At 67.6% G+C, this 57671-nt stretch carries 49 protein-coding genes and 1 pseudogene (1 of these 50 running past the window's edge); 31 read left to right on the forward strand and 19 right to left on the reverse strand.

Features of this window, described 5'->3' with window-relative positions; genetic code table 11:
- Positions 1 to 335 precede the first annotated feature (335 nt).
- The 4 genes from J8I35_RS22700 to J8I35_RS22715 all read right to left on the reverse strand — a co-directional run bounded on the left by J8I35_RS22700 (position 336) and on the right by J8I35_RS22715 (position 5648).
- Positions 336 to 2228, reverse strand: coding sequence for a sigma-70 family RNA polymerase sigma factor (locus J8I35_RS22700; protein WP_209926956.1), 1893 nt, complete (start codon positions 2226 to 2228; stop codon positions 336 to 338).
- Positions 2212 to 2526, reverse strand: a complete 315-nt coding sequence (locus tag J8I35_RS22705; protein WP_124594732.1) for a high-potential iron-sulfur protein — start codon at positions 2524 to 2526, stop codon at positions 2212 to 2214. Before J8I35_RS22705 ends, J8I35_RS22700 begins: the two co-directional genes overlap by 17 nt.
- A 103-nt stretch (positions 2527 to 2629) precedes the next feature.
- Positions 2630 to 3835 carry a c-type cytochrome gene (locus tag J8I35_RS22710; RefSeq protein ID WP_209926957.1) on the reverse strand — a complete coding sequence of 402 codons (1206 nt, stop codon included), beginning with the start codon at positions 3833 to 3835 and terminating at the stop codon, positions 2630 to 2632.
- 91 nt (positions 3836 to 3926) lie between these two features.
- A complete protein-coding gene (locus tag J8I35_RS22715; protein ID WP_069617477.1) occupies positions 3927 to 5648 on the reverse strand; it encodes a methanol/ethanol family PQQ-dependent dehydrogenase in 1722 nt (573 codons plus the stop codon).
- Positions 5649 to 6080: 432 nt separating this feature from the next.
- On the opposite strand from J8I35_RS22715, the gene J8I35_RS22720 reads away from it, so the two are divergent.
- Positions 6081 to 8411 carry a TonB-dependent receptor gene (locus tag J8I35_RS22720; protein ID WP_209926958.1) on the forward strand — a complete coding sequence of 777 codons (2331 nt, stop codon included), beginning with the start codon at positions 6081 to 6083 and terminating at the stop codon, positions 8409 to 8411.
- Between the two features lie 53 nt (positions 8412 to 8464).
- Here the strand turns inward: J8I35_RS22720 and J8I35_RS22725 are convergent, their stop codons facing one another.
- A complete protein-coding gene (locus J8I35_RS22725) occupies positions 8465 to 9442 on the reverse strand; it encodes an alpha/beta fold hydrolase (RefSeq protein WP_245170372.1) in 978 nt (325 codons plus the stop codon).
- A gap of 351 nt (positions 9443 to 9793) precedes the next feature.
- Here J8I35_RS22725 and J8I35_RS22730 point away from each other — a divergent pair, with 351 nt between their 5' ends.
- The 7 genes from J8I35_RS22730 to J8I35_RS22760 all read left to right on the forward strand — a co-directional run bounded on the left by J8I35_RS22730 (position 9794) and on the right by J8I35_RS22760 (position 15600).
- Positions 9794 to 11842, forward strand: a complete 2049-nt coding sequence (locus J8I35_RS22730; protein WP_050012260.1) for a sigma-54-dependent Fis family transcriptional regulator — start codon at positions 9794 to 9796, stop codon at positions 11840 to 11842.
- Positions 11843 to 12164: 322 nt separating this feature from the next.
- Entirely contained in the window at positions 12165 to 12239 is a 75-nt protein-coding gene (gene pqqA / locus J8I35_RS22735) for a pyrroloquinoline quinone precursor peptide PqqA (protein WP_006485436.1), read from the forward strand.
- 60 nt (positions 12240 to 12299) lie between these two features.
- Entirely contained in the window at positions 12300 to 13223 is a 924-nt protein-coding gene (gene pqqB, locus J8I35_RS22740) for a pyrroloquinoline quinone biosynthesis protein PqqB (protein WP_209926961.1), read from the forward strand.
- 2 nt (positions 13224 to 13225) lie between these two features.
- Positions 13226 to 13945, forward strand: coding sequence for a pyrroloquinoline-quinone synthase PqqC (gene pqqC / locus J8I35_RS22745; RefSeq protein WP_050012262.1), 720 nt, complete (start codon positions 13226 to 13228; stop codon positions 13943 to 13945).
- Complete coding sequence (gene pqqD, locus J8I35_RS22750; RefSeq protein WP_006480620.1) at positions 13942 to 14223, forward strand: pyrroloquinoline quinone biosynthesis peptide chaperone PqqD; 282 nt, start codon at positions 13942 to 13944, stop codon at positions 14221 to 14223. The genes pqqC and pqqD overlap by 4 nt, the downstream gene beginning before the upstream one ends.
- A 1-nt stretch (position 14224) precedes the next feature.
- Complete coding sequence (gene pqqE / locus J8I35_RS22755) at positions 14225 to 15364, forward strand: pyrroloquinoline quinone biosynthesis protein PqqE (protein WP_124638880.1); 1140 nt, start codon at positions 14225 to 14227, stop codon at positions 15362 to 15364.
- On the forward strand, positions 15352 to 15600 hold the full coding sequence (locus J8I35_RS22760) for a TonB family protein (RefSeq protein WP_209926963.1): 249 nt from the start codon (positions 15352 to 15354) through the stop codon (positions 15598 to 15600). Before pqqE ends, J8I35_RS22760 begins: the two co-directional genes overlap by 13 nt.
- 18 nt (positions 15601 to 15618) lie before the next feature.
- Here J8I35_RS22760 and J8I35_RS22765 read toward each other — a convergent pair whose 3' ends face one another.
- Positions 15619 to 15957 carry a helix-turn-helix transcriptional regulator gene (locus tag J8I35_RS22765; RefSeq protein ID WP_050012264.1) on the reverse strand — a complete coding sequence of 113 codons (339 nt, stop codon included), beginning with the start codon at positions 15955 to 15957 and terminating at the stop codon, positions 15619 to 15621.
- Between the two features lie 79 nt (positions 15958 to 16036).
- Here J8I35_RS22765 and J8I35_RS22770 point away from each other — a divergent pair, with 79 nt between their 5' ends.
- Together J8I35_RS22770 and J8I35_RS22775 are read left to right on the forward strand one after the other, a co-directional pair.
- Positions 16037 to 16936: a hypothetical protein gene (locus tag J8I35_RS22770; protein WP_050012265.1), complete on the forward strand. Its 900-nt coding sequence runs from the start codon at positions 16037 to 16039 to the stop codon at positions 16934 to 16936.
- 207 nt (positions 16937 to 17143) lie between these two features.
- Positions 17144 to 17374: a hypothetical protein gene (locus tag J8I35_RS22775; RefSeq protein ID WP_050012266.1), complete on the forward strand. Its 231-nt coding sequence runs from the start codon at positions 17144 to 17146 to the stop codon at positions 17372 to 17374.
- 28 nt (positions 17375 to 17402) lie between these two features.
- Here J8I35_RS22775 and J8I35_RS22780 read toward each other — a convergent pair whose 3' ends face one another.
- The 4 genes and pseudogenes from J8I35_RS22780 to J8I35_RS22790 form a co-directional block, all read right to left on the reverse strand.
- Positions 17403 to 18278 carry an alpha/beta hydrolase family protein gene (locus J8I35_RS22780; RefSeq protein WP_176016393.1) on the reverse strand — a complete coding sequence of 292 codons (876 nt, stop codon included), beginning with the start codon at positions 18276 to 18278 and terminating at the stop codon, positions 17403 to 17405.
- 132 nt (positions 18279 to 18410) lie between these two features.
- Positions 18411 to 18521: pseudogene (locus J8I35_RS34645) on the reverse strand (alpha/beta hydrolase); the annotation flags it as partial.
- On the reverse strand, positions 18518 to 19324 hold the full coding sequence (locus J8I35_RS22785; RefSeq protein ID WP_089489646.1) for a DinB family protein: 807 nt from the start codon (positions 19322 to 19324) through the stop codon (positions 18518 to 18520). The pseudogene J8I35_RS34645 and the gene J8I35_RS22785, both read right to left, overlap by 4 nt.
- A gap of 111 nt (positions 19325 to 19435) precedes the next feature.
- Positions 19436 to 19867, reverse strand: a complete 432-nt coding sequence (locus tag J8I35_RS22790; protein WP_209926965.1) for a YciI family protein — start codon at positions 19865 to 19867, stop codon at positions 19436 to 19438.
- A 215-nt stretch (positions 19868 to 20082) separates the two neighbouring features.
- Here J8I35_RS22790 and J8I35_RS22795 point away from each other — a divergent pair, with 215 nt between their 5' ends.
- On the forward strand, positions 20083 to 20313 hold the full coding sequence (locus J8I35_RS22795) for a hypothetical protein (protein ID WP_050012270.1): 231 nt from the start codon (positions 20083 to 20085) through the stop codon (positions 20311 to 20313).
- Between the two features lie 191 nt (positions 20314 to 20504).
- Here J8I35_RS22795 and J8I35_RS22800 read toward each other — a convergent pair whose 3' ends face one another.
- The 3 genes from J8I35_RS22800 to J8I35_RS22810 all read right to left on the reverse strand — a co-directional run bounded on the left by J8I35_RS22800 (position 20505) and on the right by J8I35_RS22810 (position 23800).
- Positions 20505 to 21929, reverse strand: a complete 1425-nt coding sequence (locus J8I35_RS22800; protein WP_176016353.1) for an MFS transporter — start codon at positions 21927 to 21929, stop codon at positions 20505 to 20507.
- A 161-nt stretch (positions 21930 to 22090) separates the two neighbouring features.
- The gene (locus J8I35_RS22805) at positions 22091 to 22852 is read right to left on the reverse strand and encodes an ABC transporter permease (RefSeq protein ID WP_050012272.1); all 762 of its coding nucleotides are present in this window, start codon (positions 22850 to 22852) and stop codon (positions 22091 to 22093) included.
- Positions 22853 to 22855: 3 nt separating this feature from the next.
- Entirely contained in the window at positions 22856 to 23800 is a 945-nt protein-coding gene (locus tag J8I35_RS22810; RefSeq protein WP_050012273.1) for an ABC transporter ATP-binding protein, read from the reverse strand.
- Between the two features lie 424 nt (positions 23801 to 24224).
- Here J8I35_RS22810 and J8I35_RS22815 point away from each other — a divergent pair, with 424 nt between their 5' ends.
- From J8I35_RS22815 to J8I35_RS22840, 6 genes are all read left to right on the forward strand, one after another.
- Positions 24225 to 24521: a cupin domain-containing protein gene (locus J8I35_RS22815; protein WP_050012274.1), complete on the forward strand. Its 297-nt coding sequence runs from the start codon at positions 24225 to 24227 to the stop codon at positions 24519 to 24521.
- 652 nt (positions 24522 to 25173) lie between these two features.
- Positions 25174 to 26778 carry a DUF2957 domain-containing protein gene (locus J8I35_RS22820; RefSeq protein WP_209926967.1) on the forward strand — a complete coding sequence of 535 codons (1605 nt, stop codon included), beginning with the start codon at positions 25174 to 25176 and terminating at the stop codon, positions 26776 to 26778.
- 71 nt (positions 26779 to 26849) lie between these two features.
- A complete protein-coding gene (locus J8I35_RS22825) occupies positions 26850 to 28103 on the forward strand; it encodes a DUF2957 domain-containing protein (RefSeq protein WP_124555524.1) in 1254 nt (417 codons plus the stop codon).
- Between the two features lie 73 nt (positions 28104 to 28176).
- Positions 28177 to 29001, forward strand: coding sequence for an OmpW family outer membrane protein (locus J8I35_RS22830; protein WP_050012277.1), 825 nt, complete (start codon positions 28177 to 28179; stop codon positions 28999 to 29001).
- A 121-nt stretch (positions 29002 to 29122) separates the two neighbouring features.
- A complete protein-coding gene (locus J8I35_RS22835; protein ID WP_050012278.1) occupies positions 29123 to 29626 on the forward strand; it encodes a hypothetical protein in 504 nt (167 codons plus the stop codon).
- A gap of 240 nt (positions 29627 to 29866) precedes the next feature.
- Positions 29867 to 30970, forward strand: coding sequence for a hypothetical protein (locus J8I35_RS22840; protein WP_209926972.1), 1104 nt, complete (start codon positions 29867 to 29869; stop codon positions 30968 to 30970).
- A 74-nt stretch (positions 30971 to 31044) separates the two neighbouring features.
- Here the strand turns inward: J8I35_RS22840 and betA are convergent, their stop codons facing one another.
- The 3 genes from betA to betI are packed head-to-tail and all read right to left on the reverse strand — an operon-like array spanning position 31045 to position 34848.
- Positions 31045 to 32745 carry a choline dehydrogenase gene (gene betA, locus J8I35_RS22845; protein WP_050012280.1) on the reverse strand — a complete coding sequence of 567 codons (1701 nt, stop codon included), beginning with the start codon at positions 32743 to 32745 and terminating at the stop codon, positions 31045 to 31047.
- A 16-nt stretch (positions 32746 to 32761) separates the two neighbouring features.
- A complete protein-coding gene (gene betB, locus J8I35_RS22850) occupies positions 32762 to 34231 on the reverse strand; it encodes a betaine-aldehyde dehydrogenase (RefSeq protein WP_209926973.1) in 1470 nt (489 codons plus the stop codon).
- A gap of 32 nt (positions 34232 to 34263) precedes the next feature.
- Positions 34264 to 34848, reverse strand: coding sequence for a transcriptional regulator BetI (gene betI, locus J8I35_RS22855; RefSeq protein WP_050012282.1), 585 nt, complete (start codon positions 34846 to 34848; stop codon positions 34264 to 34266).
- 719 nt (positions 34849 to 35567) lie between these two features.
- Between betI and J8I35_RS22860 the strand changes: the two genes are divergently transcribed.
- The 8 genes from J8I35_RS22860 (at position 35568) to fdhA (ending at position 45431) form a co-directional block, all read left to right on the forward strand.
- A complete protein-coding gene (locus tag J8I35_RS22860; RefSeq protein WP_050012283.1) occupies positions 35568 to 36470 on the forward strand; it encodes an alpha/beta hydrolase in 903 nt (300 codons plus the stop codon).
- 67 nt (positions 36471 to 36537) lie between these two features.
- The gene (locus J8I35_RS22865) at positions 36538 to 37107 is read left to right on the forward strand and encodes an isoprenylcysteine carboxylmethyltransferase family protein (protein ID WP_209926974.1); all 570 of its coding nucleotides are present in this window, start codon (positions 36538 to 36540) and stop codon (positions 37105 to 37107) included.
- A 17-nt stretch (positions 37108 to 37124) separates the two neighbouring features.
- Entirely contained in the window at positions 37125 to 38408 is a 1284-nt protein-coding gene (locus J8I35_RS22870) for a glycosyltransferase (protein ID WP_209926975.1), read from the forward strand.
- The gene (locus J8I35_RS22875; protein WP_050012286.1) at positions 38405 to 40000 is read left to right on the forward strand and encodes a DHA2 family efflux MFS transporter permease subunit; all 1596 of its coding nucleotides are present in this window, start codon (positions 38405 to 38407) and stop codon (positions 39998 to 40000) included. The genes J8I35_RS22870 and J8I35_RS22875 overlap by 4 nt, the downstream gene beginning before the upstream one ends.
- A 10-nt stretch (positions 40001 to 40010) precedes the next feature.
- The gene (locus tag J8I35_RS22880; protein ID WP_209926976.1) at positions 40011 to 40949 is read left to right on the forward strand and encodes a glycosyltransferase family 2 protein; all 939 of its coding nucleotides are present in this window, start codon (positions 40011 to 40013) and stop codon (positions 40947 to 40949) included.
- A 2-nt stretch (positions 40950 to 40951) separates the two neighbouring features.
- Positions 40952 to 42802, forward strand: coding sequence for an efflux transporter outer membrane subunit (locus tag J8I35_RS22885; RefSeq protein WP_209926978.1), 1851 nt, complete (start codon positions 40952 to 40954; stop codon positions 42800 to 42802).
- Positions 42802 to 43992: an efflux RND transporter periplasmic adaptor subunit gene (locus J8I35_RS22890; protein ID WP_124638872.1), complete on the forward strand. Its 1191-nt coding sequence runs from the start codon at positions 42802 to 42804 to the stop codon at positions 43990 to 43992. Before J8I35_RS22885 ends, J8I35_RS22890 begins: the two co-directional genes overlap by 1 nt.
- 242 nt (positions 43993 to 44234) lie before the next feature.
- Positions 44235 to 45431, forward strand: coding sequence for a formaldehyde dehydrogenase, glutathione-independent (gene fdhA / locus J8I35_RS22895; RefSeq protein ID WP_011547090.1), 1197 nt, complete (start codon positions 44235 to 44237; stop codon positions 45429 to 45431).
- A gap of 130 nt (positions 45432 to 45561) precedes the next feature.
- On the opposite strand, the gene J8I35_RS22900 is transcribed toward fdhA, so the two are convergent.
- Positions 45562 to 46320 carry a hypothetical protein gene (locus tag J8I35_RS22900; protein ID WP_124631566.1) on the reverse strand — a complete coding sequence of 253 codons (759 nt, stop codon included), beginning with the start codon at positions 46318 to 46320 and terminating at the stop codon, positions 45562 to 45564.
- A 188-nt stretch (positions 46321 to 46508) separates the two neighbouring features.
- The gene (locus J8I35_RS22905; protein ID WP_209926980.1) at positions 46509 to 47945 is read right to left on the reverse strand and encodes a PLP-dependent aminotransferase family protein; all 1437 of its coding nucleotides are present in this window, start codon (positions 47943 to 47945) and stop codon (positions 46509 to 46511) included.
- A 266-nt stretch (positions 47946 to 48211) separates the two neighbouring features.
- On the opposite strand from J8I35_RS22905, the gene J8I35_RS22910 reads away from it, so the two are divergent.
- A complete protein-coding gene (locus tag J8I35_RS22910) occupies positions 48212 to 49621 on the forward strand; it encodes a discoidin domain-containing protein (RefSeq protein ID WP_209926982.1) in 1410 nt (469 codons plus the stop codon).
- 57 nt (positions 49622 to 49678) lie between these two features.
- On the opposite strand, the gene J8I35_RS22915 is transcribed toward J8I35_RS22910, so the two are convergent.
- Entirely contained in the window at positions 49679 to 50794 is a 1116-nt protein-coding gene (locus J8I35_RS22915) for a GlxA family transcriptional regulator (protein ID WP_124594757.1), read from the reverse strand.
- 355 nt (positions 50795 to 51149) lie between these two features.
- Here J8I35_RS22915 and J8I35_RS22920 point away from each other — a divergent pair, with 355 nt between their 5' ends.
- From J8I35_RS22920 to J8I35_RS22940, 5 genes are all read left to right on the forward strand, one after another.
- A complete protein-coding gene (locus J8I35_RS22920; protein ID WP_050012294.1) occupies positions 51150 to 52424 on the forward strand; it encodes a serine hydroxymethyltransferase in 1275 nt (424 codons plus the stop codon).
- Positions 52425 to 52466: 42 nt separating this feature from the next.
- Positions 52467 to 53438, forward strand: a complete 972-nt coding sequence (locus J8I35_RS22925; protein ID WP_050012295.1) for a dipeptidase — start codon at positions 52467 to 52469, stop codon at positions 53436 to 53438.
- A 138-nt stretch (positions 53439 to 53576) separates the two neighbouring features.
- Positions 53577 to 54110 (forward strand): DUF5943 domain-containing protein, encoded by a 534-nt coding sequence (locus J8I35_RS22930; RefSeq protein WP_050012296.1) that lies wholly within the window; start codon positions 53577 to 53579, stop codon positions 54108 to 54110.
- 76 nt (positions 54111 to 54186) lie between these two features.
- Entirely contained in the window at positions 54187 to 56250 is a 2064-nt protein-coding gene (locus J8I35_RS22935; RefSeq protein WP_209926984.1) for an NADH:flavin oxidoreductase, read from the forward strand.
- 3 nt (positions 56251 to 56253) lie between these two features.
- Positions 56254 to 57671: the 5' portion of a (Fe-S)-binding protein gene (locus J8I35_RS22940; protein WP_050012297.1), read on the forward strand. It continues 508 nt past the right edge of the window; only the first 1418 of its 1926 coding nucleotides appear in the window; it begins with the start codon at positions 56254 to 56256; the stop codon falls past the right edge of the window.

Consider the following 57671-nt stretch of genomic DNA (forward strand, 5'->3'; position numbering starts at 1 on the left):
TGCCGGAAATGGTCGCCGTCTGCTCGAGCGCCGCGGGCGGCGCGAACTGACGGGTTTCGTGAAGAACCGATTCAATCTTGGACAAGCGAGTCTCCCTGCGTTCGTGTAATTCCTGACGGTGCCCGGGAAAACGCAACATGCGTGCCAGTTGCGCGACCGGTGCGCGGCTGCGGCGAAAGCCGCGACAGCCGGGCGCGTGACACCCGATCCAGCCAAACCGTCGGGTTTGCGGACGGCAGCGCGATGCGGTGCGGCGTTCACAAATGCAGCAGGCGTGTTGCAGTCCTGAGCAGTTCGGTGTGCGAGCCGTCGCGTGCTCGCCCGGCACGGGCGCGTCAGGCGAGCAGCGAGCGCAGCGCTGGTGCGTGCCGGAATTGCCGGATGCGTTCGAGCGCCGCCACCTCGAGCTGACGAACGCGTTCGGCCGACAGGTTCAGTTGCCGGCCGATCTCGCGCAGCGAATACTCGTTGTCGACGTCGATCCCGTAGCGCAGGCGAAGAATCCATGCTTCGCGCGCGGGGAGGCAATCGATCAGCGCCGCGACTGCCGTGCGCAACTGGCCGGCGCTCGCGGCTTCTTCCGGCGTCGGCGCGTCGGGGTCGATCGTGACGTCGCACAGCGTGAGGTCGTGATCGGGCGAAACCGGCAGGTCGGCCGAGATCGGTTCGCGCACGATGCCCATCAGCTCGCGCACCTTGTCGACCGGCAGCCGCATCTGCGCGGAAAGCGCGCGCGCGTCGGCGACGTCGCCGGTTCGTTGCCGATGGATGCGTGCGAGCCGCGACAGCTTGTTGAGCGTATCGACCGTATGCGCGGGCACGCGTATCGTGCGGCCCAGATCGGCGAGCGCATGGGTGATCGCCTGCCGGATCCACCAGGTCGCATAGGTCGAGAATTTGAAGCCGCGCCGGTGATCGTAGCGATCGACGGCCTTCATCAGCCCGATATTGCCTTCCTGGATCAGGTCGGAGAACGGCAGGCCGCGATCGGCATAGCGTTTGGCGACCGACACGACGAGCCGCAGGTTGCTCTGGAACAGCTTCGTTCTCGCGGGTTGCATCGCCCGCTCGATACGCGAGCACCGCGCGTCGAGCGCAATCGCGATGTCGAGCGGCAACGGCGACTGAGCGGCGACGCGCGCGAGCGCGCCGCGCGCGTCGATTAGCGCCGGCGTATGGCGGGCGAGGGCGCCGGCGCAGTCGGGATGCGCGGTGCCGCATGCGTGCAGCCATGCGTATACGTCGTCGCACGGCGCGAAGAGGTCGTGGCGCGCGGATTCGGCATGTATGCCCGCAGCGGCCAGCGTGTCGACGAGCCGCTTTTCGAACGTGCGCGCTCGGGTCGCGCGCTCGCGGTTCGCTTGCCCGATGCGTTCGATCGCGCGTGACGTGAAGCGGATGGCGCCGGTCAACGCGGCCGCTTCGCGCAGCAGCGCCCGGCTGGCGGCCGACGCGAAACCGTCCGTGTGCAATGCATGCTGCATGGCCGGCGCCAGCGCACCGGCGCGCTCGAGCGCTTCGACGACCGTATCGCGCCACGCGTCGCTGTCGACGGAAGGGCCGGCCGCATCGTCCGGCGCCGGCGACGCCATGGCCGGATCGTCGGGCAACATCGACGGCGTACTTGCAGGCGATTCGATCTCACCGGTAAGCCCCGTCACGTAAACCGACGCCGCCGCCTTGCCGGCACGGATGTCGTCCGCGATCGCCGCGACGGCCGCGAGCGCCGCCGGATCGCGGCTCAATGCGTCGATGCAGGCGGCGCGTCCGCTTTCCAGACGAAGCGCGAGCGCGATCTCCTCGTCGCGTTCGAGCAGCGGCGTCGCGCTCATTTCCCGCAGATAGAGCCGGACCGGATCGTTGGTCCGGCCCGCGAGCAGGTCGTCGGCCGCGAGCGGCGTCGATGCGTCGGCGAGCGGCGACGCGACTTCCGACACCTGCGCAAAATGACGGTCGAGCGTCCACTCAGTGTGCTCGCCGGCATGCTCGCGTACGTCGATGCCGAACTCGCGCAGCATCGACGCGGCTGCGTCGACATCCGCGCGTTCGGCCGCGTTATCCGGCAACGCATCGGGCAACGCATCGGCGATTTCGCCGTGCGTCACGTATCCGCGGTCGATGCCCAGCGCGATCAGCGCATGCAGATGCACCGCGCGTTCGGCGTCCGCGCCGCGACGCGACGCGTCGTCGCGCTCGCGGGCGGGCCCGGCATCAAGCGAGCTTCGCATAGACGTTGCACCAGCCTTCGGCGGCAACCGTCTTGCCCGCGAACATCGGGCACGTGCCGACGGATTCGCCCGCGGCAGCCTTGTAGAAGCGGCAGTTCGAACACGTCTGACCCGCCTGATACTTCGGGAACTTGCCTGAGTCGACGGTCGTCGCCTTTGCGCGGTAGCCGAGCGTCTTCGCTGTCGCGTCGTTTTCGTCGACGGGCGGGGCGGCCGCGAAGGCGCGCGTGCCGGCCGCGAGCGCGGCGCACAGGCCGGCGGCCTGCACGATGAAGGTTCTGCGATGGCGGGAGATCATGATGTCGTCCTGAACGAAATGAAATGAAAAGAAAAAGCCGGGCCCGCGCGCCGGGCAGGCTGCCCGGCGCGGCGCTCGACCGAAACGAAAGCGGGCGGGAAAGTTACTTGCGCGGCCCGGCGATGAGCGGCGCCTTCGACGCGTTGGCGATATCGGCGGTCAGCTTGCTCTGCGACGCGTCGTAGCCGTTCGAGTAGAGCAGGAACGCCATCAGGTCCTCGTATTCCTGTGCGCTCATCTTGCCGGGGCGATCGGCCGGCATGTTGCTCGACATGTACAGGAAGATGCCGCCGACCGTGATGTGCGACTTGCCCTCGGGCGCGAACGATTCCCCGCTCAGCGCGGGCGCGGTATTGCCCTCGAGCTGGTCGCCGTGGCATTTCGCGCACGCGTCGCCGTAGAGCTTCTTGCCGTGCTGCACCTGTGCCTGGTCGAACGACGGGACGCCGCTGCCTTCGCTCGTCGACACCTTGATGAAGCCGCTCCTTGCCGGCCGCTGCGCGGACGCGATCGCGCCGTCGAGAAACCGGCCGGGCACGTGCGTGGCGGCGGCTTGCGCGATGTCGGCGGGGAGCGTCCAGCCGCGCGTGAGCGACGCGAGACGGCCGTTGCCGCTCATCTGCGCCAGCGTGGCGTCGATGCGCTTTTGCAGCGCGTCCTTGCCCGGCCCGAATGCGAACGACAGTTGCCAGTCCGAGTACGGCGACGACGTCGCCGCCACCTTGAACCGCTGTTTCGGATGGGCACGCTCGTACGCGACGACGCTCGGGTACCAGACGATCGCGCGCTGCGCGCGGCCCGCGGCGAGCGCGCCGATCGTTTTCTCGCTCGTGTTCTCGAGGTCGAAGCGTGCGTTCGCCTGCTGCGCGGCGATCAGTTGCGACGGGCTGCCGTACGTGGCCGCGATCGTTTCCTTGGCGCCGGACGGCGCTGGCGCATCGGGCAGCGACACGCTGACGTAGCCTGAGCGCAGATAGCCCTGCGAGAACGTCATTTTCGATCCCGACGCATCGGCGATCGCCGAACGCGGGAAACCGGCGATCACGTCGCAGTCGCGTTCGAGCGATTTCGTCAGCTCGCTGGCGGAGATGCCGTCGTCGTCGCCGTTGTCGTCGACGCCGCGTGCGTTGAAGGTCGCGGCGATGCCCGCGGCGCGGAACACTTCGCGCGCAACGGAGCGGTCGAGCGCAGTGGTCGGGCTACCGGGCAGCGTGCAGACGCGCACGCCGGCCGACGCGGCTGCCGGTGTCAGCGCCACGCCCACGGCGAGCAGACTGGCGACGGTAACGGAAGTGAGGCGAGTATTCATGGTGGTGTGTCCGGTTGAAGCGGGTGGGGCGTCGCGCCCGCATCGGGCGCATGCGGGCGCGACTCGGGCGCGATTCGGCCGTAGCGCCGGGTCAGTTCAGCGCGAACACGTAGAGCGTGCCGCCGCGCGGAACGTCCTTCGCGATGTCCGCCATCGGGCCACCCCAGATCGGGTTCGCGCCGCCATAGCCGGCGAGCACGGCGACATATTCCTTGCCGTCGACCTCGTACACCGACGGCTGCGAAATGATGCCGCTCGCCAGTTGCGGGCTTTCCCACAGCACCTTGCCGGTCGCCGTATCGAACGCGTACAGGTGACCGTCGAGCGAGCCGCTGAACGCGAGGCCGCTCGCCGTGGTCGCGACGCCGCCGTTCCACGGCTTCTTCGACCAGTGGCTCCACAGCTTCTTGCCGGTGTTCACGTCGATGGCCGTCAGTTCGCCGTAGCCTTCGCTGCCCGGTTCGGGCTTGATCTCGAAGCCTTCGCCGAGATACGGCAGCCCTTCCATGTAGCTGACCGACTTGCCGGTCAGGCTCATGCACGCATGCAGCGCGGGCACGACCGCGATGTTGCGTTCCTGGTCGTACGAGATCGACCACCAGTTCTTGCCGCCGAGGAAGCTCGGGCACGTCTCGATCGTCGTGCCGGCCTTCGGGAACTTCGATGCGTCCTGGATCGGCTTGCCGTCTTCCGTGTAGCCGGTGACCGACAACGCTTTCACGAACGGCGTCGCGTAGATCAGCTTGCCGGTCGTGCGGTCGATCGCATGGAAGAAGCCGTTGCGATCCGCGTGAATGATCGCGTCGTAGTCCTTGCCCTTGTACTTGATGTCCGCGAGGACGGCCGCGTTCACGCCGTCGTAGTCCCACGTGTCGTTGTTCGTGTACTGGTAGTGCCACTTCAGGTTGCCGCTCTTCGCATCGAGCGCGAGCAGCGAGTCGGAATACAGGTTGTCGCCGGGGCGCAGCGCCGCGAGCCACGGGCCGGGGTTGCCGACGCCCCAGTACAGCGTGCGCGACGCGGCGTCGTACGTGCCGGTCAGCCACGCGGCGCCGCCGCCGTGGCTCTGCATGCCGTCGGGCCAGGTTTCCGCGCCCTTTTCGCCGGCGGCGGGGATCGTGTAGCGTTTCCAGACCTGCGAGCCGTCTTCCGGATTCAGCGCGGCGATGTAGCCGCGAATCCCGTATTCGCCGCCGGACGTGCCGACGACGATCGCGCCGTCGATCGCGAGCGGCGCGAGCGAGAACGCGTAGCCGAGGCCCGGCTCGAACATCTGCTTCTTCCACACGAGATTGCCGGTCTGCGCGTCGAGCGCCGCGATTTCGCCGTTCAGCATCGCGATGTAGACGTTCTTGCCGTACAGCGCGACGCCGCGGTTGACGACGTCGCAGCACGCGGTCTTGAACGAGGCCGCGCCGAGTTTCGGCTCGTATTTCCACAGTTGCTTGCCGGTCTTCGCATCGAATGCGTAGACGTTGTCCTTCGGCGTCGTCACGAACAGGTAGTTGCCGTTGACGATCGGCGTGGCCTCGAAGCCCTGCTTCAGGTCGGCGGGGAACTTGTACGCCCACACCTGCTTGAGGTCCTTCGCGTTCGACGTGTCGATCTGCTTGAGCGGCGAATGCGAGCGGCCGTCGTAGGTGCGGTAGTAGGTCAGCCAGCCCGGATCGCCGTGTGCATCGGTCAGGCGCTGGTAGGTCACGGCCGGGTAGTCCGCGGCCGCTTCGACGAGGCCGGGGTTCAGCGCGACGGCGGCTGCCACCGCGATGCCGATCGTCGCCAGCCGGCTCGCTGAAGCCGAGAGTTTCTTCATGGTTGTCTCCTGGGTCATTGTGGTCGCACCGCCGCGAACGATTCGTCGCGCCGGCACGGTTGGGGTTTCCGGGCCGAGTGCACTGCCCGTCACGCAAATCGCATGCCATCGCGGCAGGAAGCCGGTGTGGCGCGGCACACCGGCATATCGCTTGCGATGGGCCGATCGACGACCCGCGCCGTGGCGTCGGCGCAGGTGTTGCATTCAGGTACACCGTCGCGCGGGAAGTGTTGCCAAACATGACAGGTGGCGCAGTCCGTAGAACAGCGGGACATCGGCCGAACGCATGCGTTTCGCAAAGCGAGGGGCGACGCGGCGCGCACCGCTTGCGCTCGCGGCGCTGGCACGGTTCTCGCACGCGGGTTTCGCGACAACCCGGCGCCGCGCGGTGCATCGCGCGGCCCGGCGGAAAACAAGTGCGGAGACAACGGAATGATCAGGAGACCAAATGGCGCCGTGCGCGCCGGCACGACGCGGCGCGGCCGGCGTGCGCGATGCATCGGCACGACCGTCGGCGCGCTGGCGCTGTTCGGCCTGCCGCCCGGCAGCGTGCGCGCGCAGCAGCAGGCCGACGGCAGCGCGATCGCGCCGCCCGAGCCGGCCATCGTGCTGCCCGCGGTGGTCGTCGTCGGCACGACGCCGCTGCCCGGGATCGGCACGCCGTTGTCGGAGGTGCCGGCGAACGTGCAGACGGTGCGTGCGGCGGAACTCGACGCGCAGCACCGCGCGACGCTCGCCGATTTCTTCGCGGCGAACCTGCAGAGCGTGACGATCTCGGATGCGCAGGGCAACCCGTACCAGACGGACGTCAACTATCGCGGCTTCACCGCGTCGCCGCTGCTCGGCACGCCGCAGGGGCTGTCGGTGTTCGTCGACGGCGTGCGCGTGAACGAGCCGTTCGGCGACGTCGTGAACTGGGACATCCTGCCCACGCAGGCGATCGACCGCGTGCAGCTGATTCCGGGCTCCAACCCGGTGTACGGGCTCAACACGCTCGGCGGTGCGCTCGCGATCACGACGAAGAACGGCAGGTCGAGCCCGGGCGGCGAAGCGGAGGTGTCGGGCGGTGCGTGGGGCCGCAAGACCGCGAGCATCGAGCAGGGCGGCACGATCGGCCCGAACCTCGACTATTACGCGACCGCGAACGTCGCGAACGACGGCGGCTGGGCCGACCATAACGCGAGCCGCGTGCGGCAGGCGTTCGGCAAGCTGCGCTACACCGATGCGGACACGACGCTGTCGATCGCCGCAGGCGGCGCGGACAACACGCTGTCCGGCACCCAGACGATCCCGCGCTCGTTCCTCGACAACCGGAAGCAGGCATATACGTATCCGGACCGGAACCGCAACAGCGCGGGCTACCTGACGCTGTCGGGCGAGCGCTTTTTCGGCGAAGACGTCGAGCTGAGCGGCAATGCGTACTACCGGCACCTGCGCAACGTCAACACGAGCAGCAACAACAATACGGATTACGGATCGGTGGACGACGATGGCACGGTCGACACGATGCAGGGCAGCAACGCGCAATCGACGATCGTCACCGACAGCTATGGCGGCAGCGTGCAGCTCACGCTGCTCGGCAAGCTCGGCGGGATGGCGAACCGGCTGGTCGCGGGCGTCTCGGCCGATGTCGCGAACTCGAGCTACGTTGCCTCATCGCAGGACGCGTCTTTCACCGACGCGCGCGCGGCGATCGGCATCGGCGATTTCGTCCCGCAGACCAGCGCGAAGACGCGCAACGTGAATGTCGGCGTGTACTTGAGCGACGCGCTGTCGCTGACGCCGCACTGGACGCTGACGCTGTCGGGCCGCTACGACTGGTCGAAAGCGCAGATCGGCGACGAGAGCGGCGTGCAGCCGCTACTCGACGGCGCCCATGTGTTCTCGCGCTTCAACCCGGCGGTCGGGCTCAACTGGAACCCGGTCGCGGGCTTCACCGCGTATGCGGCCTACAACGAAGGCATGCGTTCGCCGACCGCGATCGAACTCGCGTGCGCGGACCCGGCCGCGCCGTGTTCGCTGCCGAACGACTTCATCGCCGACCCGGCGCTCAAGCCGGTGATCTCGAAGACGTTCGAAGCCGGCGTGCGCGGCCGCATCGGCGCGGCGACGACCTGGAGCGCCGCGGCCTACCGCACGACGCTGACCGACGACATCCAGTTCATCAGCAGCCCGGCCAGCGCGCAGGGCTACTTCCGCAACGTCGGCGATACGCGGCGGCAGGGGATCGAGCTCGCCGGCCGCACGCGGTTCGGCCCGCTCGGTGTCGGGCTGTCGTACAGCCATGTCGATGCGACCTACCGATCGTCGTGGACCGAACACAGCCCCGCGAATTCGGCGGCCGACGCGAACGGCAACGTGACGGTCAAGCCGGGCGACCGCATCCCCGGCATTCCCGCGCATACGGTGAAACTGCGGCTCGACTATGCGGCGACGTCCGCGTGGGACATCGGCGCGAACGTCGTGTGGCGTAGCGGCGTGTACGCGCGCGGCGACGAGAACAACGGCGACGTGAACGGCCGGATCGCCGGCTACGTGCTGGTCGATCTCGACATGCGTTACCGGGTCACGAAGCGGCTCGAGGTGTTCGCGAGCGTGACGAACCTGTTCGACAAGCGCTACGCGAGCTTCGGCGCACTCGGCCAGAATTTCTTCAACGGGGCGAACCATACGTTCGACGGCGCCAATCCGGTGAACGAGCAGTTCGTCGGGCCGGGCGCGCCGCGCGGCGCGTGGGTCGGCATGCGCTATGCGTGGGATTGAGCGTGATGCGGCTGCGTGTGCGGTCCCGTCGCGACACGACCGGGCGCGGGCCGTCACGGGAACGGCACCATCGCGAACATCGCATTCACGGCGCGGGCGACGCTGCGCGCCAATGCGGGATCGCTTGCCAGATGCCCGGCCTTCACGCGTTCGATTGTCGCGTCGGGCACGGCGCGCGCGAGGCGCTCGACGTTGCCGACCGGGCAAACGGGATCGTCCATCCCGTGCGCGGCGAACAGCGGCACGTGGGCCAGTGCGGCCCGTCGCGCGAGCGCGAGTACGCGGCGCTCGCCGAGCCAGCAATCGTGTTGCAGGTAGTGCGCCTGGATCCGGTATTTGTCGATCAGCCGGCCGACGGTCTTCTGGGACCGAATCGGGCGCACGGGCGAGCGGCGTGTGCGTACTGATGCGAGGATCGCGTTTTCGTATGCGTGCCACGCGAGCGCGACTATGCGCTGCCGGGTTGTGCTCGCGTCGCGGCGCAGCCCCGCAGCGCAGCGCGACAGCAGGCGCTCAGGCCGGCCGCCGCCGGCCGCGGCATGCAGGCGCCGCCATTCGCGCGGCGCGCGCGTGCGGGACGTCACGAAGAGTCCACGGACTTCGCGTGGCGACGTCAGGAACAGGCCGCGCAGCACGACGCCCGTTACCCGTCCCGGATGCGTGCCCGCATACGCAAGCGCGAGCGCGGCGCCCCACGATCCGCCGACGACGCCCCAGCGTGCGATGCCGAGCTGTTCGCGCACCGCTTCGAGATCCGCGATCAGCCGCGCGGTGGTGTTGTGACGCGTGCCGCCGCGCGGTGTCGACGCGCCCGCGCCGCGCTGGTCGACGAGCACGACGCGCACGCGGGCAAGGTCGAACAGCCGCAGGATGCCGGCCTGGCTGCCGCTGCCGGGTCCGCCGTGCAGTACGACGACCGGATGGCCTTGCGCGGCGCCGGCCACGGCGAACGCGATCGATTGCGCGTCCCGGTGCAGGTGTCGGCGAACGGGCGTGGGCGGTGACGTCGATGCGTCGGGCAAGGCCCGCATGGCAGGCGACGGCGTGGATCGAATCGGGCGACGCGTCATGTCGATAGGGTTCGGGCGGAATCGGAAGGCAACCGTCACGCGGCCGGGCAGCGGCCGGACGGGTTCTGCGATAAAGCCAGAAACGCGCCAGCCGCGAGGATCCGGATTCGCACGGGTAGTCACGCGTCGGGAATTCGCGGTATCACGAAGGCCTGCCCGTCGCGCGACGCGACACGACACGCCCGGCCGCGCCCGGATGATTCATTACATCGTCCTTTCAATTTATCGCGCGGCGCCCGCGTGGCCCGATGCTTGCTTGCAATGACGGCAAAGAGTCCGGCAGTTGACCGGAAGGATCCCCCGGAGGAGACAATGCGCGATGACGTAGAGCAGGCGGCCGGGTCACGGGCCGCGCATCCCGCTGGCTGGCCCGCGCCGTCGATCCAGAAGGCCCACGAGCGCTCGGAGACGTTCGGCCTCCAGGTATCGGCACGACCCGACTACGACGTGCTGTCGAACGCGGCGCTGGTGCTCAAGCGCGAGCAGAGCCGGGTGCTGTGCGTGCACGCGATGCCGGTGATGGAGACGCTGCACGAGCAGATCGTCAACACGCAGAGCATGATCGTGCTGACCGATGCGGAAGGGCTGATTCTCCATTCGATCGGCGACGACGATTTCCTGCGCCGCGCGGAGAAGGTCGCGCTGCGCCCGGGCGCGAACTGGGCGGAGAGCCGGCAGGGCACCAACGCGATCGGCACGGCGCTGGCAGAGCTGTGCCCGATGGTCGTCCACGGCGACCAGCACTTCCTGGCCGCGAACCGCTTCCTGACCTGTTCGAGCGTGCCGATCCTCGATCCGTACGGCGACGCGATCGGCGTGCTCGACGTGACGGGCGACCACCGCAGCTATCACCAGCACACGATGGCGCTCGCGAAGATGTCGGTGCAGATGATCGAGAATCACCTGTTTACGACGACCTTTCAGGAAACGCTGCAGGTGTCGTTTCATGGCCGCCCCGAGTTCCTCGGCACGCTGATGGAGGGGATCGTCGCGTTCACCGCCGACGGGCGCTTCCTGTCGGCCAATCGCAGCGCGCAGTTTCAGCTCGGCATGCCGCTCTCGGCGCTGCGCGCGCACACGCTGTCGTCGCTGTTCGACGTCACCAGTGCGCAACTGATCGACCGCATGCGCGCGAGCACCGACCGGCACCTGATGCTCAATCTCGGCAACGGCGCGGTGGTCTGCGCGCGCGTGCACTTCCGCCGCGCGACGCTCGCCGAAGGCAGCCGGCCGACGGACGTCCACGACGCGGGCGCGCCGGCCGCACGCGCGAACGCGGCGCCCGCGCCGGCGGCCGGCACGTCGGCCGGCCTGTCGCGGCTCAACTATCTCGACACTGGCGATGCGCAGGTCGCGTGCGTGATCGCGAAGGTGCGCAAGGTGATCGGCAAGGACATCCCGATCCTGATCACCGGCGAGACCGGCACCGGCAAGGAACTGCTCGCGCAGGCGATCCACAACGACTCGCCGCGGCGCGACGCGCCGTTCGTCGCGGTCAACTGCGCGTCGATTCCGGAGACGCTGATCGAGTCCGAGCTGTTCGGCTACGAGGAGGGCGCATTTACCGGCGCGCGCCGCAAGGGGGCGATCGGCAAGCTGCTGCAGGCGAACGGCGGCACGCTGTTCCTCGACGAGATCGGCGACATGCCGTATCCGCTGCAGGTGCGGCTGCTGCGCGTGCTGCAGGAGCGCCTCGTGAACCCGCTCGGGTCGACGAAGACGATTGCCGTGGACATCGCGATCATCTGCGCGACGCACCGCGACTTGCGCGAGATGATCGCGCAGAACCGTTTCCGCGAGGATCTCTACTACCGGCTGAACGGCCTCGTGGTGCGCCTGCCGCCGTTGCGCGACCGCACGGATCTCGCGGTCGTCGTGCAGAAGATGCTGCAACGCGAGGCGTTCGCGGGGCCGGGCGGGCCGCCGCTGTCCGTCGCGCCGGACGTCATGGAGTTGTTCGTGCGCTGCACGTGGCCGGGTAACTTCCGCCAGCTCGGCAACCTGCTGCGCACGGCGGCGGCCATGGTCGACGACGATGGCGAAATCCGGCGCGAGCACCTGCCGGACGACTTCTTCGATGACCTGCGGCGCGGCGATGCCGTGCAGACCGGGCAGGCCGTGCCGGCCACGCCCGATTCGCCCGCCGCGGCGAGCACCGCGGCCGGGCCGGGCGCCGCGGACGCGTTGCCTTCCGTCGATGCGCGCCTGCAGGACGTCGCCGCGTCCGCGATCGCCGCCGCGCTGGCCCGTCACGGCGGCAACGTGTCCGCCGCGGCGCGCGCGCTCGGCGTCTCGCGCAACACGATCTACCGGAAGATGCCGGCCGCCGACGCGGGGCGCCAGCCGTCCGACGAAAGCTGACGCGCTCGTCGCGCTGCGCGCGACCTGTCACAGCCGGTGTGTCAAGTTGCAACACCGGTGTTCAACGATTCAACACCTGCGACCACGCGCGGACAGCGTTCCGCCGGGGTGGCGGACCGCATTCGCGCGAATCGTGTCGGCTATTCGTAAGGATTCCGCCGCGATGCCCGGATGATGGCCGTCTACCGCCGCCGGGCCGCCGAAAAGCGGCTTCGGCACGCTCCTTGCTGAATAGAAACCGACCGCTCGATTGCCGCGGTCGTTCGATTCATCCAGCAACGCATCGACTCATCGACTCATCAATTCAGACAGGAGACACACCATGCAGTGGACGACACCGTCTTACACCGACCTGCGTTTCGGCTTCGAAATCACGATGTACATCGCCAACCGCTGATCGCCGTGCGTGCCGCCCGTTTCGCCGTGATCGGCGCGGGCGGCCTCGGGAGCTGACGCCATGAAGATCAAGATACTCGGCTCGGGAGCCGGCGGCGGGCTGCCGCAATGGAACTGCAATTGCGCGAACTGCCGCCGTGCGCGCAGCGGAAGCGGCCATGTGCTGCCGCGCACGCAGTCGTCGATCGCGGTCAGCGACGACGGCGTCGACTGGGTCCTCGTCAACGCGTCGCCCGACATCCTTTCCCAGTTGCGCGCGGATCCGGACCTGCAACCGGCGCGCGCGATTCGCGACAGCGGCATCGCCGCCGTCGTGCTGTGCGACGCGCAGATCGATCACGTGACGGGCCTGCTGATGCTGCGCGAGCGTTCGACGCCGCTGCCGCTCTACGCGAGCGCGCCGGTGCTCGACGACCTGTCGACCGGCTTGCCGCTCGTGCCGCTGCTCGGCCATTACTGCGGCGTGGCCGCGCACACGATCGTGCCCGGCGAGCCGTTCGCGGTGCCGGCCGCGAGCGGGATCCGTTTCACCGCGCTCGCCGTCGACAGCAAGCCGCCGCCTTATTCGCCGCGACGCGCGTCGGCCGTGCCCGGCGACAACATCGCGCTGTCGATCGAAGACGTCGCGAGCGGGCGGCGCGCGTTCTATGCGCCGGGGCTCGCGTCGGTCACCGACGAGGTACGTGCGGCCATGGACGGCGTCGATCTCGTGCTGGTGGACGGCACGTTCTGGACCGGCACCGAGATGATCGATCTCGGCCTGTCGGGCAAGCACGCGGCGGACATGGGACATCTCGCGCAGTGCGCGGAACCCGGGCGGCCCGGCATGATCGACTGGCTCGATACGCTGCCCGCGCGCACGCGCAAGGTGCTCACGCACATCAACAACACGAACCCGATTCTCGATCCGCATTCCGTCGAGCACGCGCACCTGCGCGCGCACGGCATCGACGTCGCGCACGACGGCATGCAATTCCAGGTCTGACGATGAACGCACCGATCCCCGCTACGGCGTTGCACGCGACGCCCTGGACCGCGACCGAATTCGAGGCGCGCCTGCGTGCGCTCGAATCGCGCTATCACATCCATCATCCGTTCAACCGGCGGCTCAACAGCGGCGCCTGTTCGCCCACGCAGATCCGCGGCTGGGTCGCGAACCGCTTCTATTACCAGATCTGCATCCCGCTCAAGGATGCGGCGATCCTGTCGAACTGCCCCGACCGCGAAACGCGACGCCGCTGGATCCAGCGGCTGATCGACCACGACGGGCAGGGCGACAACGAAGGCGGCATCGAGGCGTGGGTGCGGCTCGGCGAGGCATGCGGTCTGACGCGTGACGAGCTGTGGTCGCTCGAACACGTGCTGCCCGGCGTGCGTTTCGCGGTGGACGCGTACGTGAACTTCGCGCGGCGCGCGCCGTGGCAGGAAGCGGTGTGCTCGTCGCTGACCGAGATGTTCGCGCCGCAGATCCATCTCGACCGGCTCGCGGGCTGGCCGTCGCATTACCCGTGGATCGAGCCGGCCGGGCTGCATTACTTTCGCAGCCGCGTGCCGCTCGCGCAGCGCGACGTCGAGCATGGGCTCGCGGTCACGCTGCAGCATTTCACGACACCGGACGCGCAGCAGCGCGCGCTCGGCATTCTGCAATTCAAGCTCGACATCCTGTGGTCGATGCTCGACGCCGTCGAAAAGGCCTACCCCCTATGAACGCGATCGAAGCCGCCAGCGGCGTGCCGCTGCGCCCCTGCCTCAGGGGCATGTACCGCCTGCAATGGGAGGCGGCCCAGGATGCGTACGTGCTGCTCTATCCGGAGGGCATGGTCAAGCTCAACCCGAGCGCCGGCGAGATTCTCGCGCGCTGCGACGGCACGCGCGAACTGGACGACATCATCGGCGAGCTCGAGCGCCTGTTCATGCAATCGGATCTCGCGACCGACGTCTACCGTTTCCTCGATCATGCGCGACTGCGCGGCTGGCTGGACTGACATGACACCCGACACGCCCCATCCGTCCGCGCCGCTGTGGCTGCTCGCGGAACTCACGTACCGCTGCCCGCTGCACTGCGCGTTCTGCTACAACCCGGTCGACTTCGCGACGCACGGCGCGGAACTCGACACCGACGCGTGGCGCACGGTCATCAGCGATGCGCGCGCGCTCGGCGCCGCGCAAATCGGCTTCTCGGGCGGCGAGCCGCTGCAGCGCGGCGACCTCGAGACGCTCGTCGCGCATGCGCGCGGGCTCGGCTTCTATACGAACCTGATCACGTCGGGCATCGGGCTGAACGTCGCGCGCATCGAGCGGCTCAAGGCCGCCGGGCTCGACCACATCCAGTTGTCGCTGCAGGATTCGACGCGCGAGCTGAACGATTTCCTGACCAGCACGCGCACGTTCGGACTGAAGCGCGACGTCGCACGGCTGATCAAGGCGCATGGCTACCCGATGGTGCTCAACTGCGTGCTGCATCGCTACAACCTGCCGCACGTGGGGCAGATCATCGAGATGGCGCTCGATCTCGGCGCGGATTACCTGGAACTCGCGAACACGCAGTACTACGGCTGGGCGATGCTCAATCGCGACCAGTTGATGCCGACCGTCGAGCAGGTGCGCGAGGCCGAGGACACGGTCAACCGCTATCGGAAGCTGATCGGCGAGCGCTGCAAGATCCTGTTCGTCGTGCCCGACTATTTCGAGCGCCGCCCGAAGGCGTGCATGAACGGCTGGGGCTCGGTGTTCCTCGGCGTCGCGCCGGACGGCACCGCGCTGCCGTGCCATGCCGCGCGGTCGCTGCCGGGGCTTGCGCTGCCGAACGTGCGCGATCGCTCGCTGCGGGACATCTGGTACGACAGCGATGCGTTCAATGCATTTCGCGGCGACGACTGGATGCGCGAGCCGTGTCGTACGTGCGACGAGCGGCATGCGGATCACGGCGGTTGCCGGTGTCAGGCGTACCTGCTGGCCGGCGATCCGAAGGAAGCCGATCCGGTGTGTGCGAAGTCGGCTCATCACGGTCAGATCGAACAGGCAGTGCAGTTCGCGCGACGTCGCGCGCCGCGTGACGAGCAGCCGCTGGTTTTTCGCAGCAAGGAGAATTCGCTCGCGCAATGCAGCGCGGCGTGCGACGGCTGACGGGGCGCCGCCAGGACGACGGCACGGGCGAACACGGCACCGCGCTCGTCGAACTGGAAACCGACGCGGCCGGCCGGGTGGTCGCCGCGCGTGTCGTGACCGGCAGCGGCTATCCGCGCCTCGATGCTGCCGCGCGCGATGCGGCGCCGGCGAGCCGCTGCGCCACACACGTAGAAAACGGCGCGCCGTCGCCGATGCGGGCGCGCGCGCCGATCCCGTTCAATCCCGATGAATGACCGGGCACGTTGGCGACATCACCCGTCGTCCGCCTTCGCCTGCAAACCCTTCAGCCCCTGAATCACGACCAGCAGCGCGCGCCCGTGCTCGTCCGACCCGTCCCACGCGTCGACGATCGCGTCGCGCAGCAGGTCGTTGTACCGGCGCCGCGACGGCTCGGTATCGACGCCATAAAAACTGCATAGCTTGTTGAATGGCGCGCTGCGGCGCAGCCGGCGCCCGTTCGACAGCCGAAGGCGCGACACGGTTGGCTGGCTGACCCCGGAAAGTCGCGCAATTTCGCTGGACGAGCGTGTGTCTGCCATCAAGCGGCGCAACAGGTCTTGAACGGGAAAATCTTGGTCCGGGGCTTCCATGCGATGCATTATACCTATACAGTTACGGCTGTTGAATGGGCTTGCTGTCAGCAGCGAGGCTGTATCCCCGAGAAAGTTGATGACACTGAAACACCTCCCACCCACGTTCTGCTGGACCAAGATCGGCGCCGAGTCCGGCGAGGAATTGCCGACCGTCGTGCTCCGCAAGGAATGGGAGCGCCGGCTCGGCGGCGGGCGTTTTCTGTGGGGCATCAACCAGCCGCTCGGCAGCAGCGCGCAAGTCGCCGCGCATCGCACGGGTTCGCTGCTCGCATTGTTTTCGCCGGTCGCGTCGCGTCCGCGCGCGGGCGAGCGCAAGGACGCGCTGCTGTGGAATGCGTGGGTCGACGCAAGCGGTCAGGTGCGGCCGTTGCCGCCGCACACGTTCATCGCCAGCCGCTCGACGTTGCCGTCGGGCCGGCGTCGCGAGCAGCATTACGCGCTCGTGTGCGCGTCGTCCACCGCGCTGACGGTCGGTACGCAGTTGCGCGTGTTTCCCGACCATCTGCGCAGCGTGAGCACGGGCAGGCCGCTGGGCGCCGCGCAGGGCGCGGCCGTGGTTGACTGCATCGGGCGTGCGAAGGAGCAGACGGGCAAGAGCTATCCGCTCGCGCTGTCGGTCGAGCTCGAGGCACCGTATTTCGTGCGGCTCGCGCAGCCATGCGTGCTGAAGGCGCGCGATCTCGCGGAAGTGAACAAGGCCACGCGCGCGGGCGATTTCGATCGCTTCGTCGAGCTGGTCGCGCGCTTGCGCGGCCGTTCGCCGACCGACGCCGTGCGCGGCGTCACGCGCGATCTGTTCGACGTGCCGCCGCTCGAAACGGCGGCCGCGTACGTGGCGCCCACGCATGTCGCGCGCCTGCGCAACCGGCCGGCGGCCGAGCATCCGCGCGATCTCACCGGCGATCTGTTCGACCTGTCGCCGGGCGAGGCGGCCGCGTTCGCCGGGCTCGCGCATCCGCGCATCGGGCGCGCGTGACGCCGGGCGCGACGCCGTTCGCGCAAGAATTTGTTGCAATCTCGCCGTAGCGGATCGACGAGCGCGGAGCGACAATCGGCACGAAGCGCGCGGTGCGGCGGCCGATGCGTCGACACGCGACGGGTCGTGGTTCACGTCGCCGACATGCGTACCACGCACACTGGGCGTCGGCGTGCTTCACACTGCAATCCTGACGGAGGAGTGTCGATGTCGACCCACATCTGTTCGCCGGAAGCCCGGGCCGCACAACGCTTCGTCGAAGCGACGCGCAACGTCGATCAGGCGTTTCGCGCGGTGCGCGGCGAAAGCGACGACGACGGCTCGTCGGCCGAATACGCACGCGCGATGTCGCGTCTCGATCGCGCGCTCGACGAGCTGGCGCGTGCGCAGGAATTCTTCGATCGCGTCGTCGGCGCGGACACCACGCACGGCAACTGACGGCTTCGTCGTTTCTCTTTTTCGTGCGTCAGCCCGCGCGCGTCATACCCGGTGCAGGCGGCGCGGCACGGTACGCGTAGCCGCGATGCTGGAACGACGTCGCGAAGAACCGCATCTGGTAGCGGATCGCATTCGCCCAGTAATCCCACGTATGGCCGCCCGGCCGCTCCGCATAGTCGTGCGGCACGCCGAGCGCGACGAGCCGTTCGTGCAGCGTGCGGTTCGAGTCGACGAATGCGTCGTCGCGGCCGCAATCGATCGTCAGGTCGAGATGAGCGCGCACGAATGCCCGCGCGTTTTCGACGATCACGTTTCGGTTCCAGAACGACGGATGGCGATCGGGATCACCGAACACGTGTGCGATCCCCGGCTCGTCCGTGCAGCAGCGCGGATCGACCGCGCCGCTGATGCTGCCCACCGCGCCGAACGTGTCGGGCCGGTCGAGCGCGATGCGCAGGGCGCCGAAGCCGCCCATGCTGAGCCCGGTGATCGCGCGCGCGTGCTGGGCGGCGATCGTGCGGAAATGCAGGTCGACATAGGACACGACTTCATCGCCGACGAAGGTCTCGTAGCGGCTGCCCGAATCGAACGGGCTGTCGATGTACCAGCTTTCATGTCCGCCGTCGGGCATCACGAGGATCACGCGATAGCGGTCGGCCAGCGCGGCGATGTGCGTGTTCGACGTCCAGTCGGTATGGTCGCCGCCCGAGCCGTGCAGCAGATAGACGACGGGGTAGCGCTCGCCGTGGTTGTCGCGTGCGTAATCGTCGGGCAGCACGATGGTGGCCTTCAGCGTTTCGCTCATCGCGGCGCTCGGAATCGCGACGACCCGCGCATGAAAGGCGAACGCAGGGCTCGTGACGGCGAGCAGCAGTAGCAGCCAGAAAGTACGTGCCAGGTTCATCGATCCTTGCATGTGTCGTTCCAGTCCGGGGCGGGAGGCCGGGAAAACCCTGTTGCGACGACTTTAGCAATCGCGCCTTTCAACCATATTTCGGCGAACCCTACGGGTTGTCAGGCGGACGGTTTGCATAGGATGCGCGCCGTAGCCGAGCAGGTCGGGGCAAAGATGCGGGCCGTGCCAGCCGTGCACGTCGAACGTGCCGATGAAACCGTGAATGGAGACGACGGGCGCGGGCGCGATCATGCGGCCGCCGCTGCAGGCAGGGGCGGCAATTCGAGTTCCGCGAGCAGTTCGTCGAGTTCGAGCACGTGCGTGCGGTCGTGATCGAGCAGTTCGCGCACGAGTTCGTCGAGCGACATGCGGCGGATGCCGTCGCGCAGCCCGCACCGTTGGAGTTGCGCTGGCTCCAGCGCGGCCGCGGTGGCGCACAGCGCGGCGCGGCCACTGCCGAATGCCGCGACGGCGAGATCGAGCGGCTGCGCGAGATAGTCGCGTTGCGCGGCGAGCGCGGTGCCGTCGACGGATTCGATCGCGGGAAGCTCGGCCGTGCGCACGGCGTCGATGCGCGCGGCGAACACCGCATCGAGATCGCGCAGGTGGCACGCATGTTCGACCAGCGAGAAGCCGGTGCCGGCCGGGCGGCGCGTGGCCAGCGCGGCCGGTACGTGCGCGGCGTAAGCGGCGAGCCGGGCCGGCATGCGCGCCAGCGCGGCGACGATGTCAGCGAACGGCAGCCGGTGCGGGGATGCGCTGAATACCGCGCCATAGCTGAACAGCGCACCGCCGAGCCGCCCGCGCGCCTGCACGACCTCGTGGCCGTGGCGGCGCATGACGTCGGCGACCATCGCGCCGCAGAATTGGCGGGCCGTCGTGTCGGCTTCGATTTCGGGGAATTTGTGCGCGATCTCGTCCTGGATCGCGCCGATCGCGGCGACGCCGACGCGCGACAGCGCCGCGAACTCGAGATAGCGCTCGGGCTGCTCGATCAGCGCTTCAAGCTGGGCGCCGAGCGCGGTCAAGCGGAAACGGTCGAAACGGGAATGCATGACGAAGCCCTGGTCATTAACGTGTCAAAAAGATACGTTACTGACCAGGGCTTCGTCAACCGGCTCATTTGGGTACAGGCGGGCTGCGCCCACACCGCCCGCTTGCCCCGCTCAGCGCTTCTGCCGCGCGTCCATTTCCGCGACGATGCGCGCTTCCTGCTCCTGAAGCTCGGGCGTAAACGCGTCGCCGAATTCCTCGAGTTCGTACAGCGGGCGGATCTCGATGGCGGAGTCGCCGGGCATCGGGTTCGGGCAGCGCTTCACCCATTCGACGGCTTCCTCCATCGATTTCACCTGCCACAGCCAGTAGCCGGCGACGAGCTCCTTCGTTTCGGCGAACGGGCCGTCGACGACCGTGCGGTTCTTGCCGGAAAAGTGCACGCGCTTGCCGCGGCTGCTCGGGTGCAACCCGTCGGCGGCGAGCAGGATGCCGGCTTTCACGAGTGCCTCGTTGAACTGGCCCATCGCGGCCAGCATGTCGGTGTCGGGCAGCCGACCGGATTCGGAATCGGCGGTGGCTTTGACGATGACCATGACGCGCATTGTCGTCTCTCCTTGAAAGGGAACAGGGCGCTTGCCGACGGTGCGACGGCAAAACGATCGGTTACGACAACACGACGCGCGACGGCGACGCGAATCGACATCGCGGGCGAGAAATTTTCACGCGCGATGGAGTCGGTGCGCCGCGCGGCCGCTGTCACGGAGCGCATCGGCAAAACTGGTATGCTGGTCCGCATCACGTGTACGCGGAGGGCGCCATGGCTGCTAAGGAAGTCTCGAAGAAGAAGTATCTGAAAATCCTGAACAAACGCCTGCGCGCGGAGCCGGCGGCCCCGGCCGGCGCGTCGTTCGTCTTTTTCCCGCTGGGCGCGAAGGCGAAGCACGCGACGGGCGTCGTGTCCGGCGATACGCGCAGCAAGCGCGAACTGGCCGTGATGGCCGCGGTCCAGCGCAAGGCGGCCGAAGAGTTCGTCGTCGCCGACGCCTGACGGGCGCCGCTGTACCCGTGCCGGATGACCGCCGCCGCGGCTTACGCGGCGGCGGCCTCGCACTGGACGATCGCGCGGCGAGCACGCGCGGAATGTCATGCGCGATCGCCGCGCCGTGCATCGGCAGGATGAGGTCGAGATCGAGGAGCACCTGGATTCGGCTCGAAACGGCCTGACAACCCACCCGGCGATCAGGACGCTTCGTCCGCTGCCGCCGCCGGATACCGGCCGCTGCCACCCGCGTCGTCGCCTGCCGCCAGTTGCTCCAGCGCGAGCCCCTTCGTCTCGATCCCGAGCGTCCACACGGCGATGGCCGCCGCGATGAACGACAGCGCGCCAAGCGTGAACACGCCGCCCTGGCCGAACACCGGCAACACCACGCCGACCACGTAAGGCCCGATCAGCGAGCCGATCCGGCCGATCGCCGACGCGAAGCCCGAACCCGTCGCGCGGGCGCCGGTGCCGTACAGCTCGGGCGTGTACGTGTACAGCGCCGCCCACATCCCGAACAGGAAGAACTGCATCGCGAGGCCCGTGACGATCAGCAGCGTCGTGCTGCCGCCGTACAGCGCGCTCTGGCCGTACGCGTACGCCATCGCGCCGCCGCCGATCAGCGACGCGATGCAGGTCGGCTTGCGGCCCCAACGCTCGACGAGCCACGCGGCGCACAGGAAGCCCGGCACGCCGCCGAGCGAGATCAGCACCGTGTAGAACACCGATTTCGTGACTTCGAAGCCGGCCTGCTGCAGCAGCGCGCCGAGCCACGACGTGAGGCCGTAGAAGCCGAGCAGCGCGAAGAACCACAGCAGCCACACCATCACCGTGCGGCGGCGGTACACGCCGCTCCAGATCTCGCGCAACGCGCCGTGGCCGCGCGCGGCGGCCGGCTCGGCGAGCCGCGACGGCGGCGGCAGCGTCGTGACGCCGGCCGAGCGCATCACCTTCGCCTCGATCGTCTGCATCACCGTGTCGGCTTGCGCGTGCCGGCCCGCATGTTCGAGCCAGCGCGGCGATTCCGGCACGATGCGGCGCACGACCAGCACGAACACGGCCGGAATCGCGAGCAGCGCGAACACGGTCCGCCAGCCGAATTGCGGCAGCACGAAATACGCGACGATGCCGGCCGTGATGAAGCCGAGCGGCCAGAAGCCGTCCATCAGCGCGATCAGGCGGCCGCGCTTCTCGGTCGGCACGAATTCGGACAGCAGCGTCTGCGCGACCGGAAACTCCATCCCCATCCCGATGCCGAGCAGCACGCGGTAGACGATCAGCGCGTCGACGCTCTGCGCGGTCGAGCACAGGTACGACGCGGCGCCCCACAACACCATGCTCCACTGGAACACGGGCCGGCGGCCGAAGCGGTCGGCGAGCAGGCCGGCCACGGCCGCGCCGAGCACCATCCCGAAGAAGCTCGCGCTCGCGACGAGGCCGGCGGCGGCCGTCGACAGCCCGAACTCCTTGCGGATCGAGCCGAGCACGAACGTCATCGTGCCGAGATCGACCGAGTCGAAGAAGAACGCGATCGCGATGATGAAGAAGATGCGCTTGTGATAGCCGGAGAACGGCAGGCGTTCGAGCCGGGCGGCGGCGGAGGCGGGAGCGGTGGCGGTGGGCATGGCGTCCTCTGAAATGAAAAAGGGGCCGCGCAGCGCATGCTCGACGGCCCCGATGCTTCGTATTCAGTAGACGCGACCACAAACTGCCGCATCGGAGGAAAAGCGCCGCCTGCTTGCCCAAATGCGTCATCGTCGGGCGGCGCGCGCGACGCTCGCCGGCGTCAATTCTTCAGTTTGTAGCCGGTGCGGAACATCCACGCGACGATCGCGAGCAGGATCACGAGGAACAGCGCGGTCGCGGCGAGGCTGATCCACACGTGCACGTCGGCGATCCCGTAGAACGACCAGCGAAAGCCGCTGATCAGGTAGACGATCGGATTGAACAGTGTGACGACGCGCCATGCGGGCGGCAGCATGTCGACCGAGTAGAAGCTGCCGCCGAGGAACGTGAGCGGCGTGATGATCAGCAGCGGCACGAGCTGCAGCTTCTCGAAGCTGTCGGCCCAGATGCCGATCACGAAGCCGAACAGGCTGAACGTGACAGCCGTCAGCACCAGGAACAGCACCATCCAGACCGGATGCAGGATGTGCAGCGGCACGAACAGGCCGGCCGTGGCGAGGATGATCACGCCGAGCAGGATCGACTTCGACGCGGCCGCGCCGACGTACGCGATCACGATCTCCCAATACGACACGGGCGCGGACAGGATCTCGTAGATCGTGCCGGTGAAGCGCGGGAAGTAGATGCCGAACGACGCATTCGAGATGCTCTGCGACAGCAGCGACAGCATCACGAGGCCCGGCACGATGAACGACCCGTAGCCGATGCCGTTCACGTCGCTGATGCGTGAGCCGATCGCGGAGCCGAACACGACGAAATACAGCGACGTCGAGATCACCGGCGCGATGATGCTCTGCATCAGCGTGCGGCGCGTGCGAGCCATTTCTGCGCGGTAGATCGCGCGGATTCCATGCCAGTTCATACGTCAGGCTCCTTGCACGCCGTTGCGGCGGTTGTCGATCAGGCTGACGAAAATGTCCTCGAGCGAGCTCTGCGTCGTGTGCAGGTCGCGAAAGCCGATGCCGGCCGAGCCGAGTGCGTTGATCAGCTTCGCGATGCTCGCGTCGTCGCGCTGCGAGTCGTACGTATAGACGAGCGCGGCGCCGTCTTCCGCGCGTTCGAGCCCGAACGGCGCGAGCGCGGGCGGCACGTCCGCGAGCGGCTGCTCGAGCTGCACGGTGAGCTGTTTCTTGCCGAGCTTGCGCATCAGTTCGCGCTTTTCCTCGACGAGCACGAGCTCGCCGCCGAGGATGATGCCGATCCGGTCGGCCATTTCCTCCGCTTCCTCGATGTAGTGCGTGGTCAGCAGGATCGTCACGCCGCTTTCGCGCAGCGAATCGACGAGCTTCCACATGTCGCGGCGCAGCTCGACGTCGACGCCGGCCGTCGGTTCGTCGAGGAACAGGATGCGCGGCTCGTGCGACAGCGCCTTCGCGATCATCACGCGGCGCTTCATGCCACCCGACAGCGTCATCAGCTTGTTGTCGCGCTTGTCCCACAGCGACAGCGCCTTCAGCGTCTTCTCGATGTACGCGGGATCGGGCGCCTTGCCGAACAGGCCGCGGCTGAACGATACGGTGGCCCAGACGGATTCGAACGCGTCGGTGGTCAGCTCCTGCGGCACGAGGCCGATCATTTCGCGGGCCGCGCGGTATTGATCGCGGATGTCGTGGCCGCCGACCGTCACGCGGCCTTCGGTCGGCGTGACGATGCCGCAGATCGAGCCGATCAGCGTCGTCTTGCCGGCGCCGTTCGGCCCGAGCAGCGCGAAGATCTCGCCGGGGCGGATGTCGAGGGTCACGTGCTTCAGCGCCTGGAAGCCGGACGCGTAAGTCTTGGAGAGGTCGGAGACGGAAAGGATCGGTTGCATGCTCACGGATGGCACGGCCGGCCGGCGCGACGGCCGGCGCCGCGCGTGCCCGGCGCCGCCGCCGCTGCGAAGCGGCCGGGACCGGGGACGGCATGGCGAACGGGCGTCATGTCGAACGGCAGGGTGGTGCGGGATCGCGGGACCGCCATATTAGCAATCGGCAGATCGAAATGCATTCTGATGGAAAGGCCGGGTCGTGCCGGTGCCGAATTTGGGTGGATTGCGGTGATATTGCTCAATGATTCGGTGTTTTATTTGAGTGGCGCGAACAATTCCGGTCGTTTTCCGTCAATCGGCCCGCGCTCGCGTGGCCACCCGGCCGGCTGGCCGACTGTGCCGCCCGCCGGCCCTCGCGCCGTACCGGGACGACACGCGTGGCGCTCGCGATAATGCGTTCCTTTCCCGGCGATACGGAGCGGCGCGCATGTCTTTGATCGATTTGAAATCCGTGGCAAACGCGCAGGCCTGCGCATGGCAATCCACGATCGTCGGCGAAGTGGGTCCGGCCCGGATCAAGGTGCTGCGCATGGATGCCCAGCCTTACGAAGCGGAAGTGCACGACTACAACGAGGGGCTGCTGGTGCTCGACGGCACGTTGATGCTCGAGGTCGAAGCGGAAACGGTCGTGGTCGGCGCCGGGCAGATGTATCTCGCGCGCGCCGGCACGCGCCACGCGGTGCTGCCCGGCAGCCACGGCACGCTCGCGATCATCGACGTGTGAGGGTGCGCCGCAGCATGCGTGCTGGCCGCGGAAGGCCGGCCGGCTTGGCCCGGCGCGGATTCGCAGGGCCGTTCAAACGCGTGTTCCACGCGGCGTTTATTTGTCTGAGCAAATAAAATGAAGGCCGTTTGAAAATCTGTTAAATACCGTATAAACGCTAGGATCGCGCGGCGTCCGTCGTTTGGAACTCTGCATCCATTTACTTGCGGGAATGGTCCGATCATAGTCTCGACACACGACGCATCACGAAAACGAATCAAGCGTACGTATGGAGACCAACATCATGAGACGCCTATCCGCCGGGCCGGCGGGACTGCCGCTTCCCGATTTTTCGCTGAATGCAGGCGCGACGCAGGTCGCATGCCTGCGCCGTCACCTCGCCGTGTAGCGGCAGGCCGTAGCGGCGAGCCGTAGCGGCAAGCCGTAGCGGCAGGCCACTTTCCGTTTCGATCGTTCCGACGGCGCCGTGCCGCATGACGGCGCCGCGGGAGCGCGTTTGTCCGCCGCCGCGTGTGCCGCCTATGCCCGACCGGTTCGCGGCGGTCCCGCGTGCAGCGTCATGCGCCGCGCATTCGTGCGGCGGCGCGATACCAACCGGCAGGCCATGCAGCCCGGCCGGACGAGACTTGTCGTACCTGAAAAGGAGGGGTTGATGATTTGCATTCCTGAATGGCGGAAGGCGATCCTGTCGTGCGCGGTGCTGGTGCTGCCGTTCGTCGCCGGTTGCGGCGGCGGCGACGATCCGGGGCCGATCACCGTGCCGCAGTGCTCGGGCAGCGCATGCGGGCCGAGCGGCGCCGAAACGACGCCGCCCGTCGTGACGAAGCTGTGTCCGGACGCGCTCGATTACACGACGACGTATACGGGCGGCGCCGGCAGCGGCGAATACGTGAAGGTGAAGTTCGACACGACGAAGCTGACTTACCAGATGCAATTCATCGACTCGTCGGTGCCGACCTCGGCAGGGCAGATCAACGACACGCGCGCGGGCCTGACGATCAGCGGCGCGTTCCATCATCCGACCAACCTCCCGACGGCCGAGCAGAATCGTTGCGCGTTCGTGCTCGATAGCGGCGCGACGAGCGACGGCGCATATTCGGTGACGATCAATCGCGCCGATCCGCCGATGCTGTTCGTCGGCAACGGCGTGGTCGGCGGCGGCATTCCGGGCGCGACGATCGCATTCCAGGGCATCGAACTCGCGCCGGGCTTCTTCCTCGGCTCGGTGCCGTCGCGCACATTCGACTTCTATCCGTTCATCGGCTTTACCGATACCGAAACGGACTTCACGAAGGTGGCCGGCGTGTACAACGAAGTCGGCATTCATCTGTCGCCGACCGGCACCACCTATCAGACCACCACGCCGCAAGGCTGGCAGCCGGACGTCGTGAACTGGAACCAGACGCTCAATGCGGACGGCTCCTGCACGATCACGCCAGGCAGCGACTACTCGTGTCAGACGACCGGTTCGCCGTGGACCTTGCGCAAGAATGCGGACGGTACGCCCGACAACGTATTCGTCAGCAACGCGCAGTCGGGGCAGGCCTATCCGTCGGCAGGCCAGGGGCAGCCGCTCGTGATCCTCGTGCCGAGCCAGGCGCACGGCGTGATGATCGTCGGCAAGCTGAACGGTGCGCTGGTGCCGGTCGTGATCCGCGTCGGGTATGCGTATGCCGCACCGGGCAATCCGCTGGGCTCGGTGGCCGATGCGGAGGTCGGCATCTCGATGCTCGCGCCCGCCAAAGCCGTCGCGCCCAACGTGCTGAAGGGCGGGTTCATCGGGGCGACGAGCGCATCCGCATGCGGCGTGGTGACCAACAACGGGCCGTCGGGCAGCGCGGCAGGCCAGGGGCCGAGCTTCAATCCGTTCGTTCCGCATCCGGACCTGCCCGGCACGTTCAACACGACTTTCAATTACTTCACGCCGTCTGCCGGCAACTGCAGCGACGGCACCGCCGTGTCGACCATCGCGGCGAACTACACGTCGACGCTGTTCCAGGGCAATACCGCGGCGTTCATCGATCCGCAAACGTCGTCGCCGACCGCGCAGTTCGGGCTCGACTACACGCAGGCATCGCCCGGCAAGGTCAAGGTCACGGCCAACAGCGACTTCAACGCGAAGGGCGCGGCCGGCAACGTGGCGATCTTCAAGAAGGGCGATACGGGGTGGATCGTGACGGCCGGGAATGTCTACGCGATGGTCGTCAACAACAGCCAGGTCAACCCGTTCTTCACGGTCGGCGCGTTCGTCCAGTAACCCGGCATCGAACACGTCACACCGGCGGCGCATGCGCTGCCGCCGGTGAATCGAATTTCAAGAGGATTCCTATGAATTTTAAGCATTGGATGGCCGCGGCATCGGTCGCACCCGTGCTGGCCGCATGCGGCGGCGACGGCGACCCGCCGCCCGCGCCGGTGGTCCGGCTGTGCCCGCAGACGATCGACTACAACACGGTGTTCGTCGGAGGCTCCGGGTCGGGCGAGCTCGTGAAGGTGCAGCTCGACACGACGAAGATGACGTACCGGATGACCTACCTCGCGTCGCCGGTGCCGACCACCGCGGGCACCGTGCAGCCGACGCGCGACACCGCGCCCGCGAACGTGGTCGACGGCACGCTGGCCGACGAAACGGGGCTGCCCACGGTGAAGCTGAACCAGTGCACGTTCCGGATGCAGAACGCGAGCCTCGACCCGAGCCGGCCCGCGCGGCTGTTTCTCGGCGAAGGCGTGCTGGGCGGCGCGATCCCCGGCGCGACGATCCAGTTCGACGGCGTGATCGGCGTCGGCAAGATCCCGAAGACGACGTTCCCGTACTACCCGTTCATCAGCTTCTCGTCGCTCGAAACCGACCTGACGAAGATCGCCGGCACGTACAACCAGCTCGGCTATCACCAGGTGCCGTCGCAGAACTTCCAGCCGGTGGCGCTCGACCAGAAGGTGACGATCAACGCGGACGGCAGCTATACGGAAACCGACAACTTCGGCAAGAAGAACGGCGGGCAGCCGCTGGCGTCGAGCGCGACCGTGAACCAGCCGTTCACGCTGCGCCCGGATGCGCCGGCATTCCAGTCGCTCAACTACCAGCCGCAGATTCCGCCGACGCTCGCGGCGCTCGATCCGGCGAAGGCCGGCAAGGGGATTCTGATCGTCGGCAAGCTGCGCAACCAGCTCGTGCCGATCTTCATCCGCACCGGCGCCGCGAATGCGGACCTCACGCAAGGGGCGCCGAGCGCGGACGACGAATCGGGCATCTCGTTCCTGAGCCCGCAGACGGCGGTCTCCCAGGGCTCGCAGAACGGCGAGTACACGGGCGTCGACAGCGCGTTCAACTACCGCGCGACCGCGCTCGTCGGCGCGCAGGCGACGCTGCTCGATCCGTTCAATGCGTCGCAGGCCGCGCTCACGCGCGCGCTGAACCTCGACTACACGCAGACAGTGCCGGGCGTCGTGACGACCGTGCACGCGGACGCGGCGTCGGGGCCGGCGACCGGCAAGTTCGTGTTCACCGGCGGCGTGTTCGGGTTCCTCGACATGGCCGATACGAGCAATCCGTACTTCACGGTCGGCGCGTTCGTGCAGTGACCGCGTGTGGATGGAGACACGGCGGCGCCGCGCGCGAATGCGCAGCGCCCCGACAGAATGAGGGGGGGACTTCATGAAGAAGCTGATTGTCGCGGGTGTCGTCGCAGGCGTGTCGACGCTCGCATCGGCCCAGCAGGCGGGCGACAACGTCGCGACGCTGGGCTGGCTGCATATCATGCCGCAGGATTCGACCAACGGGCTGACGACGAATCTTGCAAGCATGCCGATCAACGGGCCGCTGCGCCTGCCCGGTTCGTTCACGTCGCCGGGCACGAGCCTGACGGTCAACAACGCCGACACGGTCGGCCTCACGCTCACGCACTTCTTCACCGATCACATCGCGGTGACGTCGGTGCTCGGCGTGCCGCCGGAATTCACGCTGACCGGACACGGCGTGATCAGGCCGCCCGGCCCGGCCGGCGCGCTCGGCAACGTCGACATGGACAAGTCGGCGAACCAGCCGGCCGTGAAGAACGCGCGGCAGTGGAGCCCGACGGTCATTCTGCAGTACTACTTCAATTCGCCGACGGCGAAGTTCCGTCCGTTCGTCGGGATCGGCGTGGCCTACAGCTGGTTCAGCAACATCGAACTGAACGGCAACTTCGCGAAGGACATCAACGAGAACCTCGGCAGCGTGCTCGCGGCGGGGGCCGGCAAGCCGGGCGCGACGTCGGTCGAGGGCAAGGCGTCGTCGTCGTTCACGCCGGTCTACAACGTCGGCGCGAGCTATGCGATCGACAAGCACTGGGGGCTCACGGCGACGCTGACGTACATGCCGCTGAAGACCTACTCGTCGCTGGTGATCAAGGCGGCCGACGGTTCGACGCTCGCGACCACGCGCACGCGACTGAAGGCCGACCCGTTGATCACGTTCGTCGGGATTTCCTACAAGTTCTGAGCCGACCGGCGCGCATGACGCGTGCCGGCGGCTTCCTGCGACCGGCTGGCCGGAGGGTTCCGGCCGGAAGATCGCGTTCCTGGCGGCGTGCCGCCATTTGTGAAGAGAGGGGGCAGTTCAAATGAGCATTCGCAAAATCGTATCGCTTGTTGCTGCAGTGGCTTTCACCGCGGTTTCGGCCGCGCCTGCTTTCGCGGTCACCGTTTCGCGCGCGGACGGTCAGCCGATGAACCCGAACGGCGAGCCGTTCTCCGCATCGGGTCTCACGAACCTGAGCAAGGGGTCGATCACGGCGGCCTGTACCGCGACCTTCAACGGCACGATCACGTCGACCGGCATCGTCAACATCACGTCGACGACGTTCACGGGCGGCGCGACGTGCTCGCTGATCAGCGGCAGCGCGAGCAGCACGTCGCCGTGGACCGGGCAGGCCGACAGCACGACGCAGCTGTCGATCAACAACGTGAAGGTGAACGTTACGCTGCTCGGCGCGTGCGGGCCAAGCAAGGTCGTGACGGCGTGGAGCGATGCGAACTCGTCGCTGACGTTCAACAACGCGACGCTGACGCCGGACTGCACGGTGGGCGGCACGGTGCTGACGTCGCCGAAGTTCCACGTGCAGTAAGCGTCGCGCGATCGAAGCGGAACCCGCCGCGCGCGAGGGCCGTGCGGCAAGCGCGGCGGGTTTTCGCGGCTTCGATGCTTCGACGGGGTCGAGCCGTCGCGCGTATCGGCGCGGCGGCCGGTTGACCGCCCGTGTCGCGATCCGGCACGGGCGGAGTGGCAGGGCGGCGTCGCGTACTGCGCCGCCCGATTCGATTGAAACAAAACCAGGTCAATTAGCCAGAACCATCCCGGACGACCCATGCTTACCGATCCAGCAAAGTATGGCGACGCCCGCGGCGCGACGCCCGACCGGCTGCGCACGGCCGCGTGGCTGCAGTACCTGATCGAACATCTCGACGGGGCGGCTTGCGCCGGCGACCCGGTTGTCGTCCCGTCGCACGCGATACATGTGGGCGCTGGCGCGAGCCTGTCCCGCGAAGCGAGGGCCGTGCTTCACCGGCTGGTCCCGTGGATCGCGACGGACGGCAGCGGTTGCGCGTGCGATCCGGCCGATTCGCCCGGCGCATGCACGCACGTGCCTTCCGCGCAGCAACTCGCGCAAGCCGAACGTTGCTGTCCGGGCTCGCGTGCCGTATTCGACACCGCGCACGGCGTGATCGATGCGTGCGCATTCGATGATCCCGAACTCGGCTGGGCCGCGCTCGAACGGATTGCCGGCGGCGTCGAACGCAGCGGCGACGACGCGGGCGCATGCATCGCGAACGAACACGACGGGCCGCGCGAGACGCCGCCTGCGAAGAACCTGAGAGAAAATCCGACGGCGGTCGCGACAACGGGCACGGAAACGCCGGCCCGTCCCGGCGCCGTGATCGACGCGATCGTGCTGCGCGCCTGTGGCCCGCGCGACGACGCCGCGCGTATCGACGAGATGGCTGCGCTCGCGACGTTCTCCGCGGAGCTTGCGGCCGGCCACGGCGTTTCCGTTCAGGCGTACGGCGGTCAGCACAATCTCGTCGCGCGCGCGATCCGCGCGCATCGCGCCGATCTCGCATCGACGGACGGGCTGCTTGCCGCGCTCGCCGTGTGCCGGCTCGATCGGCTCGTCGGTGCGGGCAGCTTCTGGGCCTATTACCTGTTGGCGGGCATCGCGATCGCCGCACCGGATACGGTGCGGGAAATCGGCCGCAGGTTTCATGGCGACATCTGGCAGACGTGTGTCGACCACGTGCTCGCGTGGCCGGCGGTCAGCCGCTTCGGGCCGACGGAGGATGCCGCGTTCGAGCGCCTGCGTGACGCGATGAGCCTGACGTCGCGCTGGAACCCGATTGTCCGCGCCAAGCGGATGCGGACGCGGAGCGTGTCGGCCGCGCGGCCGCGCAGCGCAAACGAGCCGGCCCAATGAAACGCGGCTCGCGGCGAGAACGCCGCGAGCCGCAGGAGTGGTATCGCGGCGCCCGGTGCGGGCGGCCGCCTTCGTCAGACCGTCTCGGGCTGCCGCACGGCCTTCGCGACGTTGCGCGCCGGTGCGCCGTTCGCGACGAAGTACGGCACGTCGACACGCGCGAGCGGCGTGCGGCCGCGGATCTTGTCGGCGATCTTCTCGGCGATCATGATCGTCGGGGCGTTCAGGTTGCCGGTCGTGATGATCGGCATGATCGACGCATCGACGACACGCAGCCCGTCGAGCCCGTGCACGCGGCCTTCCTCGTCGACCACCGCCATGTCGTCGTAACCCATCTTGCACGAGCACGACGGATGGAACGCGGTTTCCGCGCGGGCGCGCACGAACGCGTCGAGTTCCTTGTCGCTCTTGCAATCGGCGCCCGGATTCAGCTCGCGGCCGCGATAGCGGTCGAGCGCCGGCTGCCGCATGATCTCGCGCGTCGCGCGGATCGCATCGCGGAACTCGCGCCAGTCGAGCGCTTCGGCCATGTAGTTGAACAGGATGCTCGGATGGTCGTTCGGGTCGCGCGAGCGCAGCTTCACGCGGCCGCGGCTCGGCGAGCGCATCGAGCCGACGTGCGCCTGGAAGCCGTGCATCTCGATCGCGTTCGAGCCGTTGTAGTTGATCGCCACCGGCAGGAAGTGATACTGGATGTTCGGCCACAGGTCGTCGTCGCGCGTGCGGATGAAGCCGCCCGCTTCGAAGTGGTTGCTCGCGCCGAGGCCCGTGCCGTTCAGCATCCATTCGAGGCCGATCTTCGGCTGGTTCCACCACTTGAGCGCCGGGTACAGCGACACCGGCTCCTTGCACTCGTACTGGATGTACATCTCCAGGTGGTCCTGCAGGTTCTGGCCGACGCCGGGCAGGTCTAGCACGACCGGAATGTCGAGTGCCTTCAGCCATGCGCCGGGGCCGACGCCCGAGCGCTGCAGCAGTTGCGGCGACGCGATCGCGCCGCTGCACACGAGCACTTCGCGGCGCGCATGCGCGGTCGCGCGCTCGCTGCCGCGCAGGTACGTGACGCCCGACGCGCGCTTGCCGTCGAACAGGATGCGATCGGCGAGCGCGTGCGTGACGATCTCGAGGTTCGGCCGCACCTTCGCCTGATCCAGATAGCCGCGCGCGGTGCTCGCACGGCGGCCCTTCGGCGTGACGGTGCGATCCATCGGGCCGAAGCCTTCCTGCTGATAGCCGTTCAGGTCGTCGGTGCGCGGATAGCCGGCCTGCACGCCCGCGTCGACCATCGCCTCGAACAGCGGGTTCGCGCCCGGCTTGCTGGTCGTGACCGACACGGGGCCGCTGCCGCCGTGATAGTCGTTCGGGCCGACGTCGCGCGTCTCGGCTTTCTTGAAGTACGGCAGGCAGTCGAGATACGTCCAGTTCTCGAGGCCCTTGTGCGTCGACCAGTTGTCGTAGTCGAGCGCGTTGCCGCGGATGTAGCACATCCCGTTGATCAGCGACGAGCCGCCGAGCCCCTTGCCGCGCCCGCACTCCATTCGGCGGTTGTCCATGTGCGGCTCGGGGTCGGTCTCGTACGCCCAGTTGTAGCGGCGGCCCTGCAGCGGATAGGCGAGGGCGGCCGGCATCTGCGTGCGGAAGTCGAAGCGGTAGTCGGGACCGCCCGCTTCGAGCAGCAGCACCGTGACGTCCGGATCTTCCGTCAGGCGCGTTGCGAGCACGTTGCCCGCGGAACCCGCGCCGCAGATGATGTAATCGTATTCGCGTGTCGTCATGACGGATCTCCTTGTCTTAGAACACCGGGTTGTAGCGGCCGAGCTCGACCTGCACCGACTTGATTCGAGTGTAGTGCTCGAGCGTCGTGATGCCGTTCTCGCGCCCGACACCGGATTGCTTGTATCCGCCAACCGGCATTTCGGCCGGCGATTCGCCCCACGTGTTGATCCAGCAGATGCCGGCTTCGAGGCGATGGATCGTGCGGTGCGCGCGCGACAGGTTCTCGGTCACGACGCCGGCCGCGAGCCCGTAGTGCGTGTCGTTCGCACGCGCGATCACTTCGTCCTCCGATTCGAAATCGAGGATGCTCATCACCGGCCCGAAGATTTCCTCGCGCACGATCTTCATGTCGTCGCGGCAGTCGCCGAACACGGTCGGCGCGACGTACTGACCGTTCGCGAAGTGGCCGTCGGTCAGGCGCGTGCCGCCCGCGAGCAGCTTCGCGCCTTCGGCCTTGCCGCTCTCGATGAAGCCGAGCACCTTGTCGAGTTGCGCGGCGGAGACGAGCGGGCCGAAGTTGGTGTCGGCATCGGTCGGCTTGCCGACGCGGATGCGCTTCACGCGTTCGAGCACCTTCTGCGTGAACGCGTCCTTGATCGAGCGGTGCACGAACACGCGCGTGCCGTTCGTGCAGACCTGGCCCGAGCTGAAGAAGTTGGCGGTGACCGCGATGTCGGCCGCGCGATCGAGATCCGCATCGTCGAACACGATCAGCGGCGACTTGCCGCCGAGTTCCATCGTCACTTCCTTCAGCGACGACGCGCCGGCGAGCGACATCACCTTCTTGCCGGTTTCGACGCCGCCGGTGAACGACACCTTCGCGACGTCCGGATGGCCGGTGAGCAGCGCGCCGACCGAGCCGTCGCCCTGCACGACGTTGAACACGCCGGCCGGCACGCCGGCTTCCGTATAGATTTCCGCGAGCTTGAGCGCGGTCAGCGGCGTGACTTCGCTCGGCTTGAACACCATCGCGTTGCCGGCCGCGAGCGCGGGCGCGGTCTTCCAGCACGCGATCTGGATCGGGTAGTTCCACGCGCCGATGCCCGCGCACACGCCGAGCGGCTCGCGGCGCGTGTAGACGAACGACTCGGCACGCAGCGGCACCTGCAGCCCTTCGATCGCAGTCGCGAGGCCCGCGTAGTACTCGATCACGTCCGCGCCGGTGACGATGTCGACCGCGAGCGTCTCGCCGATCGGCTTGCCGGTGTCGCGCGTTTCGATCGCTGCGAGTTCGTCGTTGCGCTCGCGCAGCAGGTCGACCGCGCGGCGCAGGATGCGCGAGCGCTGCATCGCGGTCATCGCGGCCCATTCGCGCTGGCCTTCCTGCGCGGACGCAACGGCGCGGTCGACGTCGGCCGCGCTCGCCTGCTGCACCTGCGCAAGCAGTTCGCCGGTGGCCGGATCGAAGGTGTCGAAAGTCTTGCCGCTGGTGGCGTCGACGTAACCGCCGCCGATGTAGAGGCGCTGCAAACCGTATACGGACATGAGGATCTCCTTGAGGGCGACTGCGTCGCGCGTCAGTCGGACGCGAGCAGCAGGTCGATGTAATCGTGGGCGAGCTTCAAAGCAGCTCGGGTGTCGATCGGGCCGCCGGCGAGTGCGCCGCGCAGCCACAGGCCGTCGATCAGCGCGGCGAGGCCGCTGGCGGCTTCGCGCGCCTTCGCGAGCGGCAACGCCTTCGCGAATTCGGCGCACAGGTTCGAATGCAGGCGCCGCGTGTTCACGTGCTGCAGGCGCTTGAGCATCGGGTCGTGCATGCTCTGCGACCAGAACGCGAGCCACGTCTTCATCACCGGCGCGCTGACCTGCGTGACGTCGAAGTTCGCGGCGACGACCGCGCGCAACCGCGAACGCGGGTCTTTTCGTGCGGCGACGCGGCGGCGCGTGGTGGCCGACCACAGGTCGCGCAGCACGTGCCGCATCGTCGCTTCGAGCAGGCCGTCCTTGTCGCCGAAGTAATGGCTGACGATGCCCGTCGAGATGTTCGCGCGTTGCGCGACCGATGCGAGCGTCGTGCCGGGCAGGCCCGCTTCGTCGATCGAGCGCAGCGTGGCGTCGATCAACTGCGCGCGGCGTATCTCCCGCATTCCGACTTTCGGCATCGCGACTCCCTTCGCCCGGGCGGGCCGTCCATGGAAGTCGAGAGCTTAGCGGTTTTTTATTGATCGTTCAATCAACAAAAAATCGGGGCCGAACGGCGGGCGGCGTTCCAAACGGGAAGGATCGTCGCCGCCGGAGCCATGTGCAGGTGCGGAAAAACGAGTTGAAAGAAGGTTAATTAAGTTTGAATCTGTTTAAAACGATTCGTGAAAACATGATGCAATGCGGAGGACCGTTTCCATGCTCGATTTCATTACAAATGGAAAGAATGTCGAAATCTGAAAAATCATTCACGATATGAAATCGTAAAATCGGATGGTGAAGGTGGGTGGTTTCGCGGAAACCGTTTGAATCTGTCGATTTAAACTTCATAACTCATTGATATTAATGAATAAGTATGGTTTTTTTAACGCTGAGGAGGATTGCTCGCAAACGATTGCCATCGTCTTTTTTGAGATTCTGCATACCATAGAAATCGACAAATAAATTTGAATCTGGCGGATTTCCGGGCCGAGTAGAGGGATTTTTGGAATGACTTGAGTGAGCAATATCGACCGTATTAGTATGGCGCCGCACCACGAGGAATGAATGGCGCCGCCGGCAATTGCCGCGGTGCGTCGGCAATCGGCGCGTCCATCGATCGCGCACGGGCCCGACGTCAGCCATTGCGCAGCTGCAGCATGCCGCGACGTCGAGACGCCGCATTCACCGGAGAACGACGATGCCGACCGAAAAACACGTGGTCCCGCTGCCGAATGGTCTGAAGGTTTATGTCGAACGGAACGTGTTCGATCCGGCCTTCGACACGGCGATGCTCGTCAACGGCGCGCTCGCGACGACCGCGTCGTTCGGCCAGACCGTCCAGTATCTCGGCGAGCGGATCAACACGATCTGCTTCGACCTGCCGTATGCGGGGCAGTCGCGCCAGCACAACCCCGGCTGCTCGATCCTGACCAAGGACGACGAAGCCGCGATCCTCCAGTACCTGGTCGAACACTTCGCGCCGGCGTTCCTCGTGTCGGTGTCGTGGGGCGGCGTCGCGTCGCTGTTCGCGCTCGCGCGCGGCTGCCCGAGCGTGCGGCGCGCGGCGATCTGTTCGTTCTCGCCGTTCCTGAACGACGCGATGATCGACTACGTGACGCGGGCCCGCGACCACATCGCGGCCGGCGAGAACCTGAAGGCCGCGCAGCTGCTGAACGACACGGTCGGCCGCTATCTGCCGCGCATCATGAAGCTGTACAACTACCGCTATCTCACGCGCCTGCCGCGCGACGAGCAGGACCAGGTCGCGTTCCACGTCGACCAGATCCTGTCGCTGCAGCCCGAGCGCTACTTCAGCGAGTTCTCGAACATCGGCTGCGAACTGCTGTTCCTGAACGGCGAGCGCGACGAATACACGACGCCGGCCGACGTGCGGCAGCTTGGCGCGCATGTGGCGCGCGCACGGTTCGCGACGGTGCCCGACGCAGGCCATTTCCTCGACATCGAAGGCCGCGCGCAGCGCGAAGCCACCCGTACCGCGCTGCTCGATTTCTTCTGCGGCGAAGCGCCCGCCGCGGCCGGCATCGCACGTGCCGCCGCGCACGCATGCGTGCCCGCGCCGATGCACGCACTGTCGTCGTGACGCCGTCCGTCGAGCAGCGGGCACGTCCCGCGCATCCGAATTCCCATCCCAACGAGGCAGGCCAGCCGTGAATATCGTTCAGACCATCGCCATCGTCGTTCCGTGGGCCGCGTGGCTCGCTTACTGGATCGCCACGTCGCAGCGCGTCAAGACGACCGTACGCAAGGAGGCATCGCGCTCGCGCACGCTCCAGTCGATTCCGCTGATCGTCGGCGGCGCGCTGATCATCCTGCCCGATCCGTCGTGGCAGGCGCTCGCGCCCGACTGGCAGCGCTTCGGCCTGCAGGCGCAGTGCGGGCTCGCGGTGCTGCTGGCCGGCCTGCTGTTCTCGGTATGGGCGCGGCTGCATCTCGGCACGAACTGGAGCGTGTCGGTCACGCTGAAGGAAGACCACGAACTCGTGCGCACGGGGCCGTATGCGTTCGTACGTCACCCGATCTACACCGGCTGCTTGATCGCGCTGGTCGGCGCCGCGCTGATCGGCGGCGAATGGCGCGGCGCGCTCGGCGTGCTGCTCGTGTTCGCGTCGCTCGCGTACAAGGTGCGCGTCGAGGAGAGCTGGCTGACCGGGTATTTCGGGCCGGCCTATGCGCAGTACCGCCGCGAGGTCGCGGCGCTGATCCCCGGCTTCTACTGACCCCCGCGAGGCGCGCGATGGCGAAGATGATCGTGACCGCGATCGGTTCGGCGGGCGACGTGCATCCGTTGCTCGGCGTCGCGCGCACGCTCGCCGCGCGCGGTCACGACGTCGTGTTCTGCACGCACGCGCCGTTCGAGGCGGCCGTGCGCCGCTGCGGGTTCGCGTTCGTGCCGGTCGGCACCGCGGCCGACTACGACGCGGCGATGGCGAACCCCGCGCTGTGGGATCCGCGTACGTCGTTCCGCACGCTGTGGCAGGTGATTGCGCCGACGCTGCGCCCGCATTACGACGCGCTGCGCGCGCTGACCGATGCCGACACGGTGCTGGTCGGCACGCTATGGGCGTTCTCCGCGCGCTTCATGCAGGAATTGCACGGCACGCCGTACGTGTCGGTGCAGGTATCGCCGTCGACGCTGCTGTCCGCGCATGCGCCGCCGACTCATCCGCGCCTGACGATTCCGGCGCGCTGGCCGTTGCCGGTGAAGTCGGCGCTGATGACGCTGATCGAGCGGCAGGTGCTTGACCGCGTGTGCGGCCCGGCGCTCGACGCGGTGCGCCGCGAACTCGGGCTCGTGCCCGCGCGGCGCGTGCTCGGCCGCTGGCTGCATTCGACCGACGGCGTGCTGTGCCTGTTTCCCCAGTGGTTCGCGCCGCCGCAGCCGGACTGGCCGTCGAACCATCTGCAAAGCGGTTTTCCGCTGTTCAACGATATTTCGACCTCCGACGATGATGGGGCACTCGATGCGTTTCTCGCGGCAGGCGAAGCCCCGGTCGTGTTCACGGCCGGTTCGACGCTCGTCGATCACGCGGCGTATGCGCGTGCGGTGGCGGACGCGCTGCGCGCGACCGGCGCGCGCGGCATCCTGCTGACGCCGCACGATGCGGCGCAGGATGGCGACCGGCTGCTCGTGCGCCGCTTCGTGCCGATGCGCACGCTGCTGCCGCGTTGCCGCGCGCTCGTGCATCACGGCGGGATCGGCACGGCGGCGCTCGCGTGCGAAGCCGGGATCGTGCAGGTCGTCACGCCGTTCGCGCACGATCAGTTCGACAACGCGCAACGCGTCGTCGCGAACGGTTGCGGCGTGCGGGTCGACGGGCCGCTCGACGGCGCGCGGCTCGGCGCGGCGCTCGCGCGCGTGCTCGACGAACCCGCGTTCGCGGTGCATGCGGCGCGTACGCGTGCGCTGCTCGCGGCCGTGCCGGACGGCTGCGGCGCGGCCGCCGATTTCATCGAACGCTTCGTGCCGAAGCGCGGGCGGGTGGCCGCGCGGGCCGATGCCGCGGTGGCCGGCACATGAGCACCGCATCGCCGCTGCACGACGGGCCCGTCGCGCCGTCCGCGCTCGACGTGTCGGCGCCGGTGCCCGCCGCGCAGCCGGTGCGCGGCATCCGGCTCGCGCTGCTGACGTTCGCGCTGTCGCTCGCGACCTTCATCGAAGTGCTCGACTCGACCGTGACCAACGTCGCGGTGCCGGCGATCTCCGGCAGTCTCGGCGTGTCGAACAGCCAGGGCACGTGGGTGATCAGCTCGTATTCGGTCGCGGCCGCGATCGCGGTGCCGCTCACCGGCTGGCTTGCGCGCCGCGTCGGCGAGTTGCGGCTGTTCGTCGGCGCGGTGCTGCTGTTTACGCTGACGTCGCTGCTGTGCGGGCTCGCGCGCGACCTGCACGTGCTCGTGATCTGCCGCGCGCTGCAGGGGTTGTGCTCGGGGCCGATGGTGCCGCTGTCGCAGACGATCCTGCTGCGCACCTTTCCTCCGACCCAACGCACGATCGCGCTCGCGCTGTGGGCGATGACGGTGCTGCTCGCGCCGATCTTCGGGCCGGTGGTCGGCGGGTGGATCGTCGACAACTTCTCGTGGCCGTGGATCTTCCTGATCAATTTGCCGATCGGGCTGTTCTCGTTCGCGGTGTGCACCGCGATGCTGCGCCCCGACGCGCAGCGCGGCGCGGCCGGTCCGATCGACGTGCCGGGCATCGTGCTGCTCGTGATCGGCGTCGGCTCGCTGCAGGCGATGCTCGATCTCGGCCACGACCGCGGCTGGTTCGATTCGCCGCTGATCGTCACGCTCGCGGTGGTCGCGGCGCTCGCGATCGTGTCGCTGCTGATCTGGGAAGCAGGCGAAGCGCATCCGGTGGTCGATCTGAGCCTGTTTCGCGACCGCACGTTCTCGTTCTGCGTGCTGATCATCTCGCTCGGGATGATGAGCTTCTCCGTGGTCGGCGTGGTGTTCCCGCTGTGGATGCAGGCCGTGATGGGCTACAACGCGTTTCATGCGGGGCTCGCGACCGCGTCGCTCGGCGTGCTCGCGCTCGTATTCTCGATCCTCGTCGGGCTGCATGCGCACCGCTTCGACGCGCGCGTGCTCGCGACGTTCGGCTTCCTCGTGTTCGCGGCCGTGCTCGCCTGGGACGCCCATTTCACGCTGAAGATGACGTTCGCGCAGATCGCCGCACCCGGGCTGATCCAGGGGATCGGGCTGCCGTGCTTCTTCATTCCGCTGACCGCCGCGACGCTGTCGCGCATTCCGGACGACCGGCTCGCCGCCGCGTCGAGTCTGTCGAATTTCCTGCGCACGCTGTCGGCCGCGTTCGGCACCGCGATGAGCGTGACGCTATGGGACAACCGCGCGACCTATCACTACGACGTCGTGTCGCAATCGGTCACGCATGCATCGGCGAACACGCAACGCTTCGTGCATGCGCTGAACGCGATGGGCGTGGACGGCGTGCGCGAGCTGACGACGCTGCATCACGTCGTGATGCAGCAGGCCTACATGATGGCGACCAACGACATGTTCTGGATGGCGAGCATGACGTGTGTCGCACTCGCCGCGATGATGTGGCTGACGCGGCCGAAACGCGGCGCGGCCGCATCGTTCGGACATTGAGGAGCAGATCATGACGACACTCGGCGCACTCGTGATCCTGTATCACCCGAGCGACGCGCAACTCGACGCGTTGCGCGGATGGCGGCACGCGTGCGACGCGCTGCTCGTCGTCGACAACACGCCGCAGCCCGATGCGCGGGCCCGTGAACTGTGCACACGCGAAGGCATCGCGCTGCTGCATCACGGCAATCGCGGCGGCATCGCGGGCGCGTACAACGCGGGGCTCGCGGCGCTGTTTCGCGACCGCATCGACGCGGTCGCGCTGTTCGACCAGGATTCGTCGGTGCCGGCTGCCTATTTTCCGACGATGCGCGACGTCTGCGCGGGGCTCGCCGGGCGCGCGTTCTTGGCCGGCCCGCGCATCTTCGACGAGAACGCACGCAGCTTCCTGCCCGAACTCGCGACGAACGGCATCGGCGTGCGCCGCCTGCGCATCGACCCGGGCACGCCGATGCAGCGCTGCGCGTTCCTGATTTCGTCGGGCTGCGTCGTGTCGCGCGACGCGTTCGACGTGCTCGGCCGTTTCGACGAAACGCTGTTCATCGATCACGTCGATACCGAATACAGCTTCCGCGCGCTGTCGCGCAACGTGCCGCTCTATGTCGTGCCGTCGCTGGTGCTGACGCATCGGATCGGCGCAAAGCAGCGGCACGCGATCGGCCCTTTTGAAATGACGTCGATGAATCACTCGTGGCAACGGCGCTACTACAGCGCGCGCAATGCGGTGCAGCTCGGGATGCAGTACGGGCTGCGTTTTCCGGTGGCGCTCGTGCCGAACCTGCTGACCCTGTGGCAGGTCGTGCAGATCGCGCTGGTCGAGCGCGACAAGCGCGCGAAGCTGGCCGGCATCCTGTTCGGCGTCGCGGACGGCCTGTTCGGCCGGCTCGGCCCGCTCGAGCGCACGCGGCCGCGTCTGGCTGCGCGGGCGCAGCGCGTTCGGCAGGGGTGACGATGCGGCGTTCGACGAAAGCGGCAGGTTCGGCGCGTGGCGCGAAGGGCGGCTCGATGGTCGCGGCGGCGGCCATGCTGTTCGCGTTGGGCGGATGCGTGCCGTCGGGCTTCCTGCCGTCGCTGTCGCTGCGCGCGCCGGCCGACGATGCGCTCGCACGGACGGCCGGCCCCGGCGCGAACGGCGCGTGGCCGGCGCCCGACTGGGTGAAGCAGTTGCAGGACCCGCAGCTCGACGACCTGGTCGCGGAGGCGTCGCAGCACAGCCCCGATCTGCAGGTCGCACAGGCGCGGCTGCGGATCGCGCAGGCGCAGCTTCAGCAGTTCGATTCGCTGACCGGTTTGACCGGCACGGCCGGCGCGACGATCAGCCGGGCACGGATGCCGAAGCCCGGCGACATCGCCGACGTCACGGCCGGCGGCTATCGCGTGCCGGTGCAGATTTTCGGCGATCCGAACGTATCGCCGTCGTCGATCTTCGTCGGGCTGAACTATCAGCTCGACCTGTGGGGCAAGAACCGCGCGGCGACGAAGAGCCTGATGTCGCTGCGCGACGCGGCCGGCGTCGAGGCCGAACAGGTACGGCTCACGCTCGCCGTCGCGATCGTCACCGTGTATTGCCAGCTCGACCAGGCGTACGCGGTGCGCGACCTGTTGCAGCAGAAGCTGAAGATCAGCCAGCGCGTGACGGCGGTGCTGCGCGAGCGTACCGCGCGCGGCCTCGACAACGCGTACGATGCGAGCGACGCGTCGATCAAGCGCAGTCGACTGCTCGAGCAGATCGCGTTGAACGACGAGCAGATCAAGCTCGCGCAACTGCAACTCGGCGTGCTGTCGGGCCGTGGCCCGGAGCGCGGGCTCGCGCTGCAGCGGCCGCGCGTCGGCGCGTTCGCGGGCGGCGCGGTGCCCGCCCGGCTGCCGGCCGACCTGCTCGGCCGCCGGCCCGACATCGTCGCCGCGCGGCTGCGGGTCGAGGCCGCGTTCGCGAATGCCGACTCGACGCGTGCGCAGTTCTATCCGGACGTGAACCTCGTCGCGCTCGGCGGCGTGTTCGCGTTGACGCCCGCGTCGCTGTTCTCGCGCGATTCGCTCGCGGGCTCCGTCGGCCCCGCGATCTCGCTGCCGATCTTCGACCGCGGCCGGCTGAAGGCGAAGCTCGGCGCGGACGTCGCGCAGGCCGACGTCGCGATCGGGCTGTACAACAAGACCGTCGACGACGCGCTCGGGCAGGTCGCGCAGCTCGTCACGTCGCTGCAGACGTCGCAGACGCTCGTCGCGCAGCAGCAGGACGCGGTCGCGGCCGCGCAGAAGATCGTGCAGATCGCGACCGATCGGCATCGACGCGGCGTGCTGATGCAGAAGGACGTCGATGTCGCGGATCTCACGCTGATCGACGAGCGCGCGCAGATGATCGCGCTGCTCGGCAAGCAGCGGACATTGCGCGTCGGGTTGATCGGCGCGCTGGGCGGCGGGTTCGATGCGGGCGCAACGGTCGCGCAGGCGCAGACGCCGGCCGTGCAGCGGGCGCATAGTGGGGCGGCCAGGCGCGGGGCGGCCGTTGCCATGGCCGCGAACCGGGCTGCGGTGGCGGGCCCGTCGAACGACTCGCAAGCGGGGCGCACGGCAATGTCGCCGGCCGCTGCCACGACGCGGGCCGCGTCCGCGCCCGAATCCGTCCGACGCGACGACCCCGCGCGCCCGTCCACGGTCGGTGCCTCCCGCCCCGACGCGATGCCGCGCAGCACGCCCGTTCTCGCGCGCACGGCCTCGGCGAGCCCGATGCCGGGCTCGGCGTCGACGCCCGCGATTCCCGTCTTCCAGCACGATCGTCTGATCGTTACGCAAAGCGACTGATGCACCACGACAACCTTCATTCCGCCGCGCCGCCGGCCGCGCTGAACGATCCGGCCCTCGACGCGCGCCGCGCGACGCGCCGCAAGCGCTTCACCGTGTTCTTCGCGATCGTGCTGCTGGCCGCGATTGCGTGGATCGCGTACTGGCTGTTGAGCGACCGGTACTACGAAGACACCGACGACGCATACGTCGCGGGCAGCATCGTTCAGGTCGCCGCGCAGATCCCGGGCGCGGTGACCGACGTGGTGGTTGCCGACACGCAGGCCGTGCGCGCGGGGCAGACGCTCGTGAAGCTCGACGACACCGAGGCGTCCGTCGCATTCGCGCAGGCGAAGGCGCAGCTCGCGCAGGCCGTGCGCCAGGTCGCGAACGCGAGGATTTCGAACACGATGTACGTCGAGGCCGTGAATGCGCGGCGAGCCGACCTGTCGCTCGCGCAGCGCGCGCTCGCCGCGCGTTCGGGCGCATCGGTCGAGATCGTCGCGCCGGAAGAACTGGCGCGGGCACGCGCGGCGGTGGCCGGCGCGCAGGCGAACCTCGCGGCCGCGCAGGCGCAGCTCGATGCGGCGCGCGCGCTCGGCAGCAAGCTGCCTGTCGACGAAAGCCCGGCCGTCATGCAGGCGGCCGCGCAGTTCAAGCTTGCGTACCGGAACCTGAAACGCACGACGATCGTCGCGCCCGTCGACGGCACGATCGGGCAGCGCTCGGTGCAGGTCGGCCAGCAGGTCGGGCCCGGCGTGCCGCTGATGTCGATCGTGCAGCTCAACCGGCTGTGGATCGACGCGAATTTCAAGGAAGGGCAGATCCGCCACATGCGCGTCGGTCAGCCGGTCGAGGTCGTGTCGGATCTCTACGGCTCGCGCATCGCCTATCGCGGCCGCGTGCAGGGCTTCTCGGCCGGCACGGGCAGCGCGTTCTCGATGCTGCCGTCGCAGAACGCGGCCGGCAACTGGATCAAGGTCGTGCAGCGCGTGCCGGTCGTGATCGCGCTCGATCCGCGCGATCTCGCCGCGCATCCGCTGCGCGTCGGGCTGTCGATGCGCGCGACGGTCGACACGCACGACCGCAACGGCCACGCGCTCGACAGCGAGCCGCCGACGCCCGCCGTCAGCACGCGCGTGCACGACGGCGTCGCGGGCGACGCGGAAGCGGCCGCCGCCGCGATCATCCGCGAGAATCAGGGCGGGTAGCGGCTGCCGGTCGGGGCGCGGCCGGCAGCAACGGCCGGTCCGGCCCCTGTGTGTCTCGCGCCCGGTAGATTCCCGCCCGACTTTCGTATTTCCGCCATCGATGTCGGCGCCGATCAAACGCATGTCGCGTTTGAGACATCGGCGCCCCTGCCTCCCGGACTACTCTCGAACAGCACGTTGCGCGTGCGCCGCATGGCGCCGGCGCGCCGCGGCGCCATCCAACGAGACATGGAGACAATACGATGAGCAGCAATCGAGGTGTCGTCTATCTTGGGCCGGGCCAGGTCGAAGTCCAGAAAATCGATTATCCGAAGATGGTCGACCCGAGCGGCCGCGCGATCGGCCACGGCGTAATCCTGAAAGTGGTCAGCACGAACATCTGCGGCTCAGACCAGCACATGGTGCGCGGCCGGACGACCGCGCCGGTCGGCCTCGTGCTCGGTCACGAGATCACCGGCGAAGTGGTCGAAGTGGGCCGCGACGTCGAGACGCTGAAGCTCGGCGATCTCGTGTCGGTGCCGTTCAACGTTGCGTGCGGCCGCTGCGCGATGTGCAAGGACACGCATACGGGCGTGTGCCTGAACGTGAATCCGTCGCGTGCGGGCGGCGCGTACGGCTATGTCGACATGGGCGGCTGGATCGGCGGCCAGGCCGAATACGTGCTCGTGCCGTATGCCGATTTCAACCTGCTGAAATTCCCGGATCGCGACCAGGCGATGGCGAAGATCCGCGACCTGACCTGCCTGTCCGACATTCTGCCGACCGGTTATCACGGTGCGGTGAGCGCGGGCGTGAAGCCCGGCTCGACGGTCTACATCGCGGGCGCGGGCCCGGTCGGGATGGCGGCGGCCGCCTCGGCGCGCCTGCTCGGCGCGGCCGTGACGATCGTCGGCGACATGAACGCGGAACGCCTCGCGCATGCGCGGGCGATGGGCTTCGAGACGGTCGACCTGTCGAAGGACGCGTCGCTCGGCGAGCAGATCGAGCAGATTCTCGGCGTGCCCGAGATCGATTGCGCGGTCGACTGCGTCGGCTTCGAGGCGCACGGCCACGGCTCGTCGGGCCATTCGGAGGAAGCGCCCGCGACGGTACTGAACTCGCTGATGGAAATCACGCGCCCGGCCGGCGCGATCGGCATCCCGGGCCTGTACGTGACGGACGATCCGGGCGCGAAGGACAAGGCCGCGCAGCACGGCAGCCTGAGCATCCGCTTCGGCCTCGGCTGGGCGAAGTCGCATTCGTTCTTCACGGGCCAGACGCCGGTGCTGAAGTACAACCGCAACCTGATGCAGGCGATCCTGTTCGACCGGCTGCCGATCGCGAAGATCGTCAACGTCGAAGTGATCTCGCTCGACCAGGCGCCGGAAGGCTACAAGAAGTTCGACGGCGGCGCACCGCGCAAATTCGTCATCGACCCGCACGGGTTGCTGGCGGCGTGATGCGCTAGCGTTCGACGCGCACCACACGAAGCGGGCGGTTCCGGAAACGGGCCGCCCGTTTTTTTCGTTGCGGGAGCGACGGTGACGGCGGTGCAACGCGACGACCGCTGAGCCCGAGCCCGGGTCACGCTCAGTGGCCGCGATAGAGCTTCGCGAGTTCGGCGTTGCTGGCCGCGGCGCGACGTGTGCGCCCGGTGTGCACGCTGACGCGGCGGATCGCACGCGTGCGATGGGCGGTGTCGCGGCTGCCTTTCCAGTCGGCCACGCGGACCGCGCCGGCGCGCGTCCGGTCAGGCGGGCGCAACGATGGCGCGGCTTGTGCAATGGCCATCTTGCGAGCAGGTTGGGCTGCGAGTGGGGCGCCTGGTGGCAGACTGGCCGCCACTTGCGTTTCATCGGGCGAATGAAACGGGTAGACGGGTGCCGGCACGACCGGCAGCAACGGATCGTTCGACGCGGGCAGCATGGTTTCGGTCGCGACGGCGGCCGGCGCACCGGATCCGCGACAAACGGGATCGGCCTTGCAGGTCTGGTCGACCGCCACGTAGCCGCCGACCAGCAGCACGAGCGTAAGGATGCTCAGGATCGGCGCGCTCGACGCGCGCGGCCGCTGGAAAGCCGCGTTGCGCATCGAGCGGGCGATGCGTGACGACCACGTGTGAAACGATCGCGGCGCATGGGCGGCGTGCGCATCGGCCGACGTGTGTCGGATCGGTTCGAACGGCCCGTTCCATTGACCGCAGACGGGGCAGTGCTCGAGCGCGCGGAACGCCACGAAGCCGCATTCGCGGCAGCGGCAGCACGTTGCGTGCCGCGATTCGGCGCGCGCATTCAGCACGGCACGCCAGGCATCGCGCGCGCGGACGCTGCGGCTAGGCAGGACACGCATGTCAGCGACCGACGGGCGCGATCGTCGGGCTAGAGATCGGCGGTCGTTCGCATGCGGTGCTCATGGGATTCTCCATAACATCGGACGGGTGGAACCCGTTCGTCCACGTCTGCCTGCTGCTTCATTCTTGGTCGTTCGCGCACGAAACGCAAGGCGCATGTCGCGCATTCCGCTCCGTGCGTTTCGTCTTAGCCGCCGTGCCGCTGTCGGGCCGCGAGCGTGCCGAGCGTCTCCAGCGCGCGCTCGACCGCCGGTGTCCACGGCCGCCCGTAATTGAGTCGCAAATAGCGGCGGAAGCCGCCGGTCGTGGAGAAGATCGGTCCGGGTGCAATGCTCACGCCGTTCTCCATCGCATCGTCGAACAGGTGCATCGCATCCATGTGCGGCGGCAGTTCAATCCATAGAAAATATCCGCCGCGTGGCGCGAACACTTCGGTGTCAGCCGGAAAGTACGCGCGTACGGCCGACAGCATCTGCGCCTGGTGCGCGGCGAGATTGCGGCGCAGCTTGCGCAGGAAGCGGTCGTATGCGCCGTCGCGCAGGTAGCTCGAAATCGCCATCTGCGCGGGTACGTCGGCGGCCGGCGCGCTCGCGCCTTTGGCCTTGCGGATCTGCCGGACGAAGCGGCCTGCCGCGACCCAGCCGATCCGGAATCCGGGCGCGAGACATTTCGAGAACGATCCGCAATGCAGGACGAGCCCGCTGCCGTCATACAGTTTCGCGGGGCGCGTGGGCGCCGTGCCGAACTGCAATTCGCCATACACGTCGTCCTCGATCAGCGGCACGCCGCGGGACGCGAGCAGGTCGATCAGCGCGCGCTTGCGCTCGTCGGTCAGCGTCGCGCCGGTCGGGTTGTGGAACGACGTCATGAACCAGCACGCGCGCACCGGATGCGTGTCGAGCGCCTCGGCGAGCGCGTCGAGGTCGAGGCCCGTGCGCGGGTCGACCGGAATCTCGACCGCTTTCAGATGCAGGCTCTGAACGGCCTGCAGCACCGCGTGGAAGGCCGGCCGTTCGATCGCGACGATGTCGCCCGGGCGCGTCAGCGCCTGCAGGCTGAGCGTCAGCGCTTCGGTCGCGCCCGTCGTGATGACGATTTCCTCGAGCGGCAGCGACGCGCCCGCGTTCAGGTAGCGCAACGCGATCTGACGGCGCAGCGCTTCGTTGCCGGGCGGCAAGCCTTCGAGCAGTTTCGTGCGGTCCATGTGGCGCGCGGCCGACGCGACCTGGCGCCACAGGCTGCTCATCGGGAACAGCGAATAGCTCGCGAATGCCGAGCCGAGCGGCACGATGTCGTCGCATTTGAGCGAGTCGAGCAGACGGAACAGCGCATCGTCGTCGCCGGGTTGCGCGGCGTCGTTTTGCGCGGCGCCCGGCTTGCGCGGCGGATCGCGCGCGAACCGCACGTGCTTGTCCGCGACGTTCGCAACGAAATAGCCGGAGCGCGCCCGCGCGACGATCAGGCCCTCGCTTTCGAGCGCGTAGTACGCACGAAACACCGTGGAAGGACTCACGCGATGCGCGCGGCATGCGGCCCGCACGGTGGGGATGCGCGCGCCGGGCGCCAGATCGCCGCGCCGGATCGCGTCGGCGATCGTCTGTGCCAGCACCGCATAGCGCTTCATGCGCGTTCTCCCGGCCATCGACCTCGATGACAAAGAGTAGTACGGCAGCCGTCACGTGCAAGCGCGCCCCACATCGCTGATCCGTATGTTTTATCGGCGCTCTGATCCTGTTCTTTCGTCTGACAAACGGGCATCCTCTCGCAAGCTTTGTTCCCGCTGTCCGACCGATACGGAATTCACGCTGCCCGACCGCGAATCCGTGACGCCCGCGCGTGTCGCGCGAGTCATTTTCTGCGGCGTCCTGACCTTACCCGGAAGTATCCAGCGTGACATTGAAGACCCTCGTCGCGGGCCTCGCGGCCGGCATTGCCCTCAATCTGTTCAGCGGCGTGGCCGCCGCAGCCTGCGTCAACAATCCCGCCGCCCAGCCGAACGCGACGTTCCCCGCCGCGCTGACCGGCAAACTCGTCTATCACAGCTACGTCAAGTACGGCGACGGCACGAGCCAGTTGTTCCTCTACGATTTCTCGGCCCGTACGCTGACGCAACTCAGCAAGAGCGCGTGGGGCATCACCGATCCGATGAACGGCGTGTTCAGCCCCGACGGCAAGTGGCTCGCGTTCATGGGCATCCGCAACGGCGCATGGAACGTGTTCATGCTGCAGCTCGGCGCCGGCACGCCGCCCGTCAACATGACGAACAGCACGGGCGCCACGCGCAACGAAGACCCGAAGTTCAGCACGGACGGCAAGACGCTCGTGTTCAAGCAGAACGGCGACGTCAAGCAGGCGACGCTGTCGTACACGAGCGCGGGCCCGGTGTTCACGTCGGTCGTGAGCCTGACGAACGCGCCGGCCGGCGCCGAATACTCGATGCCGTTCCTCGCGCCGGACGCGAGCGCCGTGTACTACGCGACCGGCACCGGCTCGAACATGGGGCTGATGAAGCGCACGATCGCGACCGGCGCGACCGCCGTGTTCGATCGTCCCGCCGGGCTGCAGACGTACTACCCGACCGTGCGCGCGGACGGCATGGTGTACTACGCGCGCTGGAAGGACAGCGGCGGGGCCGACCAGATCTATGCGAAGACGGCGGACCCGGCCTCGACGCCGAGCGCGCTGGCGCTCAACGACTGCATGAGCAACAACTCGGACCCGGCGCCCGTCAGTGGTACGAACTACCTGTTCTTCTCGTCGACGACGGCCGGTGGTTATCAGCTCTACGTCGGCGACGTGACGACCGGCCAGCGCTGGAGCCTGTCGCAGTTCGGCGTGAATGCCGATGCGACGAAGGCGAAGCTCGGCGCGAACTACTACGGCGGCGCGGCCGCGGCACGCACGCTGCTGTCGCAGGGGCGGCCGGCCGCGGCGTCGGCAAGCTACAACGCCTCGCTCACGCCGGACAAGGCATTCGACGGCAGCACGACGAGCACGCGCTGGGATTCGCCGGAAGGCACTGGCGTCGATCCGCAATGGATCTCCGTCGATCTCGGCGCGACGAAGACCATCAGCAGCATCGATCTGTATTGGGATGCGGGCGCACTCGTCTACCAGATCCAGACGTCGAACGACAACGCGAACTGGACGACGATCTATTCGACGAGCAATGGCGGTTCATATAGCCACGTCACGCTGCCGAATCTCAACGGAAGCGGCCGCTACGTGCGGATGCTCGGCACCAAGCGGGCGACGCAGTGGGGGTATTCGCTCTATGAAATGCAGGTGTGGGGATCGTAAGGGCAAAGAAAAAAGCGACCTTCGAGGTCGCTTTTTTTGCTTCATGCACCGCCCGCCTCACGCATGCAGCACATGCGCCGGAAACGCCGGCCCGGCACTCGCCGCACCCTGCGCGAGCGGCGCCACCTGCTTGCGTCGCTCGCGCGTCGGCGCGACACCGAACGCGTCGCGATAGCTCTTGCTGAAGTGGCATGCCGACTGGAAGCCGCACGCCATCGTGATGTGCATGATCGACATGTCGGTCTGCAGCAGCAGCTCGCGCGCACGGCGCAGCCGCAGCGTCAGGTAGTAATGCGTCGGCGTCATCCCGAGATGCTCGCGGAAAAGACGCTGCAACTGCCGCTGCGACATGTTCGCGAGCCGCGCGAGCTCCTCGCGCGACAGCGGCTCCTCGATGTTGTTCTCCATCAGCGAGATCACTTCGAACAGCGACTTGTTCGCCGAGCCGAGGCGGGCGACGAGCGGCATGCGTTGCTGCGCGCTCGTGTCGCGCACATGTTCGACGATGAACTGCTCGGCGATCTGCGTGACGCGCGCGGTGCCGACGCGCGCGGCGATCAGGTTCAGCATCATGTCGAGCGGCGCGACGCCGCCCGTGCACGTGATGCGGTCGCGGTCGATCACGAACAGTTCTTTCAGGAAGCGCGTGTCCGGAAACTCTTCCTTCAGCGCCGACATGTTTTCCCAGTGGATCGCGCACGCGTAGCCCGCGAGCAGCCCCGACTTCGCGAGTGCATAGGTGCCCGTGCACAGGCTGCCGAGCGGGAGCCCCATGCGTGCGAAGCGACGCAGCGTCGACAGGTGGGCGGACGTCGTCGCGCGCTGCACGTCGACGCCGCCGCACACGAATACGATGTCGGGTTGCCCCACGCATTCCGCCGGCCCCGTGTCGACCGTGAGGCCGTTGCTCGCCGTGACCGGACCGCCGTCCGGGCTGATCACCGACCAGCGGTAGAGCGGCTGGCCGCTCAGGTAGTTCGCCATCCGAAGCACCTCGATCGCATTGGTGAACGCGATCATCGTGAAGTTCGGTAACGGCATGAACGCGAAGTGGGACAGCGACGCTGTGCGGTCGGGCGACATGGGGAGCGTTCCTTGAATCTCTAATAGCTTTTGGCCCGGGGCACGAATCGGGCTGCGGTATTGTGTGAGCGAGTGCAACAAGCGTGCCATACGGCTAAACCCTAGCTCCAAGCGTTGTCTGGGCATCGGCCCGTTGCTGCACTGCACCGTATCCGGGAGAAGCCGCACGCGAACGTGCGGCAAACGCACTGCCGGTGTGCGTGTCCATAGGTGAACCATCGATACCGTTTCGGGCGCTCGTCCCGAAAAGCACGACCGGTCACTTGTACAAAACGGACGCGCATGGCGGAAAAGGCAAAGAACGCGTCTAAATTCATCAATCCGCCGAAAATCCGAACGACAAGAATAGAGCCGTCGGCAGCCTTGCACTGGACGAGCGGGAAACCCAGTGATGGCGGGCCTTGAGCTTCGGTTGCAGCCCTTTATTCTTCGTCACGGACGCACTATGTCGAACACTCAGCCTTTCTTCTCGCAGCCCCTTGCCGAGCGCGACGCGCCGGTGCGCAGCGCCATCCTGAAGGAACTCGAGCGTCAGCAGTCGCAAGTCGAGCTGATCGCGTCGGAAAACATCGTGTCGCGCGCCGTGCTCGAGGCGCAGGGCTCGGTACTGACCAACAAATACGCGGAAGGCTATCCCGGCAAGCGCTACTACGGCGGCTGCGAATTCGCCGATGAAGTCGAGGCGCTCGCGATCGAACGCGTGAAGCAGATCTTCAACGCCGGCTATGCGAACGTGCAGCCGCACTCGGGCGCGCAGGCGAACGGCTCGGTGATGCTCGCGCTCGCCAAGCCGGGCGACACGGTGCTCGGCATGTCGCTCGACGCGGGCGGCCACCTGACGCACGGCGCGAAGCCGGCGCTGTCGGGCAAGTGGTTCAACGCGGTCCAGTACGGCGTGAACCGCGACACGCTGCGCATCGACTACGACCAGGTCGAGGCGCTTGCCCACGAGCACAAGCCGAATCTCATCATCGCCGGCTTCTCGGCGTACCCGCGCGCGCTCGACTTCGCACGCTTTCGCGCGATCGCCGACAGTGTCGGCGCGAAGCTGATGGTCGACATGGCGCACATCGCCGGCGTGATCGCCGCGGGTCGCCACGCGAACCCGGTCGAGCACGCGCACGTCGTCACGTCGACCACGCACAAGACGCTGCGCGGCCCGCGCGGCGGCTTCGTGCTGACCAACGACGAGGACATTGCAAAGAAGATCAACTCGGCCGTGTTCCCCGGCCTGCAGGGCGGCCCGCTGATGCACGTGATCGCCGGGAAGGCCGTCGCGTTCGGCGAAGTGCTGCATGCGGACTTCAAGACCTACATCGACAGCGTGCTCGCGAACGCGCAGGCGCTCGGCGAAGTGCTGAAGGCCGGCGGCGTCGATCTCGTCACGGGCGGCACCGACAACCACCTGCTGCTGGTCGACCTGCGCCCGAAGGGCCTGAAGGGCGCGCCGGTCGAGCAGGCGCTGGAACGCGCGGGCATCACCTGCAACAAGAACGGCATTCCGTTCGACACCGAGAAGCCGACGGTCACGTCGGGCATTCGCCTCGGCACGCCGGCCGGCACGACGCGCGGCTTCGGCGTCGCGGAGTTCCGCGAGATCGGCCGCCTGATCCTCGAAGTGTTCGACGCGCTGCGTGCGAACCCGGAAGGCGACCCGGCAACCGAACAGCGCGTGCGCCGCGAGATCTTCGCGCTCTGCGAGCGCTTCCCGATCTACTGATCGACCCACCCCACAAGAACAGTCACACGAGCGAGAGCAGATATGAGCACGCTGCATCAGGACAGCATCATCATCGACGGACTGAACATCTCGAAGTTCGAGAAGCCGGTGTTCGAGGACATGCGCAAGGGCGGCATCACGGCCGCGAACTGCACGGTGTCGGTGTGGGAGAACTTCACGAAGACCGTCGACAACATCGGCGTGATGAAGAAGAAGATCCGCGACAACGGCGAGCTGCTGACGCTCGTGCGCACGACGGACGACATCTTCCGCGCGAAGCAGGAAGGCAAGACCGGGATCATCCTCGGCTTCCAGAACGCGCATGCGTTCGAGGACAACCTCGGCTACATCGAGGCGTTCGCCGACATGGGCGTGCGCGTCGTGCAGCTTTGCTACAACACGCAGAACCTGGTCGGCACCGGCTGCTACGAACGCGACGGCGGCCTGTCGGACTTCGGCCGCGAAGTGATCACCGAGATGAACCGCGTCGGCATCATGGTCGACCTGTCGCACGTGGGCGGCAACACGTCGTCGGAAGCGATCGCGTTCTCGAAGAAGCCGGTGTGCTATTCGCACTGCCTGCCGTCGGGCCTGAAGGAACATCCGCGCAACAAGAGCGACGCGCAGTTGAAGGAGATCGCCGATGCGGGCGGCTTCGTCGGCGTGACGATGTTCGCGCCGTTCCTGAAGCGCGGCATCGAGGCGAACATCGACGACTACATCGAGGCGATCGACTACGTCGTGAACCTGATCGGCGAAGACGCGGTCGGCATCGGCACGGACTTCACGCAGGATTTCGCGAAGGAGTTCTTCGACATGCTGACGCACGACAAGGGCCGCTATCGCCAACTGACGAACTTCGGCAAGGTGATCAACCCGGACGGCATCCGCACGATCGGCGAATTCCCGAACCTGACCGCCGCGATGGAACGCCACGGCTGGAAGGAGTCGCGGATCCGCAAGATCATGGGCGAGAACTGGGTGCGCGTGTTCAAGGACGTGTGGGGCGCGTAAGCGCCCGCCGAGCCGAACCGCACTCGTCGTTTCAACATAAAAAAATCGGGACGTGCCAGCGCAAGCCGCGCGGGCACGCGGACGATGTCGCGCCTGCGCACTGAGCCGCGCGGCCACTTTCCTCACGGAGTCACCACGATGCAACCGCAACTGCCGATCAACGTCGATCCCGATACCGGCGTCTGGACCACCGACGCGCTGCCGATGCTGTACGTGCCGCGCCATTTCTTCACGAACAACCACGTCGCCGTCGAGGAAGCGCTCGGCGTCGATGCGTATGCCGAGATCCTCTACAAGGCCGGCTACAAATCCGCCTACCACTGGTGCGACAAGGAAGCCAAGCTGCACGGCCTGACCGGCATGGCCGTGTTCGAGCACTACCTGAAGCGCCTGTCGCAACGCGGCTGGGGCCTGTTCTCGATCATCGAGGCCGACCCGGCGAGCGCCCGCGCGAAGATCGAACTGCGCCACTCGTCGTTCGTGCTCCAGCAGCCGGGCAAGGAAGGCAAGCTCTGCTACATGTTCGCGGGCTGGTTCGCGGGCGCGATGGACTGGGTCAACGACACGACGCCGGAAGGCAAGGGCGCGCCGCGCGCATACTCGAAGGAAGTGCAATGTGCGGCCGAGCATCACGATCACTGCATCTTCGAAGTGTCGCCGATCGCGCACTGATGCACTGACGCATTGATTCACTGAAGCAGAACAACACCCGCAACACGAGACATTCGAACGCCAGAGGTCGCCAGCGATGCGTTATCCCCACCTGTTCAAACCCATGCAGCTGAACCAGCTGACGCTGCGCAACCGGATCGTCAGCACCGCGCACGCGGAGGTGTATGCCGAGCCGGGCGGCCTGCCGGGCGACCGCTATATCCGCTACTACGAAGAAAAGGCGAAGGGGGGCGTCGGCCTGGCCATCTGCGGCGGGTCGAGCCCGGTATCGATCGACAGCCCGCAAGGCTGGTGGAAATCGGTGAACCTGTCGACCGACAAGATCATCGATCCGCTCACGCGCCTGGCCGACACGATGCACAAGCACGGCGCGAAGATCATGATCCAGGCGACGCACATGGGCCGCCGCTCGTCGTTCCACGGCGAGCACTGGCCGCACCTGATGTCGCCGTCGGGCGTGCGCGAACCCGTGCACCGCGGCAACGCGAAGATCATCGAGATCGAGGAAATCCGCCGCATCATCGGCGATTTCGCGGCGGCCGCGAAGCGCGTGAAGGCGGCCGGCATGGACGGCATCGAAATCTCCGCCGCGCACCAGCACCTGATCGACCAGTTCTGGAGCAAGCGTTCGAACCACCGCACCGACGAATGGGGCGGCAGCCTCGAAAACCGCCTGCGCTTCGGCATCGAAGTGCTGACGGCCGTGCGCGAGGCGGTCGGCAAGGATTTCTGCGTCGGCCTGCGCATGTGCGGCGACGAATTCCACGAGGACGGCCTCGATCACGAAGCGTTGAAGGAAATCGCGCAGGCGATGTCGGAGACGGGCCTGATCGACTACCTGAGCGTGGTCGGCTCGGGGGGCGATACGCACAACACGATCGCGAACTGCATGCCGCCGATGGCGTTGCCGCCGGAGCCGTTCGTGCACCTCGCAGCCGGCATCAAGTCGGTCGTGAAGATTCCGGTGATGCATGCGCAGAGCATCCGCGATGCGGGCCAGGCCGAGCGCCTGCTCGCGAACGGCATGATCGACCTGGTCGGCATGACGCGCGCGCAGATCGCCGATCCGCACATGGTGATCAAGATCCGCGACGGCCGCGAGGACGAAATCAAGCAGTGCGTCGGCGCGAACTACTGCATCGACCGCCAGTACAACGGCCTCGACGTGCTGTGCATCCAGAACGCGGCGACGTCGCGCGAAGCGACGATGCCGCACATCATCGAGAAGTCGCGCGGCCCGAAGCGCAAGGTCGTGGTGGTCGGCGCCGGCCCCGCGGGCCTCGAGGCGGCGCGTGTCGCGAAGCTGCGCGGCCACGACGTCGTGCTGTTCGAGAAGAACGCGGAAGTCGGCGGCCAGGTGATGATTGCCGCGAAGGCGCCGCAGCGCGAGCAGATGTCGGGGATCATCCGCTGGTTCGACATGGAAACGAAGCGCCTGGGCGTCGACCGGCGTCTCGGCGTGGCCGCCGACGAGAAGATGATCATGGCCGAGAAGCCGGACATCGTCGTGCTCGCCACCGGCGGTTCGAGCTTCACGTGGCAGGTGCCGGCGTGGGGTGTGGCCGAAGGCCTCGCCGTCAGCTCGTGGGACATCCTGACCGGCAAGGTCGAGCCAAAGCAGAACGTGCTGCTGTTCGACGGCGTGAGCACGCATGCGGGCGCCGGCGTGGCCGATTTCATGGCGAGCCGCGGCTCGAAGGTCGAGGTCGTCACGCCGGACGTGAAGGTCGCCGACGACTGCGGCGGCACCACGTTCCCGATCTTCTATCGGCGCCTGTACGCATTCGGCGTGATCCCGACGCCGAACACGATGCTCGATCGCGTCTATGAAGAGAACGACAAGATGATCGCCGTGCTGCGCAACGAGTACACGGAAGAACTGGAAGAGCGCGCGGTCGACCAGGTGGTGATCGAGAACGGCTCGTCGCCGAACGACGAGCTGTACTGGAAGCTCAAGCCGGAATCGGTGAACCGCGGCCAGATCGATCCGCACACGCTGTTCGCGGCCGAGCCGCAGCCGTGCCTGTCGGAAGAACTCGGCAACGGCCGTTTCCTGCTGTTCCGTGTCGGCGACTGCATCTCGATGCACAACGTCCACGGCGCGATCTACGACTCGCTGCGTCTCGTGAAGGATTTCTAAAAGATGAACCCGTCCTTCCTCATTACCGCCCTGCTGTGGCTGTCGGTGGCGGGGCTCGCGTTCGCGGTCGCGAAGCGCTCGTCCTACTGGCGTCTGGGCCGCGCGACGGCGCCCGGCTCGTTCGGCGTCGCGAACCTGTTCGCGATTCCGAAGCGTTATTTCGTCGACCTGCACCACGTGGTCGCCCGCGATCCGTACATCGCGAAAACCCACGTCGCGACCGCCGGCGGCGCGATCGGCGCGCTCGCGCTGGTGTTCGTCAACTACGGCCTCGCGATCTACTCGCCGTGGCTCGACAAGCTGATCTTCCTCGCGGCGCTCGCGATGCTGGTCGGCGCGGTGTTCGTGTGGCGCCGACGCGCGGCGAAGGACGTGCCGGCGCGCCTGTCGCGCGGCCCATGGAATACGCTGCCCTGGCTGCTCGGTTCGTTCGCGCTCGGCCTCGTGCTGTTCATGCTGGTGCCGACCGGCGCGATGTCGGGTGCGTTCGCGGTGCTCTGCGCGCTGCTGATCGGCGTCGGTGCGTTCACGATGACGGTCGGCGCCGCGAAGGGCGGCCCGATGAAGCATGCGATCGCCGGCCTGCTGCACCTCGCGTTCCACCCGCGCCAGGAGCGTTTCGCGGCCACGCGCGAATCGTTCACCGGCAACGGCACGGCCACGCCGCCGACCGCGCTGAAGCTGCCGGACATCGAGCATCAGGAGTACGGCGTCGCGAAGCCGGTCGAATTCCGCTGGAACCAGCTGCTGAGCTTCGACGCGTGCGTGCAGTGCGGCAAGTGCGAAGCCGCGTGCCCCGCGTTCGCGTCGGGCCAGCCGCTGAACCCGAAGAAGCTGATCCAGGATCTCGTCGTCGGGATGGCCGGCGGCACCGATGCGGCGTACGCGGGCAGCCCGTCGCCGGGCATCCCGGTCGGCCAGCATCGCGGCGAGCCGAACGGCCCGATCGTGTCGGGCCTGATCGAGGAACAGACGCTGTGGTCGTGCACGACCTGCCGCGCGTGCGTGCAGGAATGCCCGATGCTGATCGAACACGTCGACGCGATCGTCGACATGCGCCGCAACCGCACGCTCGTGCACGGCACGGTGCCGGGCAAGGGCCAGGAAGTGCTCGCGAACCTGCGCGAGACCGGCACGATGGGCGGCTACGACACGGCCGCGCGCTACGACTGGTCGGTCGACCTCAGCGCGCCGGTCGCGCATCCGGCCAAGCCGGTCGACGTGCTGTTCGTCGCGGGCGAAGGCGCGTTCGACATGCGCTACCAGCGCACGCTGCGCGCGTTCGTGAAGGTGCTGAACAAGGCGGGCGTCGACTACGCGGTGCTCGGCCCGACGGAAACCGACACAGGCGACGTTGCCCGTCGGCTCGGCGACGAAGCGACGTTCCAGCAGATGGCGAAGCGCCTGATCGGCACGCTCGG

Origin of the sequence: Burkholderia sp. CpTa8-5 (assembly GCF_017815045.1) — a bacterium.
In the GTDB taxonomy this organism is placed as follows: Bacteria; Pseudomonadota; Gammaproteobacteria; order Burkholderiales; family Burkholderiaceae; genus Burkholderia; species Burkholderia sola.

Bases quoted from the DNA above. Each gene is read 5' to 3' on its own strand.
- J8I35_RS22840 (WP_209926972.1), top strand. From the start codon at position 29,867: ATGCTTACCGATCCAGCAAAGTATGGCGACGCCCGCGGCGCGACGCCC.
- betI (WP_050012282.1), bottom strand. From the start codon at position 34,848: ATGCCGAAAGTCGGAATGCGGGAGATACGCCGCGCGCAGTTGATCGAC.
- J8I35_RS22725 (WP_245170372.1), bottom strand. From the start codon at position 9,442: ATGCGGGCCTTGCCCGACGCATCGACGTCACCGCCCACGCCCGTTCGC.
- betA (WP_050012280.1), bottom strand. From the start codon at position 32,745: ATGACGACACGCGAATACGATTACATCATCTGCGGCGCGGGTTCCGCG.
- J8I35_RS22905 (WP_209926980.1), bottom strand. From the start codon at position 47,945: ATGAAGCGCTATGCGGTGCTGGCACAGACGATCGCCGACGCGATCCGG.
- J8I35_RS22790 (WP_209926965.1), bottom strand. From the start codon at position 19,867: ATGCGCGTCATGGTCATCGTCAAAGCCACCGCCGATTCCGAATCCGGT.
- J8I35_RS22935 (WP_209926984.1), top strand. From the start codon at position 54,187: ATGCGTTATCCCCACCTGTTCAAACCCATGCAGCTGAACCAGCTGACG.
- pqqC (WP_050012262.1), top strand. From the start codon at position 13,226: ATGAACGCACCGATCCCCGCTACGGCGTTGCACGCGACGCCCTGGACC.
- J8I35_RS22810 (WP_050012273.1), bottom strand. From the start codon at position 23,800: ATGCAACCGATCCTTTCCGTCTCCGACCTCTCCAAGACTTACGCGTCC.
- J8I35_RS22915 (WP_124594757.1), bottom strand. From the start codon at position 50,794: ATGGCACGCTTGTTGCACTCGCTCACACAATACCGCAGCCCGATTCGT.
- J8I35_RS22805 (WP_050012272.1), bottom strand. From the start codon at position 22,852: ATGAACTGGCATGGAATCCGCGCGATCTACCGCGCAGAAATGGCTCGC.
- J8I35_RS22880 (WP_209926976.1), top strand. From the start codon at position 40,011: ATGACGACACTCGGCGCACTCGTGATCCTGTATCACCCGAGCGACGCG.
- J8I35_RS22730 (WP_050012260.1), top strand. From the start codon at position 9,794: ATGCGCGATGACGTAGAGCAGGCGGCCGGGTCACGGGCCGCGCATCCC.
- J8I35_RS22870 (WP_209926975.1), top strand. From the start codon at position 37,125: ATGGCGAAGATGATCGTGACCGCGATCGGTTCGGCGGGCGACGTGCAT.
- J8I35_RS22925 (WP_050012295.1), top strand. From the start codon at position 52,467: ATGAGCACGCTGCATCAGGACAGCATCATCATCGACGGACTGAACATC.
- J8I35_RS22890 (WP_124638872.1), top strand. From the start codon at position 42,802: ATGCACCACGACAACCTTCATTCCGCCGCGCCGCCGGCCGCGCTGAAC.
- pqqD (WP_006480620.1), top strand. From the start codon at position 13,942: ATGAACGCGATCGAAGCCGCCAGCGGCGTGCCGCTGCGCCCCTGCCTC.
- J8I35_RS22710 (WP_209926957.1), bottom strand. From the start codon at position 3,835: ATGAATACTCGCCTCACTTCCGTTACCGTCGCCAGTCTGCTCGCCGTG.
- J8I35_RS22795 (WP_050012270.1), top strand. From the start codon at position 20,083: ATGGCTGCTAAGGAAGTCTCGAAGAAGAAGTATCTGAAAATCCTGAAC.
- pqqB (WP_209926961.1), top strand. From the start codon at position 12,300: ATGAAGATCAAGATACTCGGCTCGGGAGCCGGCGGCGGGCTGCCGCAA.
- J8I35_RS22920 (WP_050012294.1), top strand. From the start codon at position 51,150: ATGTCGAACACTCAGCCTTTCTTCTCGCAGCCCCTTGCCGAGCGCGAC.
- J8I35_RS22835 (WP_050012278.1), top strand. From the start codon at position 29,123: ATGAGCATTCGCAAAATCGTATCGCTTGTTGCTGCAGTGGCTTTCACC.
- J8I35_RS22875 (WP_050012286.1), top strand. From the start codon at position 38,405: ATGAGCACCGCATCGCCGCTGCACGACGGGCCCGTCGCGCCGTCCGCG.
- J8I35_RS22770 (WP_050012265.1), top strand. From the start codon at position 16,037: ATGACACTGAAACACCTCCCACCCACGTTCTGCTGGACCAAGATCGGC.
- J8I35_RS22700 (WP_209926956.1), bottom strand. From the start codon at position 2,228: ATGCGAAGCTCGCTTGATGCCGGGCCCGCCCGCGAGCGCGACGACGCG.
- J8I35_RS22775 (WP_050012266.1), top strand. From the start codon at position 17,144: ATGTCGACCCACATCTGTTCGCCGGAAGCCCGGGCCGCACAACGCTTC.
- J8I35_RS22830 (WP_050012277.1), top strand. From the start codon at position 28,177: ATGAAGAAGCTGATTGTCGCGGGTGTCGTCGCAGGCGTGTCGACGCTC.
- J8I35_RS22800 (WP_176016353.1), bottom strand. From the start codon at position 21,929: ATGCCCACCGCCACCGCTCCCGCCTCCGCCGCCGCCCGGCTCGAACGC.
- J8I35_RS22860 (WP_050012283.1), top strand. From the start codon at position 35,568: ATGCCGACCGAAAAACACGTGGTCCCGCTGCCGAATGGTCTGAAGGTT.
- J8I35_RS22825 (WP_124555524.1), top strand. From the start codon at position 26,850: ATGAATTTTAAGCATTGGATGGCCGCGGCATCGGTCGCACCCGTGCTG.
- J8I35_RS22715 (WP_069617477.1), bottom strand. From the start codon at position 5,648: ATGAAGAAACTCTCGGCTTCAGCGAGCCGGCTGGCGACGATCGGCATC.
- J8I35_RS22885 (WP_209926978.1), top strand. From the start codon at position 40,952: ATGCGGCGTTCGACGAAAGCGGCAGGTTCGGCGCGTGGCGCGAAGGGC.
- fdhA (WP_011547090.1), top strand. From the start codon at position 44,235: ATGAGCAGCAATCGAGGTGTCGTCTATCTTGGGCCGGGCCAGGTCGAA.
- J8I35_RS22930 (WP_050012296.1), top strand. From the start codon at position 53,577: ATGCAACCGCAACTGCCGATCAACGTCGATCCCGATACCGGCGTCTGG.
- J8I35_RS22785 (WP_089489646.1), bottom strand. From the start codon at position 19,324: ATGCATTCCCGTTTCGACCGTTTCCGCTTGACCGCGCTCGGCGCCCAG.
- betB (WP_209926973.1), bottom strand. From the start codon at position 34,231: ATGTCCGTATACGGTTTGCAGCGCCTCTACATCGGCGGCGGTTACGTC.
- J8I35_RS22720 (WP_209926958.1), top strand. From the start codon at position 6,081: ATGATCAGGAGACCAAATGGCGCCGTGCGCGCCGGCACGACGCGGCGC.
- J8I35_RS22780 (WP_176016393.1), bottom strand. From the start codon at position 18,278: ATGAACCTGGCACGTACTTTCTGGCTGCTACTGCTGCTCGCCGTCACG.
- J8I35_RS22820 (WP_209926967.1), top strand. From the start codon at position 25,174: ATGATTTGCATTCCTGAATGGCGGAAGGCGATCCTGTCGTGCGCGGTG.
- J8I35_RS22900 (WP_124631566.1), bottom strand. From the start codon at position 46,320: ATGCGTGTCCTGCCTAGCCGCAGCGTCCGCGCGCGCGATGCCTGGCGT.
- pqqE (WP_124638880.1), top strand. From the start codon at position 14,225: ATGACACCCGACACGCCCCATCCGTCCGCGCCGCTGTGGCTGCTCGCG.
- J8I35_RS22705 (WP_124594732.1), bottom strand. From the start codon at position 2,526: ATGATCTCCCGCCATCGCAGAACCTTCATCGTGCAGGCCGCCGGCCTG.
- J8I35_RS22765 (WP_050012264.1), bottom strand. From the start codon at position 15,957: ATGGAAGCCCCGGACCAAGATTTTCCCGTTCAAGACCTGTTGCGCCGC.
- J8I35_RS22815 (WP_050012274.1), top strand. From the start codon at position 24,225: ATGTCTTTGATCGATTTGAAATCCGTGGCAAACGCGCAGGCCTGCGCA.